The sequence below is a fragment of the Chitinibacter bivalviorum genome (genome assembly GCF_013403565.1).
Lineage (GTDB): Bacteria > Pseudomonadota > Gammaproteobacteria > Burkholderiales > Chitinibacteraceae > Chitinibacter > Chitinibacter bivalviorum.
Genome location: NZ_CP058627.1, coordinates 1,843,207 through 1,900,877 on the forward strand (window position 1 = coordinate 1,843,207; position 57,671 = coordinate 1,900,877).

Annotated in this window: 59 protein-coding genes and 3 tRNA genes (2 of these 62 only partly in view); 20 read left to right on the forward strand and 42 right to left on the reverse strand. The window is 49.9% G+C overall.

The features are described 5' to 3' along the window. The 4 genes from hscA to HQ393_RS08670 form a co-directional block, all read left to right on the forward strand. Positions 1-1,076: the 3' portion of a Fe-S protein assembly chaperone HscA gene (gene hscA / locus HQ393_RS08655; RefSeq protein ID WP_179354827.1), read on the forward strand. Its footprint begins 817 nt before the window's first position; the window shows 1,076 of its 1,893 coding nt (coding positions 818-1,893); its start codon lies off the left edge, out of view; the stop codon is at positions 1,074-1,076. Between the two features lie 13 nt (positions 1,077-1,089). Further along, positions 1,090-1,428 carry an ISC system 2Fe-2S type ferredoxin gene (gene fdx / locus HQ393_RS08660; RefSeq protein WP_179354828.1) on the forward strand — a complete coding sequence of 113 codons (339 nt, stop codon included), beginning with the start codon at positions 1,090-1,092 and terminating at the stop codon, positions 1,426-1,428. Positions 1,429-1,493: 65 nt separating this feature from the next. After that, entirely contained in the window at positions 1,494-1,688 is a 195-nt protein-coding gene (gene iscX, locus HQ393_RS08665; protein ID WP_179354829.1) for a Fe-S cluster assembly protein IscX, read from the forward strand. A gap of 121 nt (positions 1,689-1,809) precedes the next feature. Beyond that, on the forward strand, positions 1,810-2,745 hold the full coding sequence (locus HQ393_RS08670; protein WP_179354830.1) for an HD-GYP domain-containing protein: 936 nt from the start codon (positions 1,810-1,812) through the stop codon (positions 2,743-2,745). 67 nt (positions 2,746-2,812) lie between these two features. On the opposite strand, the gene HQ393_RS08675 is transcribed toward HQ393_RS08670, so the two are convergent. Next, positions 2,813-3,097, reverse strand: a complete 285-nt coding sequence (locus tag HQ393_RS08675; protein ID WP_179354831.1) for an EF-hand domain-containing protein — start codon at positions 3,095-3,097, stop codon at positions 2,813-2,815. A gap of 82 nt (positions 3,098-3,179) precedes the next feature. Here HQ393_RS08675 and HQ393_RS08680 point away from each other — a divergent pair, with 82 nt between their 5' ends. Together HQ393_RS08680 and HQ393_RS08685 are read left to right on the forward strand one after the other, a co-directional pair. Beyond that, a complete protein-coding gene (locus HQ393_RS08680; RefSeq protein ID WP_179354832.1) occupies positions 3,180-3,494 on the forward strand; it encodes a DUF2322 family protein in 315 nt (104 codons plus the stop codon). 164 nt (positions 3,495-3,658) lie between these two features. After that, on the forward strand, positions 3,659-4,420 hold the full coding sequence (locus tag HQ393_RS08685; RefSeq protein WP_218871103.1) for a MipA/OmpV family protein: 762 nt from the start codon (positions 3,659-3,661) through the stop codon (positions 4,418-4,420). Between the two features lie 94 nt (positions 4,421-4,514). Here the strand turns inward: HQ393_RS08685 and HQ393_RS08690 are convergent, their stop codons facing one another. Continuing rightward, the gene (locus HQ393_RS08690) at positions 4,515-5,966 is read right to left on the reverse strand and encodes a DEAD/DEAH box helicase (RefSeq protein ID WP_246307866.1); all 1,452 of its coding nucleotides are present in this window, start codon (positions 5,964-5,966) and stop codon (positions 4,515-4,517) included. A 322-nt stretch (positions 5,967-6,288) separates the two neighbouring features. Between HQ393_RS08690 and prmB the strand changes: the two genes are divergently transcribed. Then, positions 6,289-7,197 (forward strand): 50S ribosomal protein L3 N(5)-glutamine methyltransferase, encoded by a 909-nt coding sequence (gene prmB, locus HQ393_RS08695; protein ID WP_179354834.1) that lies wholly within the window; start codon positions 6,289-6,291, stop codon positions 7,195-7,197. A gap of 65 nt (positions 7,198-7,262) precedes the next feature. Here prmB and HQ393_RS08700 read toward each other — a convergent pair whose 3' ends face one another. Beyond that, positions 7,263-8,564 carry a GGDEF domain-containing protein gene (locus HQ393_RS08700; protein ID WP_179354835.1) on the reverse strand — a complete coding sequence of 434 codons (1,302 nt, stop codon included), beginning with the start codon at positions 8,562-8,564 and terminating at the stop codon, positions 7,263-7,265. A gap of 328 nt (positions 8,565-8,892) precedes the next feature. Here HQ393_RS08700 and HQ393_RS08705 point away from each other — a divergent pair, with 328 nt between their 5' ends. Together HQ393_RS08705 and recQ are read left to right on the forward strand one after the other, a co-directional pair. Beyond that, positions 8,893-9,045: a hypothetical protein gene (locus HQ393_RS08705; protein ID WP_179354836.1), complete on the forward strand. Its 153-nt coding sequence runs from the start codon at positions 8,893-8,895 to the stop codon at positions 9,043-9,045. A 131-nt stretch (positions 9,046-9,176) separates the two neighbouring features. Next, entirely contained in the window at positions 9,177-10,979 is a 1,803-nt protein-coding gene (gene recQ / locus HQ393_RS08710) for a DNA helicase RecQ (RefSeq protein ID WP_179354837.1), read from the forward strand. Between the two features lie 261 nt (positions 10,980-11,240). On the opposite strand, the gene HQ393_RS08715 is transcribed toward recQ, so the two are convergent. The 3 genes from HQ393_RS08715 to HQ393_RS08725 form a co-directional block, all read right to left on the reverse strand. Continuing rightward, the gene (locus tag HQ393_RS08715; protein ID WP_179354838.1) at positions 11,241-12,161 is read right to left on the reverse strand and encodes a phosphotransferase family protein; all 921 of its coding nucleotides are present in this window, start codon (positions 12,159-12,161) and stop codon (positions 11,241-11,243) included. 125 nt (positions 12,162-12,286) lie between these two features. Continuing rightward, positions 12,287-14,761 carry an ABC transporter permease gene (locus HQ393_RS08720; protein ID WP_179354839.1) on the reverse strand — a complete coding sequence of 825 codons (2,475 nt, stop codon included), beginning with the start codon at positions 14,759-14,761 and terminating at the stop codon, positions 12,287-12,289. Further along, positions 14,758-15,474: an ABC transporter ATP-binding protein gene (locus HQ393_RS08725; RefSeq protein WP_179354840.1), complete on the reverse strand. Its 717-nt coding sequence runs from the start codon at positions 15,472-15,474 to the stop codon at positions 14,758-14,760. Before HQ393_RS08725 ends, HQ393_RS08720 begins: the two co-directional genes overlap by 4 nt. Here HQ393_RS08725 and HQ393_RS08730 point away from each other — a divergent pair. After that, positions 15,473-16,078 carry an arylesterase gene (locus HQ393_RS08730; RefSeq protein ID WP_179354841.1) on the forward strand — a complete coding sequence of 202 codons (606 nt, stop codon included), beginning with the start codon at positions 15,473-15,475 and terminating at the stop codon, positions 16,076-16,078. The genes HQ393_RS08725 and HQ393_RS08730 overlap by 2 nt on opposite strands. Before the next feature lie 321 nt (positions 16,079-16,399). Here HQ393_RS08730 and HQ393_RS08735 read toward each other — a convergent pair whose 3' ends face one another. From HQ393_RS08735 to HQ393_RS08750, 4 genes are read right to left on the reverse strand one after another with little or no spacing between them, the layout of a single operon-like run. Beyond that, entirely contained in the window at positions 16,400-16,981 is a 582-nt protein-coding gene (locus HQ393_RS08735; protein WP_179354842.1) for a BON domain-containing protein, read from the reverse strand. After that, positions 16,981-17,571: a phosphoheptose isomerase gene (locus tag HQ393_RS08740; protein WP_179354843.1), complete on the reverse strand. Its 591-nt coding sequence runs from the start codon at positions 17,569-17,571 to the stop codon at positions 16,981-16,983. Before HQ393_RS08740 ends, HQ393_RS08735 begins: the two co-directional genes overlap by 1 nt. Positions 17,572-17,599: 28 nt before the next feature. Next, entirely contained in the window at positions 17,600-17,935 is a 336-nt protein-coding gene (locus HQ393_RS08745) for a YraN family protein (protein ID WP_179354844.1), read from the reverse strand. Beyond that, the gene (locus tag HQ393_RS08750) at positions 17,932-19,053 is read right to left on the reverse strand and encodes a penicillin-binding protein activator (RefSeq protein ID WP_179354845.1); all 1,122 of its coding nucleotides are present in this window, start codon (positions 19,051-19,053) and stop codon (positions 17,932-17,934) included. Before HQ393_RS08750 ends, HQ393_RS08745 begins: the two co-directional genes overlap by 4 nt. 67 nt (positions 19,054-19,120) lie before the next feature. Between HQ393_RS08750 and HQ393_RS08755 the strand changes: the two genes are divergently transcribed. The 5 genes from HQ393_RS08755 (at position 19,121) to HQ393_RS08775 (ending at position 23,161) form a co-directional block, all read left to right on the forward strand. Then, complete coding sequence (locus HQ393_RS08755; RefSeq protein ID WP_179354846.1) at positions 19,121-19,558, forward strand: hypothetical protein; 438 nt, start codon at positions 19,121-19,123, stop codon at positions 19,556-19,558. Positions 19,559-19,648: 90 nt separating this feature from the next. Beyond that, positions 19,649-21,145 (forward strand): IS21 family transposase, encoded by a 1,497-nt coding sequence (gene istA / locus HQ393_RS08760; protein ID WP_179354847.1) that lies wholly within the window; start codon positions 19,649-19,651, stop codon positions 21,143-21,145. Beyond that, positions 21,142-21,939 carry an IS21-like element helper ATPase IstB gene (istB, locus tag HQ393_RS08765; protein ID WP_281361457.1) on the forward strand — a complete coding sequence of 266 codons (798 nt, stop codon included), beginning with the start codon at positions 21,142-21,144 and terminating at the stop codon, positions 21,937-21,939. Before istA ends, istB begins: the two co-directional genes overlap by 4 nt. Before the next feature lie 206 nt (positions 21,940-22,145). Further along, positions 22,146-23,006, forward strand: coding sequence for a 16S rRNA (cytidine(1402)-2'-O)-methyltransferase (gene rsmI / locus HQ393_RS08770; RefSeq protein ID WP_218871105.1), 861 nt, complete (start codon positions 22,146-22,148; stop codon positions 23,004-23,006). A gap of 71 nt (positions 23,007-23,077) precedes the next feature. Continuing rightward, positions 23,078-23,161 (forward strand) — tRNA-Leu (locus HQ393_RS08775). A gap of 107 nt (positions 23,162-23,268) precedes the next feature. Here HQ393_RS08775 and HQ393_RS08780 read toward each other — a convergent pair. Both HQ393_RS08780 and HQ393_RS08785 read right to left on the reverse strand, forming a co-directional pair. Beyond that, on the reverse strand, positions 23,269-24,537 hold the full coding sequence (locus HQ393_RS08780; protein WP_179354848.1) for a Y-family DNA polymerase: 1,269 nt from the start codon (positions 24,535-24,537) through the stop codon (positions 23,269-23,271). After that, positions 24,534-24,983 carry a LexA family protein gene (locus tag HQ393_RS08785; protein ID WP_179354849.1) on the reverse strand — a complete coding sequence of 150 codons (450 nt, stop codon included), beginning with the start codon at positions 24,981-24,983 and terminating at the stop codon, positions 24,534-24,536. The genes HQ393_RS08780 and HQ393_RS08785 overlap by 4 nt, the downstream gene beginning before the upstream one ends. Before the next feature lie 59 nt (positions 24,984-25,042). Here HQ393_RS08785 and HQ393_RS08790 point away from each other — a divergent pair, with 59 nt between their 5' ends. Further along, complete coding sequence (locus HQ393_RS08790) at positions 25,043-25,699, forward strand: SOS response-associated peptidase (protein ID WP_179354850.1); 657 nt, start codon at positions 25,043-25,045, stop codon at positions 25,697-25,699. An 84-nt stretch (positions 25,700-25,783) separates the two neighbouring features. On the opposite strand, the gene HQ393_RS08795 is transcribed toward HQ393_RS08790, so the two are convergent. From HQ393_RS08795 to tpiA, 27 genes are all read right to left on the reverse strand, one after another. Continuing rightward, positions 25,784-25,860: transfer RNA gene (locus tag HQ393_RS08795), tRNA-Pro, on the reverse strand. 100 nt (positions 25,861-25,960) lie between these two features. After that, on the reverse strand, positions 25,961-26,332 hold the full coding sequence (locus tag HQ393_RS08800; RefSeq protein ID WP_179354851.1) for a MerR family transcriptional regulator: 372 nt from the start codon (positions 26,330-26,332) through the stop codon (positions 25,961-25,963). Then, positions 26,298-26,615 (reverse strand): integration host factor subunit alpha, encoded by a 318-nt coding sequence (locus HQ393_RS08805; RefSeq protein ID WP_281361495.1) that lies wholly within the window; start codon positions 26,613-26,615, stop codon positions 26,298-26,300. Before HQ393_RS08805 ends, HQ393_RS08800 begins: the two co-directional genes overlap by 35 nt. Before the next feature lie 20 nt (positions 26,616-26,635). After that, positions 26,636-28,990, reverse strand: a complete 2,355-nt coding sequence (gene pheT, locus HQ393_RS08810; protein ID WP_179354853.1) for a phenylalanine--tRNA ligase subunit beta — start codon at positions 28,988-28,990, stop codon at positions 26,636-26,638. Positions 28,991-29,005: 15 nt separating this feature from the next. Further along, a complete protein-coding gene (gene pheS, locus HQ393_RS08815) occupies positions 29,006-30,001 on the reverse strand; it encodes a phenylalanine--tRNA ligase subunit alpha (protein ID WP_179354854.1) in 996 nt (331 codons plus the stop codon). Between the two features lie 173 nt (positions 30,002-30,174). Further along, positions 30,175-30,534, reverse strand: a complete 360-nt coding sequence (rplT, locus tag HQ393_RS08820; protein WP_179354855.1) for a 50S ribosomal protein L20 — start codon at positions 30,532-30,534, stop codon at positions 30,175-30,177. A 15-nt stretch (positions 30,535-30,549) separates the two neighbouring features. After that, the gene (rpmI, locus tag HQ393_RS08825; protein WP_179354856.1) at positions 30,550-30,747 is read right to left on the reverse strand and encodes a 50S ribosomal protein L35; all 198 of its coding nucleotides are present in this window, start codon (positions 30,745-30,747) and stop codon (positions 30,550-30,552) included. Positions 30,748-30,889: 142 nt separating this feature from the next. Continuing rightward, positions 30,890-31,417 carry a translation initiation factor IF-3 gene (infC, locus tag HQ393_RS08830; RefSeq protein WP_179354857.1) on the reverse strand — a complete coding sequence of 176 codons (528 nt, stop codon included), beginning with the start codon at positions 31,415-31,417 and terminating at the stop codon, positions 30,890-30,892. Between the two features lie 42 nt (positions 31,418-31,459). Beyond that, positions 31,460-33,364, reverse strand: a complete 1,905-nt coding sequence (gene thrS, locus HQ393_RS08835) for a threonine--tRNA ligase (RefSeq protein WP_179354858.1) — start codon at positions 33,362-33,364, stop codon at positions 31,460-31,462. Positions 33,365-33,527: 163 nt separating this feature from the next. After that, positions 33,528-33,604 (reverse strand) — tRNA-Val (locus HQ393_RS08840). Between the two features lie 73 nt (positions 33,605-33,677). Continuing rightward, a complete protein-coding gene (locus HQ393_RS08845; protein ID WP_246307867.1) occupies positions 33,678-33,962 on the reverse strand; it encodes a DUF2818 family protein in 285 nt (94 codons plus the stop codon). Between the two features lie 28 nt (positions 33,963-33,990). Then, a complete protein-coding gene (gene nuoN / locus HQ393_RS08850) occupies positions 33,991-35,448 on the reverse strand; it encodes an NADH-quinone oxidoreductase subunit NuoN (RefSeq protein ID WP_179354860.1) in 1,458 nt (485 codons plus the stop codon). 28 nt (positions 35,449-35,476) lie between these two features. After that, complete coding sequence (locus HQ393_RS08855) at positions 35,477-36,982, reverse strand: NADH-quinone oxidoreductase subunit M (RefSeq protein WP_179354861.1); 1,506 nt, start codon at positions 36,980-36,982, stop codon at positions 35,477-35,479. Positions 36,983-37,032: 50 nt separating this feature from the next. Next, positions 37,033-39,081: an NADH-quinone oxidoreductase subunit L gene (gene nuoL, locus HQ393_RS08860; protein WP_179354862.1), complete on the reverse strand. Its 2,049-nt coding sequence runs from the start codon at positions 39,079-39,081 to the stop codon at positions 37,033-37,035. A 32-nt stretch (positions 39,082-39,113) separates the two neighbouring features. Continuing rightward, positions 39,114-39,419 (reverse strand): NADH-quinone oxidoreductase subunit NuoK, encoded by a 306-nt coding sequence (nuoK, locus tag HQ393_RS08865; protein ID WP_179354863.1) that lies wholly within the window; start codon positions 39,417-39,419, stop codon positions 39,114-39,116. An 11-nt stretch (positions 39,420-39,430) separates the two neighbouring features. Then, positions 39,431-40,069 carry an NADH-quinone oxidoreductase subunit J gene (locus tag HQ393_RS08870; RefSeq protein ID WP_179354864.1) on the reverse strand — a complete coding sequence of 213 codons (639 nt, stop codon included), beginning with the start codon at positions 40,067-40,069 and terminating at the stop codon, positions 39,431-39,433. Between the two features lie 12 nt (positions 40,070-40,081). Beyond that, positions 40,082-40,573 (reverse strand): NADH-quinone oxidoreductase subunit NuoI, encoded by a 492-nt coding sequence (nuoI, locus tag HQ393_RS08875; protein ID WP_157314108.1) that lies wholly within the window; start codon positions 40,571-40,573, stop codon positions 40,082-40,084. A gap of 19 nt (positions 40,574-40,592) precedes the next feature. Further along, complete coding sequence (gene nuoH / locus HQ393_RS08880; protein WP_373976715.1) at positions 40,593-41,663, reverse strand: NADH-quinone oxidoreductase subunit NuoH; 1,071 nt, start codon at positions 41,661-41,663, stop codon at positions 40,593-40,595. Positions 41,664-41,671: 8 nt separating this feature from the next. Then, positions 41,672-43,981: an NADH-quinone oxidoreductase subunit NuoG gene (gene nuoG / locus HQ393_RS08885; RefSeq protein ID WP_179354866.1), complete on the reverse strand. Its 2,310-nt coding sequence runs from the start codon at positions 43,979-43,981 to the stop codon at positions 41,672-41,674. Between the two features lie 58 nt (positions 43,982-44,039). Beyond that, complete coding sequence (gene nuoF / locus HQ393_RS08890) at positions 44,040-45,326, reverse strand: NADH-quinone oxidoreductase subunit NuoF (protein WP_179354867.1); 1,287 nt, start codon at positions 45,324-45,326, stop codon at positions 44,040-44,042. Then, positions 45,326-45,799 carry an NADH-quinone oxidoreductase subunit NuoE gene (gene nuoE / locus HQ393_RS08895; protein ID WP_179358453.1) on the reverse strand — a complete coding sequence of 158 codons (474 nt, stop codon included), beginning with the start codon at positions 45,797-45,799 and terminating at the stop codon, positions 45,326-45,328. Before nuoE ends, nuoF begins: the two co-directional genes overlap by 1 nt. 29 nt (positions 45,800-45,828) lie before the next feature. Continuing rightward, the gene (locus tag HQ393_RS08900) at positions 45,829-47,085 is read right to left on the reverse strand and encodes an NADH-quinone oxidoreductase subunit D (RefSeq protein ID WP_179354868.1); all 1,257 of its coding nucleotides are present in this window, start codon (positions 47,083-47,085) and stop codon (positions 45,829-45,831) included. Continuing rightward, positions 47,075-47,674, reverse strand: coding sequence for an NADH-quinone oxidoreductase subunit C (locus tag HQ393_RS08905; protein ID WP_179354869.1), 600 nt, complete (start codon positions 47,672-47,674; stop codon positions 47,075-47,077). Before HQ393_RS08905 ends, HQ393_RS08900 begins: the two co-directional genes overlap by 11 nt. A gap of 8 nt (positions 47,675-47,682) precedes the next feature. Further along, positions 47,683-48,159 (reverse strand): NuoB/complex I 20 kDa subunit family protein, encoded by a 477-nt coding sequence (locus tag HQ393_RS08910; protein WP_179354870.1) that lies wholly within the window; start codon positions 48,157-48,159, stop codon positions 47,683-47,685. Positions 48,160-48,164: 5 nt separating this feature from the next. Further along, positions 48,165-48,533 (reverse strand): NADH-quinone oxidoreductase subunit A, encoded by a 369-nt coding sequence (ndhC, locus tag HQ393_RS08915; protein WP_179354871.1) that lies wholly within the window; start codon positions 48,531-48,533, stop codon positions 48,165-48,167. Positions 48,534-48,687: 154 nt separating this feature from the next. Next, on the reverse strand, positions 48,688-49,014 hold the full coding sequence (gene secG / locus HQ393_RS08920) for a preprotein translocase subunit SecG (RefSeq protein WP_179354872.1): 327 nt from the start codon (positions 49,012-49,014) through the stop codon (positions 48,688-48,690). Positions 49,015-49,050: 36 nt separating this feature from the next. Then, positions 49,051-49,761, reverse strand: coding sequence for a triose-phosphate isomerase (tpiA, locus tag HQ393_RS08925; protein WP_179354873.1), 711 nt, complete (start codon positions 49,759-49,761; stop codon positions 49,051-49,053). Positions 49,762-49,940: 179 nt separating this feature from the next. Between tpiA and pstS the strand changes: the two genes are divergently transcribed. The 4 genes from pstS to pstB all read left to right on the forward strand — a co-directional run bounded on the left by pstS (position 49,941) and on the right by pstB (position 53,685). Further along, positions 49,941-50,978, forward strand: a complete 1,038-nt coding sequence (gene pstS / locus HQ393_RS08930) for a phosphate ABC transporter substrate-binding protein PstS (protein ID WP_179354874.1) — start codon at positions 49,941-49,943, stop codon at positions 50,976-50,978. A 115-nt stretch (positions 50,979-51,093) separates the two neighbouring features. Continuing rightward, positions 51,094-52,050 (forward strand): phosphate ABC transporter permease subunit PstC, encoded by a 957-nt coding sequence (gene pstC, locus HQ393_RS08935; RefSeq protein ID WP_179354875.1) that lies wholly within the window; start codon positions 51,094-51,096, stop codon positions 52,048-52,050. A 9-nt stretch (positions 52,051-52,059) separates the two neighbouring features. After that, positions 52,060-52,896, forward strand: coding sequence for a phosphate ABC transporter permease PstA (gene pstA, locus HQ393_RS08940; protein WP_218871108.1), 837 nt, complete (start codon positions 52,060-52,062; stop codon positions 52,894-52,896). A gap of 21 nt (positions 52,897-52,917) precedes the next feature. Further along, positions 52,918-53,685 carry a phosphate ABC transporter ATP-binding protein PstB gene (gene pstB, locus HQ393_RS08945; protein ID WP_179354877.1) on the forward strand — a complete coding sequence of 256 codons (768 nt, stop codon included), beginning with the start codon at positions 52,918-52,920 and terminating at the stop codon, positions 53,683-53,685. Between the two features lie 122 nt (positions 53,686-53,807). On the opposite strand, the gene glmM is transcribed toward pstB, so the two are convergent. The 3 genes from glmM to ftsH all read right to left on the reverse strand — a co-directional run. Beyond that, complete coding sequence (gene glmM, locus HQ393_RS08950; RefSeq protein WP_179354878.1) at positions 53,808-55,178, reverse strand: phosphoglucosamine mutase; 1,371 nt, start codon at positions 55,176-55,178, stop codon at positions 53,808-53,810. Between the two features lie 28 nt (positions 55,179-55,206). Continuing rightward, on the reverse strand, positions 55,207-56,034 hold the full coding sequence (folP, locus tag HQ393_RS08955) for a dihydropteroate synthase (RefSeq protein WP_179354879.1): 828 nt from the start codon (positions 56,032-56,034) through the stop codon (positions 55,207-55,209). A 74-nt stretch (positions 56,035-56,108) separates the two neighbouring features. Then, positions 56,109-57,671, reverse strand: the 3' portion of a protein-coding gene (gene ftsH / locus HQ393_RS08960) for an ATP-dependent zinc metalloprotease FtsH (protein WP_179354880.1). 351 nt of this gene lie beyond the right edge of the window; 1,563 of the gene's 1,914 nt are visible here — the last part of the coding sequence; its start codon lies off the right edge, out of view; its stop codon occupies positions 56,109-56,111.

Consider the following 57,671-nt stretch of genomic DNA (forward strand, 5'->3'; position numbering starts at 1 on the left):
AGCGCCTATTGCTAACGCGTGCGCGCGAAGCGAAAGAATCGCTCACCGACCGCGATAGCACGCGCATCACCGCCGTGTTGTCCGATGGCGCCGTGATTGATTTGGAACTGACCGCCGAGCAATTCCACAAAATGACCGCGCATCAAATCAGCAAAACGTTGCTGCCGGTGAAAAAAGCGCTACGCGACGCGAAATTAACGATTGAAGACATCAAAGGCGTCGTCCTCGTTGGCGGTGCAACGCGCATGCCGCATGTCCGCAAAGCGGTGCGCGAATTATTCGGCCAAGAGCCACTCACCAACCTAGACCCCGATAAAGTTGTGGCGATTGGCGCGGCGATTCAGGCCAATGTGTTGGCGGGCAATAAGGGCGACGACGAATGGTTGCTGCTCGATGTAATTCCGCTCTCGCTCGGTCTGGAAACGATGGGCGGCTTGGTGGAAAAAGTCATTCCGCGCAATAGCACGATCCCGACTGCACGCGCGCAAGAATTCACCACATTCAAAGACGGCCAAACGGCGATGGCGATTCATGTGCTGCAAGGCGAGCGCGAGTTGGTGAGCGATTGCCGCAGCTTGGCGCGCTTCGAGCTGCGCGGCATTCCACCGATGGTGGCGGGTGCGGCGCGCATTCGCGTGACGTTCCAAGTCGACGCCGATGGTTTGCTGTCCGTTTCTGCGCGTGAGCAATCGACAGGAATTGAAGCGAGCATTGCCGTGAAGCCATCGTACGGTTTATCAGACGATGAAATCAGCCGCATGCTGACCGAATCAATGACGCACGCGCAAATCGACGTACAGGCGCGCAAACTCGCTGAAGCACGCGTCGAAGCCGACAGCATTGTCGCCGCCGTGCTGGTTGCGCTCGATACCGATGGCGACCTGATTAATGCCAATGAACGGGCACAAATTGACGACGCGATTGCCAAGCTACGCGCCGCCAACGCGGCACAAGATGCGAATGCCATAATCGCAGCCACCGAACATTTAAATGCCACCACGGGCGATTTTGCCAGCCGCCGAATGGATGCCGCAGTCAAACGCGGTTTGGCTGGCCATAAAATTACTGAGCTTTAAGGACTGATCCACCATGACTCAAATCGTTATTTTGCCGCACGCGACGCTGTGCCCTGATGGTGCAGTGCTCGACGTTGAGCCGGGTACGACCATTTGCGATGCACTGCTCGCCAATGACATTGAAATCGAACACGCTTGTGAAAAATCCTGCGCCTGTACCACTTGCCATGTATTGGTGCGCGAAGGTTTTAACAGCCTGAACGAAGCCGATGAGCTCGAAGAAGATCAACTTGATAAAGCATGGGGCTTGGAGTCTTGCTCACGCCTATCGTGCCAAGCCGAAGTGGCTGACACGGATTTGGTCGTTGAGCTGCCTAAATACACGATCAATCACGCACGCGAACATCACTAAGCGTATTGGCTTGAAAACCTTTGATTGATTAGCCTTCATGGCAATACATGACAGGAGTATCAATAATGAAATGGACAGACACCCGCGATATCGCGATTGAATTGGCCGATAAATTTCCTGATGTTGACCCCAAAACCATCCGCTTTACCGATCTGCGCGACTGGGTGTTGGCATTAGAAGGCTTTGACGATGACCCGAAACATTGTGGGGAAAAAATCCTCGAAGCGATTCAAATGACGTGGATGGATGAGGCCGAATAATCATTTCGACTTTATTTATCGAATCGGCATAATTTGTAACAGCGTGGGCTTAATCTCACGCTGTTTTCATTTGAATACGCTAATATAGTGAAACCTAGTTTGCACCATCGGCAGCATTTGAATGTCACCTGAGCCCACTTCCGCTTTACAGCTCATTCGGCAAGCCCGCATTGATTTAGCGGCGCTGCTGGCTGATCCGCTTGCCGCCGACAATTTTGTCGCGGCGGTGTCTAATATTGTTCAGCTCATACAATCTGCGTGCCAACAATCCGTTGAAGTCTCGCTAGCGACGATTTTGCTCGAAATCGAGACGCCCTACCCGATTCGCCATGCCGTTGATGTGGCCATCGTGGCCGAAATATCGCTGATTAATTTGGGTCGCACCGAGCTTGAGCGCGGGTCCATCTTGGCGGCGGCGCTGACCATGAATTTGGGCATGCATGCTTTGGAGGCCATCTTGGCCGAACAAGACGGCCCTTTGACCTCTGAGCAACGGGCGCAGATGCAAGCGCACCCACTGATCGGCCGCGATCAATTGCGCATGCTCGGTGTATCCGATATTCAATGGCTAGATTGCGTCGAGCAACATCACGAGGCGCCCGATGGCTCGGGCTATCCACGCAAACTCAAAGGCTCAGAAATTACCTTTGATGCCCGCCTGTTGGGGCTAGCCGATCGTTATTGCGCGATGCTGGCCAATCGCAGCTACCGTCGCCGTCATTTGGCCGATGCGGCCATGTTTACGTCACTGAATAGTGGCGCAGGCAGTCTGGATCAGAAATTGGCCCAACTGTTTCTGTCCACGCTGGGGCTGTACCCGCCCGGCAGTATTGTGCACTTGCTCAACGGCGAAACCGCCGTCGTCGTCAAGCGCGGCAAACTCGATAGCACGCCCTTGGTCTTGGCGCTGTTTGACGCCAAAGATAATTTACTTAGCCACCCGGTGTTGCGTAACACCGCAGACTTTGACTTGTCGGTGATTAATCTGCTCGATAGCCGGATTATTGCGGGGCAGCTACCGATGGTAAATATCTGGGGCGAAGCGGCTCAAGCTTAAATTAACCAACAGCAATGCATAAAAAAAGCGGCTACAGCCGCTTTTTTTATGGTGTGGACTCATGCAATTACTTAGCACATGGGCGCGGCATACTTGCGCGCTCACCGCGACGCTGATCGCGCATTTCACGCATTTTTTCATGCGCCGCTTTGCGCTCAGCTTCAGAGATGACGCCATCTTTATTGGTATCCATCATATTGAAGCGCTCGTCCATATGTTTCATGAATTCTGCACGGGTCACATCACCTTTAGGCATTCCTTCCGGCCCCGGGCCGTTCCCAGGCGCTGCCATCGCCAAAGAAGCAGCAGACAACAGGCCTGCAATACACAGTGCTTTGATAGAGTGACGCATTTTCTTTTCCTCGGGTTAGAGCGCAATAGCGCGCTTGTATGTTATAACGCCTGACTCATTCAAACCGTTGACAAGGTAGATTATGAATTTCGCTGAACAACTGGCCCAGCTGCCAACCATCGATCATTTAGCCGCCATCGAATTACTGCATGGTGATGAGATCATTGCTCGTATTGAAAACAAACCCGGCCAAGCTGGCAGTGTTCGCGTGTATCACGCCTTGTTTCAAGAATTTGGCGCCATCAGCAATATTGCAGCACAAAAGGGTCTGCGCATTTACGCCGAGCATACTGCTGACGCCGAGTTAAACCCTGGCAAACACCCCAATATTGATCGCTTGTTTCCAATTGCCGAAGGCGCAACACCTTTGGCCGTACGATTGATCGCTGCCGCGTAATACAACACCGCCAGTCAACGGCAGCATTGGGCTGATAGACACTGGAGACTCGGCCAAGGTTGCGCTTGATACAATCGGAAATTAGCATCATTCATATGCAGAGCCACGACCACATGACAAGTACAATCAAGGGTATAGCCCAACTTATCTTTTCAGCACTCGCATTGAGCAGCATACCCTGCCATGCCGAAGTAGATATGGGCAGTCTTGCTGTATCACCATTGAGCAATCACTCGGCCTCTAGCCCTATACCCGATGGCTTTATCGTCGGCGGTGTAGGGCTCTATGGACAGTCGCGTTATCAAGCCGAAAGCAATACTACGATGGCGATTCCTGGCTTTCTGTATTTTGGCAGCCAGTTTTTGTTTCTCGGCGATCGGGTGCGCTACTACGTGTATAACCAAGACGCGCTTTCAGCTTATCTTTACGGCCGAGTGCGAATGGGTAATCTCAACCCCGCTGACAATGCCGCATTTGCAGGCATGAACAAACGTAAATGGGAGTTAGAAGCGGGTTTGGGCGGCTCCTACATCACACCCTACGCGGTATTATCGACCCGCGCAGCGAGCGATGTCACCGGCACCAGTAATGGGCAAGAATTACTGCTGTGGGCAGACTTCCCGATCAGCAGGGACAATTGGCTCATTATGCCCGGCGCTGGCGTTTTCATCCGTAGCGCCAACTTTTCGAACTATTATTTCGGCGGCGTATCGGCAAGCGAAGCAACTGCCACGCGTCCCGCATGGAATACGGGTACCACCGTCGATGTTGGTTTCTCTTTAATTACCTCGTATCGCTTTAATAAAAACTGGCTAGGCACTTTTTCTGCCAATTATGAGCTGTATGACTCGAGCATCAGAAATAGCCCATTGGTGCAACATCGCGGGGAACTGTATGTGATCGCTGGGCTGGGGTATATGTGGTAAGAGCCATCAGGCAGTGACTGTATTTTCTTTTTGCACAAAAAAAGGGCCAATTGCTGGCCCTTTTTTAATCCCGACGCAAACCCAATTTTTGGACTTATTCTTGCCCGAGCGGAGGGCGTTTTGGCAAAAACAGGGCCGCAATTTGCGGTGCGCGCTTTGGCAATTTGGGCAAATCATTGGGCAGCGCCGGAATATCCATCGCATCGCGCGCCGCGCGCGATGGCATACGATCACCTGTTGGCACACCTTCGCGAACAGCAGCATCGCGAACATGTGAATCACGTTTCCCAAAGCGATCACGCTCATTGCGAGCACCACCACGGCTAGCGCCGCGCTCGCCACGATCTGAGCCGATGCGTTCACGCGTTGATTCGCGCTCGTCGATAATCTGGATCGTTCCTGGCGAAAAACCGGGCACTGGAATCAATGGCAAATCGCGTTTAAGCAAGGCTTTGATGCCGTTGTAGGCTTTGTCTTCTTCGGGCGCGACCAGCGAAATCGCAATGCCAGTTGCACCCGCGCGACCTGTACGGCCAATGCGATGCACGTAATCTTCAGGATTGGTTGGCAACTCAAAATTCACCACAAACGGTAAATCGGTCACATCCAAACCCCGCGCAGCAACATCCGTCGCCACCAATACTTTCGTTTCGCCCGCTTTGAATTTGTTCAGCGCTTCAGTACGGGCCTTCTGATCGCGATCGCCGTGAATCGCCTCGCAATTAAAGCCTGCGCGTTTCAAATCGCGTGAAACCTGCTCCGCACCAATTTTGGTACGACAAAATACGATCACCTGCGTCATCGCATGAATGCGGATCAGGTGTGCGAGCAAGGCGCGCTTGCGGCCCGACTCAACGGGGTGCAACTCTTGCTTCACCGATTCATTGGCCGAGTTTTGGCGCGCGACTTCGATCTTGACCGGATTATTCATAAACTCATTGCTGAGCTTGACGATTTCCGGCGCAAACGTAGCCGAGAACAGCAGCGTTTGCTTGCGATTGGTACACAACTTAAAGATTTCGCGAATATCGAGAATAAAGCCCATATCGAGCATACGATCGGCTTCGTCGAGCACCAAAATCTCAACCTGCGACAAATTGATATTTTTTTGTTGAATATGGTCAAGCAAACGGCCTGGCGTGGCAACAAGCACTTCCACCCCATTACGCAAAGCCGGAATCTGCGCCTTGATATCCACGCCGCCGTACACCACGTGGCTGCGCAAGCCAGTGTATTTGCTGTAAGTCGCCACATTATCGTAAACCTGATCGACCAGCTCACGTGTTGGCGCCAAGATCAACACACGAATCGGATGGCGCGCGGGTGACACACTGGTACTGGCGTGACGGATAATTTTGGTCAGAATCGGCAGCGTAAACGCGGCGGTTTTACCGGTACCGGTTTGGGCTGCGCCCAACACATCTTGCCCGGTGAGGATGACTGGAATGGCTTGCGACTGGATCGCGGTCGGGTTTTCATAGCCCTGCTCGGCAACTGCCTTTTGAACTTCAGGCGCAAGGCCAAGCGTCGCAAATGTCATACCCATACCACTCCAATGTGCAATTTCAACTAAAGCGGCACTTTACACCATGCGCGCCTTGCTGAATACCGTAAACGACTCGAATGAAGCTGTACGGCGACCTAAGCGCTCTTTTTGCCGTTGATTGGCAGTTTTTGCGATGAATCAAGGCATTGCGCTGATCGCAGGTTCATTCTAGCCATGCCAAAGTAGGCACGGCGCACTCACAAACCGACAACGCCTTGCCACGACGTCCAAGTTGAAAAATCGCTGGCTCTGCAAGTACTAAGCACAGCGCGCTCAATTTTGCGTAAACTGGCGAAAATCCCACTCTGACTGGAGAAAACCCATGTACGAAACCGCCCGCGAATACCTGACTACTGTGCGTGACCTGCACCGCTTTGCCGTCAGCCGATTCAATGCTGCCGAGCTGTTTTATGGCCATGGCACAAGTGAAGCATGGGATGAAGCGGCCTATCTGATTTTGGCCACGCTGAAATTACCAATCGATCGCCTTGAACCTGTTTTTGATGCGCGCCTCTTGCCCGAAGAAGTAGAGCAAGTGCTCAATGTGCTGCAAGAACGTGTCGTCACGCGCAAACCTGCGGCATACCTCACCAAAGAAGCCTATCTGGGCGAGTTTAAGTTTTACGTCGATGAGCGTGTGATTGTGCCACGCTCATTCATCGCCGAGATCATGATGAATGGCGCACTAGAGCCTTGGATCGAATATCCAGAGCTGATTCACAATGCGCTCGACTTGTGTACGGGCTCAGGTTGCCTGGCCATTTTGATGGCGCACATCTTCCCAGATGCGGCAATTGATGCGGTTGATTTATCACCGGACGCGCTCGATGTCGCGGAAATCAATGTGCTCGACTACAGCTTGGGCGATCGCGTCGATTTGCTCGACTCGGATTTATTCAGCGCCGTCTCGGATATGAAATACGATTTGATTATTTCAAACCCACCGTATGTTGATGCGCACAGCGTGGAAGAATTGCCGCCAGAATATCTGCATGAGCCAGAAATGGCGCTGGGTAGCGGTGAAGACGGTCTGGATATTACCCGCCGCATCTTGGCTGAAGCGACGACGCACCTCAATCCGCAAGGCGTTCTGGTCGTTGAAATCGGTCACAACCGCGATGTACTGGAAGAGCAATACCCAACGCTGCCCTTTATCTGGTTGCCGACTGAATCGGGCGATGGATTTGTATTCCTGTTGACGCGCGAAATGCTGGTTGAAGCTGGCTTGTAATTAACTAAAGGGTATATTGATGAGATGCTTTATTTAAAAGATCTGCATTGATATACCCTTCACCATCACCCCAACTCAACGCGATTTCGGCCACCGCCTTTGGCTCGATATAGGGCCTGATCGGCGCGCTCGATCAGAGCACTAAACTGCTCACCAGGCACCCGCGTTGCCACGCCGCACGAACAAGTTACCCTCATCCCTTCTGGCCAGCTGGCCGCCTCAACGATGGCGCGAATTTTCTCCGCCAAAGCACTCGCCGCTAACTGAGGCAAGCCCGGGCTCACCACCAAAAACTCCTCGCCCCCCCAGCGCACGAGAGCATCTGCGTGTCGTATTTCACGCCCCACCAAGAGCGCAAACTGTTTGAGCACCTCATCACCAACCGCATGGCCATATTGATCGTTAATCCGTTTGAAAAAATCCAGATCGACAAACACAACACTTAGGCCAGCTTCGCTCGGTAAATCGTCATGCCATTGCAGCAACAGAAAATCGCGCAAACCCTCGCGATTGAGCACGCCCGTGAGCGGATCAATTTGGGCTTTATTGCTCAAGACTTGGGCTTGGATTTCCAGTACTCGGTTTATTTGCTCAAGCTCGCTCATTTGTGCCCGCTTGAGATGAAAACGTTCGCGATACGCTAGTAACTCCAGCAGCAACCAGATAAAGCCGAAGAGCATCCATGCAATCACAATGCCGAGCAGCAAATTAATCAGGCTGATCCATTTCCCGCGAAATTCGATTGATCGGATTTCGATTTGATAATTTCCGCTCACGACTTGGCCGGGTGTGGCAATTTCGACTTGCGGCACATTATTGAGCTTCATATCGGTGAGTAGAAATGGGATATTTTTTTCATCAACCCACCATGTCGCCACCCGGAAAAACCGCAGGGGAATCACAATCTTGCCATCATCAGGCACCACGACCTCAAGTTCATTCACTTTTAATGACAATGGGTCGGTTAGATTAGAAAATTCGGGCTCATAGTTGCGCAAATAGATGCGCAATTTCTTATTGCCCGGCGAGACCAGACGAACATCTAACGCCATCGTGTCGAATTCAGATAAATCGACCCCAGCAGGAGGCGCCGCCAGCCGCAAACTCGCCTCGCAAAATGGCCATTGATATGCTGTGGCATCCAGCGCGCACTTTACAATCGTGGCCTGATTAGCCTGCTCAAGCTGCGCAATACTCTTCCCCCCTAGCGAACGATCATCAATGGGCGAGAAGAGCTTGCTGTCCTGCTGGCCATCAATGCGTAGCACTCGGGTCATGCCAAAATGCTGCCACAGCAATAAGCAGATCGACAGCAGCATTAAGCTCAGCATTGCGATGCGCAAAATATTTAATGCACGATTTGTCATAGATTAACCACCGAAATTAAGGTGCATACTGCAGCACGAAGCGACATAACAGTTAGGGTCGGATGCCATTGGTTGCTCTCTTTCACTCTAGTTGATCAGAGTCTTTGAATACGGAAAGATTCATTTCAAATCGCTAATCTAGCGGCAATGGCAATATTTGCCCCATCACACGCTCTACCATACTTATTTAAAAGCAAATTTTGGCCATCACGCGGCCTAAGCCTTTACTAGCAAGCATGAATTTCTGATGAATGACCCAATACGATCTTGTCAAACATCGTCAGCAATCTTTATACTGTCGGTCAATTGTTATCTGCGCGAGCGTTTCATGCTGGAATTTTTGATTATCACCCTGATTGTCTTGGCCTGTTTGCCGTTTATTCCTTGGCCAAAATGGGGAAAAAAGAAATCCTTGCTCGATCAACACCTCCATCCGCTCACAACGATTGCAGGTCCGATTGATCCAGATGAAAAAGATTAAGGCGGGTATTACCTCCAAATCCTTTTCAGCCAAGCCCTACCCAGCCATACCCCACCCGAAACAACTCGCGTAATTTCCCCCGATCCCGAACAGCGACGATCCAGACGAAGCGGCGTACAATACGATCGCTTATGTCCAATACACCACCTCACTCCACAGCCCTGCATTTTCTCGAGCATGTTTTTGGCTACCGTGCTTTTCGCGGCATGCAGGAACAAATCGTCACTGCGCTTTGCGCGGGTGAAGATGCACTCGTTCTGATGCCCACTGGCGGCGGCAAGTCGCTGTGTTATCAGATCCCAGCCTTGGTGCGCGCAGGCTGTGCCATTGTGGTTTCTCCGCTCATTGCCTTAATGCAAGATCAGGTAGAAGCACTCAAGGAAGTCGGCGTTGCGGCCGCTTTTCTGAACTCGACCCTGGATGCACAAGCCGCGCGTGACGTTGAGCAGGCCTTGCTCAATGGTCAACTCAAATTGCTCTACGTCGCGCCCGAACGATTGATGACGCAGCGCTTCCAATCGCTCTTGCGTCAGGCGCATATTTCCTTATTTGCCATTGATGAAGCGCATTGCGTCTCGCAATGGGGCCATGATTTTCGACCCGAATACTTGGCGCTCTCGGTCTTGGCCGACGATTTTCCCCATGTACCACGTATCGCACTGACCGCCACAGCGGATCATGCAACCCGTGCAGAAATGAAGCAGCGGCTGCATTTAGAACACGCCCACGAATTTGTCGCCAGCTTTGACCGCCCCAATCTGCGCTACACCATTGTCGAGAAAAAAACCGCCCGCGACCAATTACTCACTTTTTTACGCCGCGAACACGAAGGCGACTCTGGCATTGTCTACTGCCTGTCGCGCAAAAAAGTTGAAGACACCGCCGCTTGGCTGCGCACGAAAGAAATCAAAGCCCTTCCCTATCATGCAGGGCTTGACGCCAGCACGCGCGCGAAACATCAGCAAATCTTTTTGCGCGAAGAAGGCGTCGTCATGGTCGCAACAATTGCGTTTGGCATGGGCATCAATAAACCCGATGTGCGCTTTGTCGCGCATCTGGACTTGCCCAAATCAATCGAAAATTATTATCAAGAAACGGGCCGAGCAGGACGCGATGGTTTGCCTGCCAATACTTGGCTCGCCTATGGCCTCAATGATGTCATGCTGCTGGCCGAAATGATTGAACAAGGCGGCAGCCCCGATGAGCAAAAACACGTCGAACGCCGCAAGCTCGACGCCATGCTCGGCTTGGTGGAAGCGACCGAATGCCGCCGTACTGTGTTGCTGGGCTATTTTGGCGAACAAACCGTTCCTTGCGGCAATTGCGACAATTGCCTCAATCCGCCGCAATTGGTTGAAATGAGCCAAGCAGCGCAAAAGGCGCTTTCCTGCGTTTATCGTACTGGCAATCGCTTTGGCGTCGGGCATTTGGTGGATGTTCTGCGCGGAAAAAGTAGCACCAAGGTCAAAGAATACCTGCACGACAAAATCAGCACTTTTGGTATCGGCAAAGACATTGACGAAGCCAGCTGGCGTGCCGTATTTCGTCAACTATTGGCCAAAGGTGCCTTGCAACTCGCTCCCGAAGGGCATGGCGGTCTGCAGTTGACCGACTCAGCGCGCCCCTTCTTAAAGGGCGAAACGCCGCTCTACTTGCGCGCAAGGACTGAGAAATTTAGTTACCGGGGCGATAAAGACAGTGAATTTAGCTCGCCCGCCGATCAGGCACTCTGGCAGGCTTTGCGCAAATTGCGCAAACAGTTGGCCGACGAAATAGAAGCCCCTGCTTACCATGTCTTTGGTGATGCCACGCTTAAAGAAATGGTGCGCCTGCGGCCGCTCGATCATTACGAGCTATCTCGGATCAGCGGTGTGGGCGATCGCAAACTTGAAAAATATGGCGACGCATTCTTGCGGGTGCTCAATAGTCAATAATGCGGCTCGCAACGCTGCGCGCCTTAAAGATGTAGTAAACCGACAGAAGTTACAAATGTTTACCCAAATTACGTGCAGGAACACTTTCAGCGTTGTTTTTGTGTTGCGTCCCAACAAGTTACATTGACAGTCGCTTGGCCGAAGCCTAGATTGAGCATTGACACTTTGGCTGGCGTTTGGAAGGCGTTGCCCGATGCTGTCTCGACTGTATTAAATTTTTTCCAGCCCCACTTTTGTGGGGCTTTTTTTTATCTTTACAACTTAAATTGCGGCCAATAGTGGCTCTGATTTGAGTAATTGCTGCACCTTGGCGATTTTACGCGCCAAAATAGCTTCATCGCAGACGCCCGTTTGACGAATCTGGCGCACATCGCAAAATAAGCCAAAATAAGCCAAACGCAGCCTAACCGCAGCGTCAAAACTGGATTTTTTCAGGTAGTTATTCAGCAGCTTCAGATCAGGCCGCACCGCATCGAGGTGCACCAAATCGAGCTCGCAATGCGCAAAGCGCGCCATACCCGGATCAATCACGCCACACAAACGGTGTGTATCGGGATCAACCAGAAAATTAGCCGCGTGCGCATCGCCATGAATCATGCTGCTGCTCGTCACGTTGGAAGGTGGAATACGTTCAAAGACAGCGGCCAGATCAATCAAGCTGGTGCGCAGAGCTGCACTCACTGTCTCGCTCGCCTCGGGGCTTTGCAGCCACTCAACCCGATTGGCCAAGTCTTTCAGATAAGCTTGCGCAAAGGTGTCGTGCCAAGCCCCGGTTTCATCTTGAAATCCTTTTTCGCAGGAAATCGCGTGCAGTGTTCTCAGCCAATCGACAAAATCATCGGCAAAGCGGTCAATTTCAATCGGCGATTCCAGCTCATGACTAGCTGGCGCACCATGAATATAGGTCAAGATCAGCGCCTCACCGCGCTCGCCAGGCTGATGAACGGCGATGACTTCAGGCAAAGCGTAGCCATGCACATAACGACGCAAAACACCGAGCGCATCCGCTTCGCGCTGCGCTTGATTGGGCTGGCGATAACATTTGAGCACAGCACGCAGACGGCCAACTTGCACGAGATAAACATCGGCCTGAAAGCCGGTAATCTTTTCCACGGAACTGGCATTTGCGCCCAAATAGGTTTGGCACAACCGCTCCACTTGCCCTTGCTCGAGAATAAACATGGCTCACCTCTACGTCATCATTGGCACTGAGGATGCGCTTTCGGCGTAAGCGATGTTTTGCGCTGGCACAAAAAAACTTCACATCGGAATTTGAATTCCTACTTTTACCGCAACTTCTGGTGCCTTTATTGCAAGATTTGTAAAGGTGAGGTCTTCGACAGCCGCCATAAACGCCGCCCTACCGTGACCGCCGCCAGCAACATGCCCGCCAGCGCCGAGTAGAATGGCAAGCTCCAATTGATTAGCCAAGGCAATTTAAACAAGGTCTGGGCGACGTACCAAGCCCCCACTGCGGCCACCGTGCCGGCCAGTAAGCCCGCCACAGCCCCCAGCAACAGGCTTTCCAGCCACCAGATCTGCGCGATTTTGCGCGTACTAGCCCCCAACGCCCGCATCAACGCCGCCTCGTAACGACGTTCGGCTTCATTGGTGTCGAGCGCCGCCAGCAAGACGGTCAAGCCTGCGAGCAAACACATCACAAATACCAAGCGCAAGGCTGCGCTGGCCAGACTGATCACCGACTCAACTTGAGCCAGCACTTGCCCCACGTCGATCACCGTCACATTCGGCAACGCATGCACGAGCTCTGGCACCAGTTGCTTGGCGCTCGGCGGCAGATAAAAACTACTGATCAAACTGCTCGGCTGTCCCTGCATCATGTACTCGCTGCCGATCACAAAGAAATTCGCGCGAAACGAGCCCCAATTGACTTTGCGAAAATTCACCACCGGCGCACTCACCGCCGTACCAGCAATATCAAAGGTCAGCACATCGCCTAGCTTGATGCCCAATTGCTTCGCCAGCTCAATTTCAACCGACCAACCGGGCTGATCTACGCGCAATGCTGGCCCCTCCACGCGCTGATTATCGCTGCGTTCATCATCGCCCCATGAGAGATTAAATTCTCGCTCTGCAAGGCGCTGCGCTCGCTCTTCGGTAAAAGCGCGTGGATTGACCGCGACCTGATTGTGCAAGGTCCAGCGGCCACGTATCATCGGTAAGATTTTCGGCTCAGCGAGCCCTGCCCTGGTAAACAATTGCGCAAATTGTGCCTCCTGTTCGGGCTGAATATTCACGGCAAAATGATTCGGTGCGTTAGCGGGCACTTGATTGCGCCAAGCGGCGAGCAGGTCTTGCTGCACAACGGTGAGCAGCCACAAACCGCACAAACCCAGCATCAGCGCGGCTAATTGCGCCAACACTAAGCCGGGTTGACGCAGCATCTGCCGCAAGGCAATTTTCGCCGCACCGCGCGGAAATAATCGCTGCAATAGTTTGAGTATCGCCCAACCCAAGGCGGCAACCAGCAAGAGCGCTAGCACAATACCCCCACCCACTATAGCCGCCAACTTAATATCCTGAGATATTTGTATCAATATACCCGCCATGGCCAATATCGTTATGCCGTATTGCCACAACCAATGGGCGCTAGGGACTAATTCGCGGCGCAAGACGCGTAATGGCGACGTTTTGGCCAGAGTCAGCAATACTGGGCCCGCCGAGCCCAACAATAAAACCAAACCGAGTCCACTCGCCCACAACCACGGCGCAAGACTCGCGGCCGGTAATGCAGCGGGAAGTTGATCGGCAATCGCAAATACTAAAATCAACTGCGCCAGCCAGGCCAGCGCGCCGCCCATTACTGCAGCAAAACCCAGCAGCAATAGCAACTGACTTAACAGCAGCCGCCGCACCATGGCCTGACTCGCCCCCAGCGTCCGCAGCAAAGCGACCGTATCAAAATGGCGCAAAGCAAAGCGTCGTGCCGCCAGCACAATGGCAACCGCCGCCAAGACACCCGCCAAGAGTGCAGCCAGACGCAAAAAGCGCTCGGCGCGATCAATGGCTTCTTTGAGCTCGGGGCGCGAGTCACGCACATTCTCGAGGCTTTCCCCGCGAGCCAATTGCGGTTTTACCGCTTGCTGCCAGCGCGCAAGGCTAGCTTCATCACCCGCGACCATCAGCCGATACTTCACCCGACTGCCAAAGCCCAATAGACCGCTGCGCGCCAAATCGGCCTCATTCATCAATACGCGGGCCTGCAAGCTAGAAAAATCAAAGGCCGCATCCGGCTCGCGGTCGATAATGCCGCGTACTTTTAATTTGAGCTGACCCAGGCTAATGTCATCACCGACCTTGAGCCGTAACACCGCTTGCAATCGCTGATCAATCAGCGCCTCGCCTGCGCGCGGGGTCTGCGCCACATCAGGGGCCAGCACGGTCAACTGACCGCGCAGTGGGTAAGTTGCACTCACCGCCTTCACGGAGGCCAGACTCGTTTGCTCTCCCGCACTGACCATCGATGGAAAGGTGGCTGAGCTGGCCAACCTCAAACCGTCTTGTTGGGCTAATTGCGCGTATTTGGGGGCAATCGCATGATCGGCAATCAGTACCGCATCTGCGGCTTGCAGTTGATTGGCTTGCCCGAGTAGCAATCGCTCGACGCGCTCGGTAAGCATCCCGACTGCGGTCAGCGAAGCAATGGCGATCGTCAGCGCCAAGAGCAGCGTTTTATATTCGCCAGCGCTCATGCTGCGACGAAACAATTTCCAATCTAGCGCCCAACGAGTGCGCGATGGCATTAAGCTAGGTGCTGTCATCGCGCCTCCTCAGTCGTTGGCGCCAACCATTCAATGACTTCACCACCCTGCAAACGCAAACGATGTGAGCAGCGTGCAGCCAGCATTTCATCGTGTGTCACCAGCACCAGCGTCGCCCCCATTTCGCGATTGAGCTCAAATAGCAAATCGGCGATCACCGCCCCCGTCGCGGTATCAAGGCTGCCAGTAGGTTCATCGGCAAACAGGACGGCAGGCTTGGGCGCAAAGGCCCGCGCCAGCGCCACCCGCTGTTGCTCGCCGCCCGAAAGTTGGCGCGGTAAATGATTCAGACGATGTTTCAAACCCACCCGCTCTAGCCATTTCAAGGCGCGAGCCTCGGCATCGACGTCGCCGATTAACTCCAGCGGTAGCATGACATTTTCTAAAGCCGTTAATTCGGGCAGCAATTGAAACGATTGAAAGACAAAGCCAGCCAATTGGCCACGAACACGCGCGCGGCCGTCTTCATCGAGCAATTGCAAAGCTTGTCCTTGCAACAGCACCTCACCCTGCGTGGGTAAATCCAGCCCCGCCAACAGCGCCAGCAAGCTCGATTTACCTGAGCCAGAGCGCCCCACAATCGCCAAACTAGCGCCAACTGGTACACTGAAATTAATATCATGCAAAATCGTCAGCGACTGCGCCTCGGTCTCGACCGACTTATGCAAATGATGCACCGCAATCATGGCAGCTTTTGGAGTAAATTCAGACATGTTCAAACGTTTCCTTATCAGCCTATTCGGCGGTTTAAGCTTGCAGCACGCGGCCTTTGCGGCCGACCCCGTGATACTGGTGTTTGGCGACAGCCTCTCGGCGGGTTACGGCATCGCGGCCAATCAGGCTTGGCCTAGTTTGCTCGGACAACAGTTGGTGCAACAAGGTAAAAAATATCGCGTGGTCAATGCCAGTGTGTCAGGTGAAACGACAGCGGGAGGGCTAACAAGATTCCTTGCGACACTCAAACAACATCAGCCTAAATGGGTTATTTTGGCGCTGGGCGCGAACGACGGGCTACGCGGACTACCCATCGCGACCATGCAAAACAATCTGGCCGAGATGATTCGCCAGTCTCAAGCCAGCGGCGCCAAAGTGCATTTAATCGGGATGCAAATGCCGCCCAATTACGGCGCGGCCTACACCCAGCAATTTGCCGCGGTTTACCCCGCCCTTGCCAAACAATATCGCACCAGCCTGACGCCATTTTTATTAGCACCGATCATTCAGCAAAATAACTACTTTCAAGCGGACCAGTTTCACCCGACTGCGGCAGCGCAGCCACTGTTGCTGAAAGCGATTTTGCAAGATCTAAAACTATAAATACCCACCAAGGTATAGCCTTGCAATCATTTTAAATAAATAACCTCGAGGCAATACCCACAAAAACAAGGGCATGTTCAGATGACGTGTTGATAACAAGAATCGTAGGGTGGGTTAGCCCCTTAGGGCGTAACCCACCGTGACGCGACATAAAGAAAAGCAGCGTAACGGTGGGTTACGGCTTAGCCTAACCCACCCTACGAATATCGTTTTTCCTAGTCAAACCAAGTACTGTTCATATCAACACATAATCTGAACATGCCCAAAAACAATCTAACTCAGCCATAAAAAAACGCCACATCCTGTGGCGTTTTTCGGTTACTACTGCATGGGTGCTAATGGCTGGATCAGCTTCACGACACGACTCACTCCCGAGACGGAAGCGGCCAGCGCAGCTGATTTATCCGCCAAGGCCGGTGTACTCATCCCCAGCAAATACACGACAGTGCGGTCGGTAATAACTTGGATATGAATATTCGACGGATCGCCACTCGAGGTAAAGATCGCGCTTTTTACTCGGGTGGTGAGCTGCGTATCATTCAGCCGCTCGGTGGTCGTTGAAACTGGGCCGACAAACAGCTCGTTAAACACGCGCTTGGTTTGTGGGAAAGAACGCGCAATTTGCTCGGCTTTGGCTTTTGCCGCCTCATCGGGCACTTCGCCCGTCAGCAATACTGCACCACCAAATGTATTCACCGAGACATGCGCGCGGTCTTTCCATTCATCTATGATTTTGGCACTGAGATTGGCGCCCAATTCCGTATCGGTTTTAATCATCGCCGTTGGACGCGGATCTGCCCCAACCCACGCTCCGACCGCAACGCCACCGACCAACACCAAAGGCACACATGCGCTCAGCCCCAAACTGGCGGCGATAATGGCAGCGCTCACAACTCGCTTCATTAATCACCCCCCAACAGCATAAAGTCGACCGCATCACACAGCGCATGAATCGCCGTGATATGGACTTCCTGAATCCGCGCGGTGCGTGGATGTGGCACGCAAATATTGACGTCGTCTCCGGTCATTAAATCGGCAATCTGTCCGCCATCGCGACCGGTAAATGCCAGTACTGTCATTTGTCGATCGTGCGCGGCATGAATGGCTGAAATCACATTTGCTGAATTGCCTGAAGTGGAAATGGCCACCAAGATATCGCCGGCGCGACCCAAGGCATGGACCTGCTTGGAAAAAACCAGATCAAAATCATAATCATTGGCAATCGCGGTAAGCGCCGATGAATCGGTCGTCAGTGCAATGGCAGGCAAACCTGGGCGCTCACGCTCGAAGCGCCCGACCATTTCAGCGGCAAAGTGCTGCGCATCGGCCGCTGAGCCGCCATTCCCGCAGGCCAAAATTTTGCCGTCGGCAATTAAAGTCTGGACCACTTTCTCGGCCGCCAGCGCAATAGCGGGGCTAAGCACTTCCATCGCGGCTTGTTTGGCGGCGATGCTTTCTTCAAAATGCTGCTGCACGCGTTGAATTAAATCCATGGTTTATCCTTATTAATTGCATTTTGCGCTATGCGCTGATGCAGTTCTTCAGCCAAGTAATGGCTTGATCGTCAATGCAAATGGCATCAAATCGGCACGCGGGCGTGGATTTGATACTTTGTAAATAATATTGGGCAGTCGCCAATAATTTGGCCTGCTTTGCTGCGGTAATACTGGCCGCAGCCCCACCAAAACGGCTAGCCCGACGCATGCGGACTTCCACAAACACCAATTGCGCGCCATCCTTGGCGATCAAATCGATTTCCCCCGCTCGGCAAGCCCAATTGCGGGTGATGATGGTTAAGCCTTGTTGCTGCAGATATTCGGCCGCTTGTTGCTCGGCTTGGCTGCCTTTTAAATTCATGGTGCGCTCGCGCTACGGCCCATCGTACGCAGTACCATTTCGCGCGAGATCACATTATTGTCGCCCATCGTTAATATGCCGGTGAGCCCTTCCAGATGATCGATGGTGCCATCATTGATTAAGATGGCGGCGATTCGCCAAGCATCAACCCCTAAAGCAAATAAACGTTCTAAATCATTTGAGCTAGAACGCGTGCGATTATATAGCTCATAGCCTTCTTGCTTTGGATTTGCCAGCCAGGGCATATCCAAATATTTCACCCCTGTCAGATCCACCATCGTCGTCGCGCCAAGGCGACCGGGGTCGATTTGGCTGGTGGCATAGACAGGTCGCTCATTGCCTAAGAAGGGGCGAATAATGCGGGCATTTTTCGCATCCATCGCCAAAAACACTGAGTCGGCATAGGCTTGGCTTAATTGCTCTTTTAAACCGCTGGCATCACGTTTGGCATTGCCGATGCTAATGATGGTGGGGCTGCTGCCATTTTTCGCTTCCCACGCGCTTGCAAAGCCTTGCGCCAATCGCTGCCCCAAAGTATCGGCACTTTGCAATACAACCACTTGGTGCAAGCCATCGAGCTTCATTTGCTGCGCTGTATCCATCGCATCGGCTTCTACCGCAAGGCCAAAACTATATAGTTTTGTTTGCGGCAAGGTTGTTTGATCAAAGCCATTGAGCGCGACCACAGGGACTTTAATCTCCGTGCTATCAGCAAGGAAATTTAACGCCGACTTGGTCAATGGCCCAATGACCGCTTTTGCACCACCTTCGACGGCTTTTTTATATTGCGCCTGAATATCTTCTTCTTTATCCGTCGTATCAAAGACACGAACCAGCGGCGAATCGGCGCCGCCATACACCCGCTCAGCCGCTAAAACCCCCGCACGAATACTATCCACGGCAGGCTTAAACGCCTTGGCATTGCCGGGCAAAAGTAGCGCAATATAGCTAGGCTTCAGGCTTTCTACCGTCTCTTGCGCATGGGCAATAGTGGCCGTAGATGCCAGCGCCCCGTATAGTAGAGCACTAGCGCCAACGAGGCGGGTCATTTTTGCAGCCATTTTGGCTACAGTAGCAGCGCTTTGCGCCGTCGCGCGCAAGCCAAGGAGAGTTTTCACGTGCATAAGCCTGATATTCCTGTCAGCAAGTCTGCATTATAGCATCGCAAGCCCCAAGTCATTGATTATGAAGATTGTTGATATTAAACAGCCACTTACTGCTACACGAACTGCTACCGAGACTGCTACAGTGGTTCATGTTTTTCAGCGCGCAGGAAGCAAAAATTACTACGTTAGATACAAACCCTCCGAAGCCGCTTTACCCGCCTTTGATAACCGCAAAGACATCTGGGAGAGCACCGGCACATCCGACAAACGAGAAGCAGAAAACCGAGGAGTCGGTCTACTGGCTGCAATGATAGCCAAGGAAAAGCAGTACCTCGATGAATTTTTACCATACGTCCAGAAGCGTTTCATTGAATGCAAAACTGAAGCTGAACGTACCGATATTGCATTGAAGATGGCTGGGGGCTGGCTATATAAAGACTTCCTACGCCAGCAAGAGTTGCTCGAACTTCAGTTAAAAGTTGCTGGTCTATGGCTGTTGAGGCGCACTGAATATTGACCAGCAAACTGCGGTTTTGCGCAGTGAATTTTGACCAGGGTAACTAATCTCCAAGCTCATTCATCGAGCAAGGATTTTGAGGTGATTACCATGGCCACATTTGCTAAAGTTCGCCGCATGTATTTTCGCGACCAACTCTCGATCAGCGAGATTGCACGGCGCACCAGCTTAACGCGCAATACCATCAAGAAATGGCTACGTACCGACTCAGCTACCGAGCCGCGCTATCGACGCAAGTCTAGCCAAACCAAGCTGTCTCCCTTTATTCCTCAACTCGTTAAAGCATTACAAACCGATCTACATCGCCCCAAACGAGACCGGCGTACTGCCAAGGTATTGTTCCAGGAGCTAGTGACTGCGGGCTTTGGCGGCGATTACTCCCGAGTCACTGCGTTTATTCGTCACTGGCGCACGCAAACGATGGGGCATCACTTGAAGTCTGCATTTGTGCCACTGCGCTTTGCCTTGGGCGAGGCATTTCAGTTCGATTGGAGCGAAGAGCATGCATTCATTGGTGGTATTCATCGCAAAGTCTTGCTGGCCCACATGAAGCTGTGCGCGAGTCGCGCTTTTGCATTGATGGCGTATCCTAGCCAAAGCCATGAAATGCTGTTTGATGCGCATACTCGCGCCTTTCAGATGTTAGGGGGCGTGCCGCTGCGAGGGATTTACGACAACATGAAGACGGCAGTCGACAAGGTGCTGCCCGGCAAGGAACGCATCATCAACGCCCGCTTTCATGCGATGACTGCCCATTATCTGTTTGATACTGAGTTTTGCAATGTCGCCTCCGGCTGGGAGAAAGGTATTGTCGAGAAGAATGTACAAGACCGGCGCCGACACATCTGGCAAGCCGCATTGGCGCTCAAATTCGCGAGCTTTGACGAGCTCAATGCTTGGCTTGAGCAACAATGTCAGTTGGCTTGGCAGCAATTGCGTCACCCAGAGTATCCTGAGCTCACATTAGCCGAATTACGCCAAGATGAGCAGCTTCACATGATGCCATTTCCAGGTGCATTTGATGGTTACACCGAAGTCTTGGCGCGGGTATCAAGTACGTGTCTGATTACCTTCCAGCGCAATCGCTATTCAGTACCGTGTCATTGGGCCAATCAAATGGTGAGTGTGCGGCTATATCCCAGCCGTCTGGTTATCTATGCCGACCAGCAAGTGATCGCAGAGCATGTACGCAGCTTTGAGCGCAGTCAGACGTTTTATCACTGGCAACACTATCTTCCTTTGCTCGAGCAAAAGCCTGGCGCGTTGCGCAACGGAGCTCCGTTCAATGAAATGCCCGCAGATTTGCGGCAACTACAACAGCGCTTATTGCGCCATAAAGGCGGAGATCGCATCATGGCCAAGGTCTTGGGTTGTGTACCCAAATACGGCTTAGAAACCGTTCAGGTCGCCGTCGCGTTGATGCTTGAAACGGGCAAAGTCAGTGCTGAGCATGTCCTGAATGTGCTGGCCAGACTGCATGAAGCACCTCGGCCAGATGCCCTTGAAGTGGCATTGGCGCTGAATGAGCCACCACTGGCAGATAGCCAGCGCTACGATCAATTGCATCAAGGGTTGGGGGTGTCATGATGAAGTTGGATATTCAAGCCGAACTGAAGCGGCTCAAGCTGCATGGTATGGCCGCCACTTACGCTGAGCTGCAGCAAGCCAGCAGCAGTGGCACGATGGACATCCTCGATGCCAACCTCACGCAACTGATCGATGCGGAACATGCCGACCGACACGTACGCTCCATCAGCTATCAGATGCATTCGGCTCGTTTCCCGCATCATCGGGATCTCGCGGGCTTTGATTTTAGCCAGTCGAAAGTCGATGAACGTTTGATTCGTGTGTTGGCACAGGGTGAATACGTTCAGGCGGCACACAATATCGTCATGATTGGTGGTACAGGAACCGGTAAAACCCACCTCGCCACTGCGCTGGGTGTTCATGGCATCCAGCAACATAGTTTGCGGGTTCGTTTCTATTCCACGTTGGAATTGGTCAGCCGATTAGAGCAAGAGAAAAGCAAAGGCAAGTTGGCCTATAGCTTAATGCATATGGATGTGGTCATTCTGGATGAGCTGGGCTATTTGCCATTCTCACAAGCGGGTGGCGCATTGCTGTTTCATTTGCTGAGTAAGCTGTACGAGCGCACCAGTGTGATTATCACGACGAATCTGACCTTTGCAGAATGGCCCACGGTCTTTGGCGACGCCAAACTCACCACGGCTTTACTCGATCGACTGACCCATCATTGCCACATTATTGAAACGGGGAATGAATCGTGGCGATTTAAGCAAAGCAGTGCGAATGCAAAATTGAAGATTCAAGAGCGAGAAAGACAAAAAGAACAGTTGCCCGAACGTGGGGAGTTGTTCTGAAGAAGTAGTAAAAAGCAGCAAAAGCCGATAGGCTAAAGAGGGTCGTACACGAGGGTGTACGGCAAAAATGCCTGGTCAAAATTCAACGCGCACAGCTGGTCAATATTCAGTGCGCCTCAACAGACTGCTCGCAAAATCGCCCCCTAACTGCTACACTGCCCCCTTCAACCAACCAAGTTCAAAAGCAGATAAACTGCTGTTTATTAATGAATAATTCAAATCAGATAGTCAAGTCTGCATTATATGTGGTTGCCACGCCAATCGGTAATCTCGGTGATATTACCGCCCGCGCATTGGCCGTTTTAAGCCAAGCGGATGTCATTGCAGCAGAAGACACCCGGGTTACAGGCCAATTACTTAAGCAATTTGGCATCAATACCCCCATGATTTCAGTGCGCGAGCATAACGAGCACAGCATGGCCGACAAAATCATCGCTCGCTTAGCCGCAGGTGACACCGTTGCTCAAGTTTCTGATGCCGGCACACCCGCAGTTTCCGACCCTGGCGCAGTGCTAGCCGCAGCAGTTCATGCGGCAGGTTTCCAAGTTATCCCGATTCCTGGCGCTTCAGCTTTAACCAGTGCTTTATCTGCGAGCGGATTTACGTGCGCACATAGTTTGTTTTATGGTTTTTTACCGCCCAAAAGCAAGCAACGTCGCGATGAATTAGCCAAAGTGGCCGAACTTCCCTATTTAACGGTCTTTTATGAAGCCCCACATCGTATTGCCGATTGCGTAGCCGATATGGCTGCAGTGTTTGGCCCTGAGCGTGAAGCGGTACTCGCGCGCGAGTTGACCAAAACATTTGAAACCATCCGCCGAGCGCCACTCGGGCAATTGGCCGAGTGGATTGCCAATGACAGCAATCAGCAACGTGGTGAAGCGGTCATTGTAGTGAACGCGGCAGCGCCCGCCGAAAAAGCAGAAAGCAGTAGCTACGACGCTCTTTTGACACCACTCATTGCCGAATTACCGCTCAAACAAGCCGTTGCTTTGGCGCAAGCGATCTCGGGCGCACCGCGCAATGCGCTTTACGAACGCGCTTTAGAATTAAAAAAGGCCGAATAAGCAGAAATATTTTCGAAAAGGCTTGCCAAAACAGTTAACCTCCTCTATTATTCGCCTCCTACACAGAGCTTGCCCAGGTGGCGAAATGGTAGACGCAGGGGACTCAAAATCCCCCGCCGCAAGGTGTGTCGGTTCGAGTCCGACCCTGGGCACCAACAAGCTTCTGTTACTACTGAAACCCGCACAGATTTATTCTTGCGGGTTTTTTGTTGCCTGCCGTTCTAGCAACGCACACCCGCAAGCAAAACCGAGCTTCAAGCATTCAAGCTTTAATCACCGGAATCTCATCCCACCGCGTTGTCCAATGTGGCGAAACATGGTTTTGTCGCATCTTCCAGCGCTGCTCAAGCCCGGCACTCGCCACACCAATACTGCCACGCCCCCAACGCTGATTAATTTTATCCATCGTCGCATTGAGCTCGGCGCGTTTCAGCGGGTCCGCAGACTGCAAAAACAAATCTCCCTGAATCGCGGTCTCTGACTGAAGCCCACAGAGCATCACCCCCGCCTTGGCATATGCAAAACCCGGCCTATAGATCCGCGCCAAAATCCACAACGCGGCGCGAGTAAGCTTGATTGTGTCGCTACTCGCCTGCAACAGCGGCACCATGACATGCTGACTATATTGCGGCTCTTTCGGCCGAAACGGATTAGTGCGGATATAGACACTCAGGCTCGACGCCACCGAATGCTGCCGCCGCAATTTTTCGGCGGCCCGCGCGACATAAGTACTCACCGCTTCACCAAGCTCTTGCTCTGCATAAATAGGCTGGCCAAATGAGCGTGAACACAAAATTTGCTGCTTATCCGCCGCAAGCCCCTCTAATTCCGAACACACTACGCCACCCAATTCCGTCCACGTTCGCTGCACCGTCACCCCATACCGCTGCCGGATCGACTCTGACTGGCAGGCCAGCAAATCAGCAACCGTATGTATACCTTCCAAAGCCATTCTCGATGAGATCTTTCGGCCTATACCCCAAACATCTCCAACTTCAAATCCCTGCAGCACCTCAGCTTGCGCCTGCACACTCAATTGCGTCCAATCACAAACCCCACCCCACTCAGGGTTTTTCTTGGCCAGATGATTCGCCAACTTGGCCAGCGTTTTCGTCGGCGCAATCCCCACACAGACCGGCAGACCCGTCCATTGCTGCACCGTTTTTTTGATGCCACGCCCTACGCATTCATAACTCTCTGCCCCCGCCATCAATTCAAGAAAGCATTCATCAATTGAATACACTTCTTGCTGCGGACTAAAACGAGCCAAAATTTGCATCACGCGATTGCTCATATCCGCATACAGCGCATAATTGCTGCTATACGCTTGCACACCCTGCTCCTGCGCCCAGGCTCGCAACGCATGCCACGGCGCGCCCATCTTGATACCGAGCGCCTTAGCCTCCGCCGAACGCGAGATAATACAGCCGTCATTATTCGACAACACCACCACGGGCTGACCATTCAGGCGAGGCTCAAAGACCCGCTGGCAGCTCACATAGAAGTTATTCACATCAACCAGAGCAATCATTGTGGACGTGCAATCCACGCCGTTACCACACCCCAAATGAGCAGCTCCTGCTCATCACCCAGCACCAGAGGTGGATAGGCTGGATTTTCAGCCATTAGCGCCAAACGGCCATGACGTTGATACAGCCGCTTCACCGTGAAGTCGCCATCAATCACCGCGACAACAATATCTCCATGCACCGCCTCACGCGCTCGATCAACAATCAGCGTCGCACCATCTGGAATCGAACGACCTGATACAGGGCCTATCATGCTATCGCCCGAAACCGTAAAGTAAAACGTCGCCTCTGGGTGCGGCACATAGCGCTGATTCAAATCGACGCGATCCTCGGCCCAATCCGATGCTGGCGAAGGAAAACCCGCAGGCACTGCAACGTCGACAAACGGCAGATAACACAGGACGGGATTCTGGTGCGCCGCAAACGGGCCATGCAAAAAACTACTCATCGCAGTATCCTTATCTAACTTCAATCAGGATATTATAGAACGTTCGTTCTCTTTTTGCGATGTGTGTTAACTATCTAACAGTCCCCAAGCGCACGCTGATAACTCATTTTGATGCGTCAGCGCCAGATGAAGACTGGCGTGAAGAAGTATGGCAAGACTACGCCGCGCCGATTTTGATCGCAGGCGATCTTGCACGCCAGACCATTGTCGCCAATTACGGTTTTCTACCCCAACGCAAACTCCCCACCGGCACACGCTATAGCACCATGAACGCCCGCGCAGAGACGATAGGCCAGCTCAAAAGTTACCGCTCAGCATGGCACGCTACTCAATTCTGCCTCATCCCTATGCAGGGTTTTTTCGAGCCGTGTTACGAAAGTGGCAAAGCAGAGCGACAGCTCATCCAGCTGGCAAGCGGAGAACCATTTGCAGTCGCCGGCATCTGGCGCGAATGGCAGGAGGAAAATGGCAAGATTAGCCACTCCTTCACCCAAATCACCATCAACGCTGATCAGCATCCACTCATGAAGCGAATGCACAAAGCAAACGAAGAGAAGCGCAGCTTGGTCTTAATTGAAGAACGAGATTACGACGCGTGGCTGGACTGCCAAAAACCGGAGCTTGCGAGAACATTGCTGCGCCATACGGCGATCGAGCAACTTCAGGCGATCGCAACGCCAAAAGCCTCAGTACGCAAGCAAGATAGTTTGTTTTGAAGTATTTGTTTGGTAATAAGTAGAATTACTGCTGCAGAAATGAACAAGGCCTTGCAATCTAACGATTACAAGGCCTTGAAGTTTTGGTCGGAATAGCGGGATTCGAACTCGCGACCCCTTGCACCCCATGCAAGTGCGCTACCAGGCTGCGCCATATTCCGAGAGAGATGCATATTAGCAGAGCTAGACTCTTAGCTCAAGGGAACAACATACAATATTTATCGCTATGCGACCCCTTGCACCCCATGCAGGTACGGAATTTTAGTCTTCCAACCAAGCCAGTAAGTCTTCGAGCTCATGACGAACTTCGGTCAGCGTAACCTCACCGGAATCCATCATATGCCCCATATCAGCCAGATGAGTACCAAGCTGATTACGAGCACCACTAATGGTAAAACCTTGCTCATAGAGCAGCGAGCGAATCCGTCGCACCAGCAACACCTCATGATGCTGATAGTAGCGGCGATTGCCACGACGCTTAACGGGCTTTAACTGCGTAAACTCTTGTTCCCAATAGCGCAGAACATGAGGTTTGACACCGCACAAATCGCTGACTTCACCAATGGTGAAGTAGCGTTTTGCGGGAATCGGCGGTAAATCATTGGTTGGAATAACGCTGCTGGAGTTTTGCATAGTGAACTTCAACCATACCTTTTAGTTTTTGGCTGGCGTGGAATGTCACCACGCGACGGGCAGAAATTGGAATCTCTTCACCAGTTTTTGGGTTACGGCCTGGGCGTTGCGGTTTATCGCGCAATTGGAAATTACCAAAGCCCGACAATTTCACCGTATCACCCTCAGCCAGAGCCGCACGGATTTCATCAAAAAACGCTTCGACCATGTCTTTGGCTTCGCGTTTATTCAAACCCACTTTATCAAACAACATATCAGCCAGATCGGCTTTAGTTAAAGTCAAAGTACTTGCTTCGTACTGCATTATGTTCTCAAGATCGCGCCGCATGTTTCTGCCTTCTTAATCAATGCTGCTACTGCAGCATCAACTTCTTCATCTGTTAAAGTTTTGTGAGTATCTTGCAATAACACTTTGAATGCAAGGCTCTTTTTACCTTCCGGCAAACCTTTTCCGCGGTAAACATCGAATACCTCAATGTTTGCCACGATACTTTGTTTTGCACTTGCAAAAGCGCTTTGCAGCTGCGCAACAGTCACGGACTCATCCATCAGCAATGCCAAATCACGGCGCACAGCTTGGAATTTTGAAACCGCGCCTGCGGTTAATTTTTCAACCTGAGTCAACGCAGCCACATCCAATTCAAACACCACCGGCGCATTCAGCAGACTGTATTTTTGTACCCATTGCGGATGCAACTCGCCCAAGACACCGATAACATTGCCATCGAGCACCACTTCAGCCGAACGACCAGGATGCAAAGCGGGATGATGAGCGCGGCGATACTCTGCGACACGCGGAGCGAGCAAAGCTTCGACATCAGCTTTGACATCAAAGAAGTCAACGCGCTCTTTGCCTGCGCCCCACTGCTCAGCCACACGACCACCCCATGCAAGGGCGGCGATTTTCTCAGGTTGCTGCTCAGCATTCAAGCCATTGAACACGCGCGCCACTTCAAACAGACGCACGCGATCCTGTTTGCGGTTTTGATTGTGCTGCAAAGCGGAAATCAAGCCACCCAGCAGCGTTGAGCGCATGACACTCATTTGACTGGCGATGGGGTTAATCAGCTTGATTGGCGCATCGTTATTGGCAAAATCAGTTTCCCATTGCGCCTCAACAAAGGCATAGGAAATCGCCTCTTGATAGTCGCGACCAGCGATGATCTGCTTCAGTACATTTTTGCTACGCAAATGGCCAGGCTGCGGCAACATTGCGCTGCGTGCATTGCTTGGCTGCACCGGAATATTGTCGTAACCGAACACGCGAGCGACTTCTTCAATCAGATCTTCTTCGATCTCGATATCGAAGCGATACGACGGTGGCGTTACCGTGATCACATCACCCGCCAATTCGCTCTGCAAGCCCAAGCCTTGCAGCAGCGCGACGATATCCGCAGCAGGCAAAGTAATACCCAACACCTTGGCTACGCGAGACACACGCAAAGCCACCGACTGACGAGCCGGCAATTCAGCCAATGCTTCGGTAACTGGCCCGGCCTGACCACCACAAATCTCAATAATTAAAGCGGTTGCGCGTTCAAGCGCTTCACGCACATAGCCAAAATCAACCCCACGCTCAAAGCGATGGCTAGAATCCGATGAGAAGCCAAAGCGACGGCCTTTACCCGCAATCACATTCGGCGCAAAGAAAGCCGACTCAAGGAAAATATCTGTGCAACCCGCTTCAACACTCGACTCAGCGCCGCCCATAATGCCCGCCAAGGCAACTGGCTTCACATCATCGGCAATTACCAACAAATCATCAGTCAGCTCAAGCTCTTTCTCATTGAGCAATTTGATTTTTTCGCCAGGCGTCGCAAAACGAACATTGATATCGCCCTGCAATTTCGCCAAATCAAACGCGTGCATTGGCTGCCCTAACTCGAGCAACACGTAGTTGGTCACATCGACAATTGCAGAAATCGAGCGTACACCACAACGCTCTAGACGCTGTTTCATCCAATCAGGGGTATTGGCCGCTTGATTAACACCAATAATGGCTCTACCCGCATACCGTGGGCAGGCATCACCAGCATTTAGCTTAACTGCGCGTGCTTGGCTAGCAGTAACAGCCACAGCTGGCGTTTCAACCGCGCAAAGTTCGGCCTTAGTCAGCGCAGCCACTTCACGTGCCAAGCCACGAATTGACAAGCAATCACAACGATTTGGCGTGAGCTTCAAAGTCATCAAACGATCATCAAGATCAAGATACTCACGAATCGGCATACCCACAGGCGCATCAGCCGGCAAAATCAGCAAGCCGGAAGATTCTTCCGCCAAACCGATTTCTTGTTCGGCACACAACATGCCCATCGATTCAACGCCACGAACTTTGGCTTTTTTGATTTTAAAGTCGCCCGGCAACACTGCGCCAACGCGCGCGCAGGGCACTTTAATCCCAACCGCGACATTGGCAGCACCACACACGATTTGCAATGGCTCTGCTTCGCCAACATTGACGCTACATACATTCAGACGATCTGCATCGGGGTGCTTAGTCACACTCAGCACTTCAGCGACATATACTTCAGTAAATTCAGGCGCCGCAGGATCGTTCTCTTCCACCTCAAGGCCGGCCATCGTCAACAGATGAGCCAACTCGTCAGAATTGATCGCGGGATTTACCCAGCTGCGCAACCACTGTTCAGAAAATTTCATAATTACCGGCTCGGCTTATTTGAATTGAGACAAGAAAGACAGGTCATTCTCGAAGAACTGACGCAAATCGTTCACGCCGTAATACAACATCGCGAAACGATCCAGACCAATACCAAACGCAAAGCCGGTGTATTTCTCAGCATCGATGTTCACGTTTTTCAACACATTCGGATGCACCATGCCGCAACCGCCGACTTCCATCCAGCCTTTCGACCACTTCACATCAATCTCAGCCGAAGGCTCAGTGAATGGGAAGAACGATGGGCGGAAGCGCACTTCCAGATCGTCACGCTCAAAAAAGCGACGCAAGAAATCAACGATCACCGATTTTAGATCGGCAAACGACACATCCTGATCAACCCACAAACCTTCCATTTGGTGGAACATCGGTGAGTGTGTGGCATCAGAATCAACGCGATACACGCGACCCGGCGCCACGATCTTGATGGGCGGCTCGTTATTGAGCATATAACGCACCTGAATCGGTGACGTGTGCGTGCGCAACACCAATGGCTCGCCAGCGTTTTCAACATAGAATGTATCCTGCATTGCACGAGCAGGATGGTTTTTTGGAATATTCAGCGCTTCAAAGTTATGGAAATCATTTTCGATTTCTGGGCCATCGGCCACTGCAAAACCCATGCTGGCAAACAAAGTTTCGATACGTTGTTGTACCAGCGTAACGGGATGCAAGCCGCCTTTGTTAGTACCGCGGCCTGGCAAACTGATATCGAGGGCTTCTGCAGCAAGCTGCGCGGCTAATTTTTGAGCAGCAATGGCATCACGCTTTGCATTCAAAGCTGCTTCAAAGGCCTGCTTAGCTTGATTGACCGTTGCGCCGAAAGATTTTTTTTCTTCAGGTGGCAAAGCAGCCAATTGCTTCATCAGTTGAGTGATTTCGCCCTGTTTGCCAACATAAAGGGCTTTGACATTTTCTAGCTCTACCGGATCATTGGTCGCATCTAATGCGGCCAAACCGGCTTCCAGTAACGTTTGCACGTTCGCAACCATGGTTTTGCGCCCGATCTAAATAAATGTGGAAGGAAATTGTTTAAGCAAACCAACTAAAACACACCCGTAGCGGGTATTTCAGTTGTGTTGACGAAACAATCTTGCAGCGTACAAAGCAAAAAATAGTGAATAAAAAAGGGAGGCTAAGCCTCCCTTCTCATCAGCAGAACCGATTAGGCAGCGAGACTAGCTTTAGCTTGTTCAACAAAAGCAGCAAATGCTGGTTTGTCGAATACGGCCAAGTCAGCCAACACTTTACGGTCAACCACGATGCCAGCCTTTTTCAGGCCGTTCATGAAGCGGCTGTACGCCAAGCCACACTCACGAGATGCTGCGTTGATACGAGCGATCCAGAGTTGACGGAATTGACGTTTTTTCTGACGACGGTCACGGTACGCGTATTGACCGGCTTTCATCACCGCTTGTTTAGCGATGCGATAGACGTTCTTACGACGACCACGATAGCCTTTAGCCAGAGCTAAAACTTTCTTATGACGAGCACGAGCGGTTACACCACGTTTAACGCGAGGCATGGTTCTTCTCCTTGGTTATGCGTAGGGCAACATTGCACGTACGGAATTCATATTGGTCGCATCGACCATAGAAGTGCCGCGCAATTGACGCTTAGTTTTAGTCGTTTTCTTGGTCAAGATGTGACGCTTGAACGCGTGACCGCGCTTAACACCACCACCGCCAAGTACTTTGAAGCGCTTTTTAGCGCTGCTCTTGGTTTTCATCTTTGGCATTGCATTGCTCCGATGAGCTATTAGATCAGGCGACAGGCGTCTTAATGAAATCATCAAGAACTTAGTACCCGCCACCCCGCTTTTGTTACGACTGTTGACGTCATCGTGAGATCACGCCTTAACAGACACAGTCGCCAGTCTGTTATTTTTTCTTCGGTGCCAACATCATGACCATCTGACGACCTTCGAGTCTTGGATATTGCTCGACGGTTGCTAACTCGGCCAAATCTGCTTCTACACGTTTAAGCTGTGCCATACCAATTTCTTGGTGGGCCATTTCACGACCACGGAAACGCAAAGTGAATTTGCATTTGTCGCCATCATTCAGAAAACGAATCGCACCACGCAATTTAACTTGGTAATCGTTTTCGTCTGTGCCCGGACGCAGCTTAATTTCTTTAACCTGTACCTGCTTTTGCTTGAGCTTGGCAGCGTGCTTTTTCTTGGCTTCTTCGTAGCGGAATTTGCCGAAATCCATCAGTCGACAAACTGGTGGCTGTGCATTTGGCGCGATCTCAACCAGATCAACGTCTGCATCTTCAGCCATTTGAAGAGCTTGATTTAGCGAAACAATACCGAGTTGTTCGCCATCCACACCTTGTAAACGGATTTCGCGCGCGGTGATCTCACCATTGATCCGCGGGCCTTTATCTTGAGCAGCTATTGTCATTACTCCAAGTCATTCAAAAACAAAACCGTGCATCTGCAAGCGTTAAACTTGAGGCATCTCAGACTGAATCAAAGCACAAAGCGCCTCGACTGTCATTTGCCCCAAATCTTCACCGCTGCGATTTCGCACGGCCACCAAGCCAGCATCGCGTTCTTTATCACCAATAATCAGCTGATAAGGCAAACGCTGCAAGCTATGTTCGCGGATTTTATAGGTTATTTTCTCATTTCTCAAGTCTGCAATGGCACGAAGTCCACTTTGATTGAGACGAGCGGTCACATTTTGCGCATATTCACGCTGTGATTCGGAAATATTCATTACCACCAACTGCACTGGAGCCAACCAAACGGGGAACGCACCAGCAAAGTTTTCGATCAAAATACCGATAAAACGCTCAAGCGAACCCAAGACAGCGCGATGTAACATGATTGGACGGTGTTTAGCGTTATCTTCACCAACATATTCCGCACCTAAACGCTCGGGCAAGTTTGGATCAATTTGCAAAGTACCACACTGCCACAGGCGACCTAAACAATCTTTCAGGGTAAATTCGATTTTAGGGCCGTAAAAGGCACCTTCACCAGGCAGGTACTCAAACTCCAAACCCTGAGACTGCAATGCAGCGGCTAATGCCGCCTCGGCCTTGTCCCAGCTCTCTTCTGTGCCTACGCGTTTTTCTGGACGAGTAGAGAGCTTCACGAGAATCTCACTAAACCCAAAATCTGCATAAACTTCTTTGAGCAAATCAATGAATGCGGCAGCCTCTTGCTGAACTTGATCTTCGGTACAGAAGATGTGCGCATCGTCTTGCACAAAGCCGCGTACACGCATGATGCCATGCAGCGAGCCCGATGGCTCGTTACGGTGGCAAGAACCAAACTCTGCGTAGCGCAAGGGCAAATCACGGTAAGAACGCAAGCCTTGGTTAAAGACTTGAATATGCCCCGGGCAATTCATTGGTTTTACGGCGTAATCGCGTTTCTCAGACTCAGTGGTGAACATATTGTCATGGTAATTTTCCCAGTGACCCGACTTTTCCCACAAAGTACGATCCATCACCATAGGGGTACGAATTTCATCGTAGCCATGCTGATTAAGCTTGCGACGCATATATTGCTCAATCGTTTGCCACAGCGTCCAACCCTTCGGGTGCCAAAACACCATACCAGGCGCTTCATCCTGCATATGGAATAAATCGAGTTGCTTACCAATTTTACGGTGATCGCGTTTTTCGGCCTCTTCGAGCATATGCAAATACTGAGCCAAATCTTCCTTTTTAGCCCATGCAGTACCGTAAATGCGCGTTAGCATTTCATTTTTGCTATCGCCACGCCAATAGGCACCTGCAACCTTCATTAACTTGAATACTTTTAACTTACCAGTTGATGGTACGTGTGGGCCACGACACAGGTCGGTGAATTCACCTTCGCGGTAGAGGCTTAGGGTTTGATCCGCAGGAATTGATTCAATAATTTCGGCTTTATAAATTTCGCCGATACTTTTGAAGTAGGCAACGGCCTCATCGCGAGACAGCTCATAACGTTCAACCGGAATATCTTGCTTGGCCAGTTCCTGCATTTTCTTTTCAATCAGCACCAAATCTTCCGGTGTGAATGGGCGCTCATACGAGAAGTCATAGTAAAAACCATTCTCGATGGCTGGGCCAATGGTAACTTGTGCGGTCGGAAACAATTGTTTGACCGCGTAGGCCAGTAAATGGGCGGTTGAGTGCCGAATCACTTCAAGGCCATCGGCATCTTTTTCAGTAATAATCGCCAGATTTACATCACGATCAATCACGTAGCTCGTATCTACTAATTGACCATCAACTTTACCTGCCAGAGCTGCGCGTGCTAAACCTGCGCCGATACTTGCAGCGACATCAGCAATCGTGACCGCAGCTTCAAATTGACGTTGCGAACCATCAGGAAGAGTAACTACTGGCATTATTTTCGCCTTTACAAGTATCGGCTACGCCGATTTGATCATTTAACAAAACAAAAAAAAAGTGCGGGCTTAGCCGCACTTTTAAAAATTTGACTGTGAACGGCTTAAACCAATAAAGCAAAGGTCGTAGTGCTCGTTCGTTGCATGTCAAATTCCTCTGTATTGGTAGGCACGATTGGACTCGAACCAACGACCCCCACCATGTCAAGGTGGTGCTCTAACCAGCTGAGCTACGTGCCTAAAGAAGCGCAATCATAAACGGCTTACACCGCTTTGGCAAGATTTTCACTGCGCAATGCCGTTAATCACAGGATTAAAGGCCAGGTTTACGCCAAAAGAAACGCCAAACAAAACCAGGCCAGGCCAATACCAAGAACAAAGCCAAAGCACTCGCGTAAAACTGCCAGTTTTGTTCATGGACAGGGCTAAAGCGTGACTCAAGAAAGCGCGCAAAACCACCAACTAAAACGAATAAGAACATCATCTCCAAAAGGCGCCAAAAGAAGTTTTTAGTGCCAGATTGAGGTGCACGAAAGAAAAAAATCTTTTCAGAAAAAAAAGGTACATTGGCGGCAACCGCAGCCAATGTACCGATCAAAAGCAGATTTTGCATGCAGTTAATCTTATTAGAAAGCAGCTGGAATAGAGCGCTGAACAGCTTCAGTCAGCACAGACATCAAGCTGTTTGGCATTAAACCAAGCACGAGCAATAGCAAGCAATTGATAGAAAGAACTACTTTCATATCAATACACGCACTCAAGGGCGCATCTGTTTCTGCGTCATCAAAGTACATTACCTTCACAATACGCAAGTAATAGAAAGCGCCAATTAATGAGAAGATAACCGCAAATACAGCCAACCAAACCATTTGCATATTGACGATTTCTTTCAAGATCGACAACTTAGCAAAGAAGCCCAAAAACACTGGAATACCAGCCATCGAGAACATGGTAAACAGCATCATCAATGCAAACCATGGGCTACGCTGATTCAACCCTTTCAGATCACTAATCTGGTCTGCTTCAAAACCCTCACGAGATAAGAGCATTAAGACACCAAAACCTGCCGCGCCCATTAACACATAGCTGATCACATAGAAGAATGAAGCGGCATAACCGTTCGGTGTTGCAACCAACAAACCAAGCAATACAAAACCCATATGGGAAATGGTTGAATAACCAAACATACGCTTGATATTGGTTTGCGCAATTGCAGTTAAATTGCCCAAGCCGATAGACAAGACAGCCAAGATCATCAACATGCCACGCCAGTCAGGTGCAAAACCCTCTAAAGCTTGCGCCAATACACGCAGAGTAAATACGAATACGGCTACTTTAGGCGCAGTTGAAATCAACTGAGACATTGGTGTTGGTGCACCTTGGTAAACGTCTGGCACCCACATATGGAATGGCACAGCACCAAACTTAAAGCCAAGACCGGTAACTACAAATACCAAACCAAACACAACCAATAAATTATTAGCTGTACCCGCTTGAATCGCATGAGCAATGGTAAAGACATCCAATGAACCCGTTGCACCGTATAGCATTGACATACCGTACAGCAACATACCAGACGCCAAAGCACCAAGCACAAAGTACTTCATCGCCGCTTCAGTCGATGCAAAAGATTCACGATTTAGTGCAACCATGGCATAGATAGACAACGACATCAATTCCAGACCGACATACAAAGTCAGGAAATTAATTGCAGATGCCATCACCATCATCCCTAATAGGGAAAACAGCGCCAAGGTAAACAGCTCACCGCGAAATAAACCGCGAGCTTTCGCATATGAGCGGCCATAAATGAGAACTAATGCTACACCCAAGATCATGCCCAATTTTGCATAATCAGAAAGTGCATCGGCCAGAAATGAATTGCTAAAACCCAGGCGTGCTTGCGGTTCGTGGCCACTAACGACCAAGGCGGCAGTCACACCCAATGTGAGCAAAGTTAATACATAGGTGACGCTGCGTTTTGCATCACTGATAAATAAATCAATCAGCAGGATGGCACATACCGCACAGAGCAAAAAGATCTCTGGCGTTGCCACCCATGGATTAAGACTGGTCCAGGTCATGGTTCTAGCCTACTGTTATAGTCGATTATTAGTGGAGCTTGGATTGTGAAACATGCCAGATCAGATCGTTCACCGACTGGTGCATCACATCAGTAAATGGTTTGGGGAACAAACCCATACCCAATACTGCAATGGCTAAAATCGCCAAAACCAAGAATTCGCGTGCATTCACATCTTTCAGCTCCGCCACATTGTCGTTAGCAACATCGCCGAAAATGACACGTTTATACATCCACAAGGTATATGCCGCACCGAAGATCAGAGTTGTTGCTGCAGCAACGGCGTACCAGAAATTAACCTGTACGGCGCCCAGCACAACCATAAACTCGCCAGCAAAACCTGATGTTGCAGGCAAACCAGAGTTAGCCATGGCAAACAGCATCATGAATGCAGCAAAAATTGGCATCTTGTTCGCAACACCACCGTAATCGGCAATCTTACGACTATGGACACGGTCATACATCACACCGATACAGAAGAACATTGCAGCGGAAACAAAACCATGCGAAATCATCTGTACCAGGGCACCTTCAACCGCCCAAGCATTCAATTGATTACCGCCAACACCGCCAAACATAAAGAAGCCGAGTGATACGAAGCCCATATGGGAAATTGATGAGTAAGCCACCAATTTCTTCATATCAGTTTGCACCAAGGCAACCATACCGATGTATACGACTGCAACTAGTGATAAAGCAACGAATACCCAGGCATACTCCCGTGAGGCATCTGGTGCAATTGGCAATGCAAATCGCAGAAAACCGTATGCACCGAGCTTCAAAGTAATCGCAGCAAGCACCATCGAACCGCCTGTAGGCGCTTCAACGTGTGCATCAGGCAACCATGTATGCACTGGCCACATAGGCACTTTCACCGCAAACGCGAAGAAGAAAGCAACCAGCAACATAGTTTGCGCAGCCATGCCCAGTGGCAGACGATGATATTCTGCAATCTCGAAGCTACCACCAGACTGGTAGTAGAGATAAATGAAGGCAACCAATGTCAGCAATGAACCCATCAAGGTGTACAAGAAGAACTTCACCGATGCGTACACACGACGAGGACCACCCCAAATACCAATAATCAGGTACATCGGGATCAACATGGCTTCAAAGAATACGTAGAACAAAATCGCATCTAGAGCTACGAAAGCGCCATTAATCAAGCCAGACATAATCAAGAATGCAGCCATGTATTGCGCTACACGCTTTTCAATGACTTGCCAGCCAGCCAATACCACCATCAAAGTAGTAAAACTATTCAAAATCACAAAGAACATCGACAAACCGTCAACGCCCAAGTGATAGTTAATATTTAAGCTCTGAATCCAAGGTTTCAGCTCTTCAAACTGCATACCGCCATGGAATGTATCGAAACCGGTATACAGTGGAATCGTTACGAGGAAAGAGGCCAAAGCGCCAATGAGCGCCAGCCAGCGCGCAGCAGGAGCATTTTTATCGCTTCCTGTTGCGAGCACGATCAAGCCTGCCAAAATTGGCATCCAGATCGCAAGGCTGAGGAGATTACCCGTCATAGTTAACCTACTTATTAATTATTAAATCTGGCAATCAGTGAACCCACTGATTACTGCACTTGCAGTAAACCACCCAACCAAATCGTCAGCAGCAACAATGCGCCGAGGATCATGGCAAAAGCGTAGTGATAGATATAGCCGCTTTGAATACGACGAGTCAGATTAGAGAACAATCCAACCAATTTAGCCGTACCGTTCACAACTAAACCATCAATCAGCAGGGTATCACCCACTTTCCACAACACAGTACCCAATGCACGTCCACCAGCGGCAAACACATTGATGTACAAGTGATCCATATAGTATTTCTCTTCGAGCAATTTCTTGATACCAATTGAGGTAAAGAATCGATCAAGAGCTGCAGGAATTGCAGGTTTAACCATGTAGAACACATAAGCAGTCACAACACCGCCTAAAGCCAACCAGAACGGCAGAGTGCTTAAGCTATGCAATGCCATGCCAACAGCGCCATGGAATTCTTCTTTCATTACTTCCATTGCTGGATGCAATTCATGATTTACAAAAATCACGCCTTCAAAGAAGTTACCGTAGAGCATAGGCTCGATAGCAAAATAGCCAATCAATACCGATGGGATTGCCAGCAACACCAAAGGTAAAGTCACAACCCAAGGGCTTTCATGCGGCTTGTCATTTGGACCGAGGCCATGATGATGTTCATCTTCATCATGCGAATGATCGTCATGAGCGTGATCATGTCCATGCCCTTTTTGCATCCACTGCTCTTTACCGTGGAATACCAAGAAGTACATACGGAATGAATAGAACGCTGTTACAAATACACCTGCAACAACTGCAAAGTATGCAAAACCAGCACCTGGCAAGTGTGACGCATGTACCGCTTCAATAATTGAATCTTTCGAGTAAAAACCTGAAAGGAACGGTGTACCAATCAAAGCCAAAGAACCAAGTAACGACGTAATCCATGTGATAGGCATGTATTTACGCAAGCCACCCATATTACGGATGTCTTGGTCGTGATGCATACCCATGATCACTGAGCCGGCACCAAGGAACAACAATGCTTTAAAGAAAGCGTGCGTCATCAAGTGGAACACCGCAACTGAGTAAGCCGAAGCGCCCAAAGCAACAGTCATATAACCGAGCTGAGACAATGTTGAGTAGGCCACCACGCGTTTAATATCGTTTTGGATAATACCCAAGAAGCCCATAAACAGCGCAGTAATAGCACCAATCACCAAGACGAAATTCAACGCCGTTTCAGACATTTCGAACAAAGGTGACATGCGAGATACCATAAAGATACCTGCAGTAACCATCGTCGCCGCGTGAATCAGAGCGGAAATCGGCGTAGGACCTTCCATCGAATCTGGCAGCCACACGTGCAATGGGAACTGTGCCGATTTACCCATCGCGCCAATGAACAGCAAGATGCACGTCACAGTCATCAAAGACCAAGTAGCGCCTGGGAACAGAGTCACCGTCGCATCTTTCAACTCAGGGGCTTTAGCAAATACTTCGGCATAATCAAGCGAGCCAAAATGCGCCAACACCAAACCAATCCCGAGCAGAAAACCAAAGTCACCTACACGATTAACCAAGAAGGCTTTCAAATTGGCAAATGTTGCGGTTGGACGCTTAAACCAGAAGCCAATCAAGAGGTATGACACCAAGCCCACTGCTTCCCAGCCGAAGAACAGCTGAACAAAGTTGTTGCTCATAACAAGCATCAACATTGAGAAGGTAAACAAGGAAATATAGCTAAAGAAACGTTGATAGCCTGGATCTTCATGCATATAGCCGATGGTGTATAAGTGCACCATCAACGATACAAATGTCACCACACACATCATCATGGCAGTCAAATTGTCGACCAAGAAGCCGACATTTAGATCAACGCCATTGACGGTGAGCCAGGTATAAACCGTGCCATTGAAAGATTCGCCACCATTGAGCAAATAATTCAGTACGTAAGCTGATAAGCCAAATGCAGTGGCAACACCCGCAATTGTTACGCAGTGTGCTGCGCGGCGACCGATTAGCCAGCCAAACAGGCCAGCAATCAGCGCACCGGCAAGCGGCGCAAGCGGGATCAGCAGATAAATCGATTTCATGTCCATTGGTATTATTGTCCGATTTAATGTTGTCCGGTTTAACCCTTCAGACTATCCAGATCTTCGACGTTGATCGACCGAATATTACGGAACAGAACAACCAAGATCGCCAAGCCGATTGCTGATTCAGCTGCGGCCACGGTAAGGATAAAGAAGACGAAAATCTGACCCGCGGTATCGCCTAAAAACTGCGAAAACGCGATGAAATTCATATTCACCGATAGAAGCATCAACTCGATTGCCATTAGCAATACGATCAGATTCTTTCGGTTCATGAAAATGCCAAATACACTGACAGCAAACATAATTGCGCCAAGTACGAGGTAATGTGTAAGCGTAAGCACCATCGTCTCCCTTATGCCGCAGGCTTGTTGTCATCGGCTGATGTTTCATCAGCTACGAATTTAGGTTCAGATTGCATTTTTACCATGCGCACACGATCTTCACGCTTAACACGGATTTGATGACCCGGATTAATGTATTTGGTGTTTTTACGCTTACGCAAAGTCAAGGCAATCGCTGCAACCATACCCACCAATAGCAGCACCGCTGACAATTGGAATGGCAAGAAATACTGGGTGTAAATCAATTTACCCAATACTTCAGCAGATGCTGTATTAAATGAAGGCTCAACTACATTGCCAATTTTTGCATAGCGATGAGTCAAAATCATCACCATTTCGGCCAGCATAATTGCTGCGACCGTACCGGCAACAGGCAAAAACTTCCAAAAGCTTTTGCGCAAAGCTTCGAAATTGATATCCAACATCATGACCACAAACAGGAACAGCACCATCACTGCCCCGACATAAATCACAATCAGAGACACCGCCAAGAATTCGGCCTTCATCAGCATCCAAAGAACGGCGCTATTAAAGAACGAAAGCACTAAGTACAGCACTGCATGTACTGGATTTTTCGCTGTAATCACGCGGAATGCAGCAAAGACCAATACGGCAGCAAAGACATAAAAAATCGCTAAACTCATATCCATAGCTCTGAATCCTTAGCGGTATTTAGCATCAGCAGCTTTACGTTCAGCGATTTCTTTTTCGTATTTATCACCAACTGCCAATAGCATTGGCTTGGTGTAATACAAATCGCCACGTTTTTCACCGTGATATTCATAAATATGTGTTTCAACAATGGCATCAACTGGACAGGCTTCTTCGCAGAAACCACAGAAAATACACTTTGTCAGGTCGATATCATAGCGGCTAGTACGACGAGTTTTGTCGTCTTCACGCGCTTCTGATTCGATCGTAATTGCCATTGCCGGGCAAACTGCTTCACACAATTTACAAGCAATACAACGCTCTTCACCATTGGCGTAACGACGCTGCGCATGCAAACCACGGAAACGTGGGCTGTAAGGCGTTTTTTCGTCCGGAAACTGCACGGTGATCTTGCGCTGGAAAAAGTGACGGCCAGTTAATTTAAGGCCGAGCACCAACTCCCATAGCAAGAAGGTCTTAAAGAAATACGAAATTTTTTCCACGGTCTCTGTCCTTTTCTTCTTACCAGATCGACCAAGGGGTCTGCATCCAAGCACCGACCACGATAATCCACACCAAGGTCACTGGGATGAAGATTTTCCAGCCCAGACGCATCAGTTGGTCGTAGCGATAACGTGGGAAAGTAGCGCGGAACCACAAGAAGCAGAACAGCAAGAAAGCTACTTTCAATACCCACCACAGTGGGCTTGCAGCGCCGAGTACCGGGATAGACGCAGGGAACGGAGACAACCAACCGCCCAAGAACATCACCGATGCCATTGCCGAAATCAAGATCATATTGGCGTATTCAGCCAAGAAGAACAGCGCGAAACTCATACCTGAGTATTCAACCATGTGACCAGCAACGATCTCAGACTCACCTTCGGTTACGTCAAATGGTGCGCGATTAGTCTCGGCAACACCTGCGATGAAGTACACAACGAATAGTGGCAACAGTGGAATCAAGTTCCAAGACAGGATCGAGCCGCCCATCATGCCAGACGCTTGCTGCTCAACGATTTTCGTTAGGTTCAAGCTGCCCGACACCATGATCACACCAACGAGCGCAAAGCCCATGGCCAACTCGTACGAAATCACCTGAGCCGCAGCACGCATACCACCCAAGAACGCGTATTTCGAGTTAGACGCCCAACCGGCCAAGATCACACCGTAAACGCCCATTGATGTAATGGCCATTACGTAGAGCAAACCTACGTTAACATCAGCCAATACATACCCAGGGTAAAACGGTACAACTGCCCATGCAGCTAGCGCAGGGACCAATACCATCACTGGCGCCAAGAAGAACAATTTCTTATCGGCTGCGCTTGGTGCAATGATCTCTTTAAGCAACAGCTTCACGCCGTCAGCGATTGGCTGCAGCAAACCAAACGGACCGACCCGGTTAGGGCCGATACGAATCTGCATATAACCAATTACTTTACGCTCGGCCAAAGTCAGGTAAGCGACTGCCCCCATAATCGGCGCAACGATCAAAACGATCTTCAGCAAAGTCCAAACCAGGAATGCCACTTGATGTGCAGTTTCTGCGCTCAAGTACCCAGCGAGGATGTTTTGTAGAAATTCCATTATCTACCCCCTTATCCTTTGAGTACTTCAACAGCACCCACCATCTCGCCCAAATCACGAGTTAGCGAATGAGAAGTTGCAACACGCACGACGTCGTCAGGCAAGCCAGCGTCAAGCTTCACTGTCAGCTCAGCACTGCCCTGCCCTTGTTTAACGAAAGCTTTGCCGCCATCAACAAGGCCAAGCTTAGCGATGGTTGCAGCATTGAGGCGAACTGTAGTTGCCAAAGCTGCATCAGCAGTTGCTTGCAAGCTTGGAGCACGACGAACGATTGCATCGCCTTGGTAAACAGGCACTTCACCCAAACGTACCAGACCTTGTGCTGACTTGGCAGAAACCGCAACAGATGAAGTCAAAGTATTGTTCAAGCGAGCAGCGGTATCGCCAGCTAGTGCTTCATCGCGGATTTCTTCGGACGAGTTGTAGTCAAAGCCGTTAAAGCCCAAGACATTACCCAACACGCGGAAGACCTTCCAAGCCGGACGTGTTTCACCCAATGGGCGAACTACGCCGTTAAAGCTTTGTGCTTTACCTTCCATATTCACAAACGTACCTGACGTTTCAGTGAATGGAGAGATTGGCAGCAAGACATCAGCGTAATCCATCGCACAGCTTTGGAACGCAGACATCACAACAACCATTTCAGCTTGTTTTGCTGCAGCCAATGCTTGTGCACCGTTGTGCACATCGTATTCAGGCTCAACACCAACAAATACATAAGCTTTTTTAGCCGAAGCAAAAACGTTACCACCAACATCAGCGCCGATCAGTTCTGCACCTACGCTATTGGCGGCAACCGCAGGAACACCCAACTTAGCGCCAGTTAAGGCAGACAATGCAGCAGCAGCAGCGTAGATTTCAGCGTAACGCGCCGATGTTTGAGCGATATTGCCTAGCAAGACAGCCGCTTTTACTTTGCCTTCAAAGCTATTTGCAATTGCGCGTGCAGCGTCGCTAACGACTACGTTAGACAAATCGATACCAGCAGGCGCAGCAACTGATTTGAGCTCAACCACCGCTTTAACAACTTGCAACAAGCCTTCAACCAATTGATCTGGGCGAACAATGACTTCGCCAGCCAACTTAGTCAGCAGGTCATCAGCATGCGCATTCACCAGTGACAAGGCCATGCCTTTTTTCACTGCTTGACGCAGACGCTGTGCCAGCAAAGGCTGTTCTTTACGAACCGTTGAACCAACGATCAGAACTGCCTCGTTTTGCGACAACTCTTCCAGTGATTGGCCAAGCCATTTAGCACCTTGGGTTTTCACCGAGAAGTCAGCATTGCGCGCAAAGGCTTGAACTGCTTCAACACCTAAACCAGCCATCAGCTTGCGCAACGTGAACAATTCTTCAACGGTACTGTTAGCAGAAGCAACTGCAGCAACACTGTCTTTACCGTGCTCGGCAACGACTTGTTTCAAGCCATTAGCAACGTATTCAAGCGCAGTTTGCCAATCAGCTTGTTGCCAAACGCCACCTTGCTTAATCATTGGCTTGGTCAGACGTTCTTGGCTGTTCAAAGCTTCGTATGAGTAACGATCGCGGTCAGACAACCAGCATTCGTTAATCGCTTCGTTTTCCAGCGGCAACACACGCATTACTTTGTTGTTCTTCACTTGAACGACCAAGTTAGAACCCAAGCCATCGTGCGCACCGACTGATTTACGGCGAGATAATTCCCAAGTACGCGCGGTGTAGCGGAATGGCTTGCTGGTTAAAGCGCCAACCGGACACAAATCAATCACGTTGCCAGAGATTTCAGAATTAACCGTTTTGCCAATGAATGGCATCACTTCGGTAAATTCACCGCGGTTAGCCATACCGAGCTCTTGGAAACCTGCGATTTCTTCAGTAAAGCGAACGCAGCGGCTGCAATGAATGCAGCGCGTCATATCCGTTGAAATCAATGGACCAAGATCTTTATTGGCAACAACGCGTTTTTCTTCGGCATAGTCCGAGCCCGATTGGCCATAACCTACAGCCAAATCTTGCAACTGACACTCACCACCTTGATCGCAAATTGGGCAATCAAGTGGGTGGTTGATCAGCAGAAACTCCATAACCCCTTTCTGAGCGGTGACCGCTTGATCAGAATGGGTAAATACTTTCATACCATCCGTTACAGGTGTGGCACAGGCCGGTAAAGGCTTAGGTGCTTTTTCAACCTGAACAAGGCACATACGGCAGTTTGCGGCAATTGAGAGTTTTTTGTGATAGCAAAAATGAGGGATATGCACACCAATTGAATTGGCTGCGTCCATCACAGTGCTACCACCAGGGACTGTCAATTTTTTACCGTCGATTTCGATTTCCAGCATGCTCGACTCGATTCAAAGGCAATAATTCAAAAGAAAACTCGACTAATACAGCGCGAAATTACAGACCTTTCGCTTTTTGTGCTTTATTGATCAAATCTTCGAATTCATGGCGGAAGTGTTTCAACATTCCACGCACAGGGAACACAGCAGCATCACCCAAGGCACAAATTGTGCGACCAGCGATATTGTCACCAACGCGTGACAGCAAATCGAGGTCTTCTGGGCGGCCTTCGCCTTTTGCGATGCGGTGCACTACACGATACAACCAGCCTGTTCCTTCACGACATGGAGTACATTGACCGCATGATTCTTCGTGATAGAAATACGACAAACGCTCCAAAGCGCTCACCATACAAACTGTTTCATCCATCACAATTACCGCACCAGAGCCCAACATCGAGCCGGCTTTAGCAATTGAGTCATAATCCATAGTGCATTGCATCATCACATCGGCAGGCAAAACTGGGGCAGATGAACCACCAGGAATAACTGCTTTGAGTTTCTTGCCGTCACGCATACCGCCACACATCTCTAGCAATTCTGAGAATGGCGTGCCCAATGGAATTTCGTAGTTACCTGGACGATTAACGTGACCAGAAACCGAGAACAACTTAGTACCGCCATTGTTTGGCTTACCCAGTTCAAGGAATTTCTGACCGCCTTCACGAATAATGTATGGCACTGATGCAAAAGTTTCAGTGTTGTTAATCGTGGTTGGCTTGCCATATAAACCGTAAGACGCAGGAAAGGGAGGCTTAAAGCGTGGTTGGCCTTTTTTGCCTTCCAGTGATTCAAGCAAAGCCGTTTCTTCACCGCAGATATAAGCACCATAACCATGGTGACCATGCAATTGGAAACAGAAATCCGAGCCTAAAATATTGTCGCCCAAGAAACCTGCTGCACGGGCTTCTTCCAGTGCTTCTTCAAAGCGTTGATATGCCTCAAAGACTTCACCGTGGATATAGTTGTAACCTACGGTAATACCCATGGCGTATCCGCCAATAATCATGCCTTCAATCAAAGCATGTGGGTTGTAGACCATAATATCGAGGTCTTTAAAAGTACCTGGCTCACCTTCATCCGTGTTGCAGACTAGGTATTTTTGCCCCGGAAAACTACGGGGCATAAATGACCATTTCAAGCCTGTCGGGAAGCCCGCACCACCACGGCCACGCAAGCCTGATGTTTTCATATCAGCAATGATGTCATCCTGTGTGATTTTGTCATTGATGATTTTTTTTAGTGCGGCATAGCCACCGCGCTTGACGTACTCTTCTAAGCGCCAGCAGTTTGGATCTTCAAAATTGACGTTCTCAAACACAACGCCTTTTACATAGACGGTCATTATTCAAGCTCCGCCAGTTTTTTGTCGATGGCTTCAGGTGTCATGTGATTACACATGCTGTGATTATTGACCAGCATTACTGGCGCATAACCACAGGCCCCCATGCACTCACCTTCTTTCAAAGTGAACTTGCCATCAGCCGTCGTTTCATTAAAATCAATACCCAGCTTTTGCTTCAGGTAATTCGCCGTCGTGTAACCGCCCGATAAAGCACAGGGCAAATTGGTACACACAGTCAGCTTATGTTTACCGACTGGCTTCATATCGTACATGTTGTAGAACGTTGCCACTTCGTACGCCATCATTGGGGCGATACCAAGGTAATTAGCAATGAACTCAATCATATCGTTTGTCAGATAGCGTTTTTCTACTTGAGCAATACGCAAGGCGCCCATGACCGCAGAACGAGCTTGATCAGCGGGGTATTTGGCCACCTCACGATCAATCTGCGCCAAAGACTCGGCAGAGAGAATATTGTTGGTAGTCAGATTGTTTGTAGACATCAGCGGTCAATCTCCCCGAATACAATATCTTGTGTACCAATGATTGCCACCACGTCAGAAATCATATGGCCACGCGCCATTTCGTCTAACGCTGACAAATGCACATAACCTGGCGCACGGATTTTCAGTCGGTATGGTTTATTTGCACCATCAGAAATCATGTAGATACCAAATTCACCTTTAGGATGCTCTACTGCTGCATATGCTTCACCTTCCGGCACATGCATACCTTCAGTGAACAACTTGAAGTGGTGAATCAATTCTTCCATGTTTTCCTTCATCGCTTCGCGTGAAGGAGGTGCAACCTTGTGATTATCTGTAATCACTGGGCCTGGATTAGCTTTCAGCCATGCCACGCATTGTTTGATCAAGCTATTTGATTGACGCATCTCTTCAACACGTACCAAATAACGATCATAGCAATCGCCTGTTTTACCAACTGGAATATCAAAATCCAATTGATCGTAAACTTCATAAGGCTGAGTTTTACGCAAATCCCACTCAACACCTGAACCGCGCAACATTGCACCAGTAAAACCAATTGCTTTTGCACGCTCAGCATCGACAACACCAATACCTACAGTACGCTGTTTCCAGATACGGTTATCGGTGAGCAGTGTTTCGTACTCATCAATGTAAGTTGGGAAGCGGTTTGTGAAGTCTTCGATAAAGTCGAGCAAGCTACCTTGGCGGTTCTTGTTCAAGTCTTTAATCGCAGCGGCATTTCGAACTTTAGAAGCCTGATACTGTGGCATTTCATCGGGCAGATCGCGATAAACGCCACCTGGACGATAGTAAGCCGCATGCATACGAGCACCTGATACAGCCTCATAGCAATCCATCAAATCTTCACGCTCACGGAAAGCGTACAAGAAGATTGTCATGGCCCCACAGTCCAGACCGTGCGCACCAATCCACATCAAGTGATTCAATACACGTGTGATTTCATCGAACATCACACGAATATACTGAGCACGAATAGGCACTTCCAAGCCGAGCAATTTTTCAATTGCCATGCAATAAGCATGCTCGTTTGACATCATCGATACGTAGTCAAGACGATCCATGTATGGCAATGATTGGATATACGTTTTGTGTTCAGCTAGTTTTTCAGTCGCGCGATGCAACAAACCGATATGCGGATCGGCACGTTCAACGACCTCACCATCCAACTCCAACACCAAGCGCAAAACGCCGTGCGCAGCAGGGTGCTGTGGACCAAAGTTTAAGGTGTAATTACGGATTTCAGCAGCCACCGTAGTTCTCCTCGCGAATAATGCGCGGTGTAATTTCACGCGGATCGATGGTTACAGGCTGGTAAACAACACGTGCTTGCTCTGGGTCATAACGCATTTCTACGTAACCCGATAGCGGGAAGTCTTTGCGGAAAGGATGACCAACAAAACCATAGTCAGTCAAAATGCGGCGCAAGTCTGGATGCCCTTGGAAAACGATACCAAACAGATCAAATGCTTCGCGTTCAAACCAGTTAATCGCAGGCCAAACATCAACCACTGAGTTAATCAGAGGGAAGGCATCATCCGTACAGAATACGCGAACCCGCAGGCGCACGTTGTGCTTATACGATAGCAAGTGGTAGACAACAGCAAAGCGCTGACCTTCCCACGCACCATCTTTGTATTCGCTATAGTCAACGCCACAGGCATCAACCAATTGCTCAAAATGCAAACTGGCGTCATCACGCAATTGCAAAGCCACTTCAGGCCAATGCACGGCAGGCACTTCGATTGTTACTTCGCCCAGCGCATTTTTCAGTGAAGCAATTTTTGCCTCACCCAAAACAGTGCGCAAGCTTTCAATCAGTGTTTCTAGCTTATTTGCCATGGCTCACCTCAAGAACGCGCGATAGAGTTGGTATGTTTGATTTTGTTTTGCAACTGTATCAAACCGTACAACAGCGCTTCAGCTGTCGGTGGACAGCCCGGCACATAAATATCGATTGGAACAATACGATCACAGCCACGAACTACTGAATACGAATAGTGATAATAACCACCGCCATTCGCACAGGAGCCCATTGAAATCGCCCAACGAGGCTCAGGCATTTGATCGTAAACCTTGCGCAATGCTGGCGCCATTTTGTTGCAGAGGGTACCCGCAACAATCATCAAATCGGATTGACGAGGTGACGGACGAAATACGATACCGAAACGATCCAAGTCGTAACGCGCCGCACCCGCATGCATCATCTCCACAGCACAGCAAGCCAAACCGAACGTCATTGGCCACAAAGAGCCAGTGCGTGTCCAGTTAACAACTGCATCAACCGTGGTGGTAACAAACCCTTTTTCGAGACTTTGAGCTTCCATTTATCTCACTCCCACTCCAGTGCACCCTTCATCCATTCGTAGACGAAGCCGACCACCAGAATGGCCAGGAATATCATCATCGATACAAAGCCGAACATACCCAATTCTTTGAGCACAACAGCCCAAGGAACCAAAAACGCGACTTCCAAATCGAACAGAATAAACAGAATCGCCACCAAGTAATAACGCACATCAAACTGCATACGCGCATCTTCGAATGCTTCAAATCCGCACTCGTAAGGTGATAATTTTGCCGAATCTGGCCGAACCGTTCCCAAGACCTTACCAATCCCGAAGCCGAGCACCAACGGAGCAACGCCCACTAGCAAACCAACAAACAGGAAAAGCAGGATGGGGAAATAGTCTTGCAGCATGAAAATCCCCAGTTCAGAAGTAATACAAAAAGACAGAATAGCAGCATTAGTTACTGCTTTTTTTTATATAAATAACTTGAGCAAGCCAACGCCAAGCTAGATATTACTTATAAGCCCACATCGAGATGTAGGCTTAAATTTAAACACTTCACAATCAATCAGGTATTTTTTGACCTGCAGCCTGAGAAGCGGCTGCAGCAGGCTTAGCACCAGACATAACACCCAGATCGTTTTTGTGAGACTTCGGCGCGGTCAACAACACCAAAGCCATAGAAGAAATAAAAAACACTGCGGCACAAACAGCAGTTGATCGACTCAAAAAGTTCGCAGATCCTGACGAACCAAAGACACTGCCAGCAGAGCCACTACCAAACGCGGCGCCCATATCAGCACCTTTACCATGCTGCATCAACACCAAAACAATCACCGCCAAGGCAGCAATCACATTCAAGATCAGCACTAAACTAGTAATAAAGTCCATTTTTTCCCATTCCTATGGCGGCGTGAATTGTACCAATCAGCGTGCCGCTTTGCAAATCTCGACAAATTCGAAGGCCGAGAGCGCTGCACCGCCCACCAAAACACCATCCACATGATCAACCGCTAAAATTTCAGCAGCGTTACCAGACTTCACACTTCCGCCATACAGCACCTTAACCCGTTCATCAAGATGCTCTTTGATCAACACATGCATGGGTGAAATTTGCGCACCTGAAGCTACAACACCACTACCTACCGCCCACGAAGGCTCATAAGCCACCGCAAACAATCCTATTGGCAAACCGCGCAACACTTCGAGCTGCGTAGCCACCACCTTTTCTGCATTACCTTGGCGACGCTCCTCTGCGGATTCACCAACACAATACACGCCAAACAAGCCTGCATCGAGCACAGAGCGCAGTTTTACTCCAGCCTGCTCGGTGGTTTCACCAAACAATCGCCGACGCTCAGAATGCCCTACAATTACCATTTCACAGCCCACATCCGCCAACATCCCCGAGGAAACCTCCCCAGTATATGGCCCTATATGGTATTGGCTAACGTCTTGAGCGCCACACTGCACATGGGTATGCTGCAAAATCTGCTTTGCCAACATAATATAAGGCGTCGGCACGCAGACACCCACATTTGCATCCAGTTTTGCCTGGGCCACCTCACCGAGCACCGACTTTAGCTGCCCGATACTGCCGTGCAACTTCCAATTACCGATCACCATCTGCTTGGCCATGCACAACACTCCTACGCAAACTTAGGGCGTGATGGTAACAACCCCAGCAATAGACCGTCAAACCTTGTTTTAACTATTGAATCGGGACGGAAAATAAAGTTGTAATATTTCCGAAACATTGATCATTTACGATGCGTCCTATCGAATTAACTCACAGATTTATTTTGGAGATTTTTAGCATGACTTTGGCTCGTAAATTGATCGTTAGCGCTGGCTTGTTGGCAGGCCTCTTTACTCATGCAATCGCAGCGGACATCACTGGCGCTGGCGCAACATTTCCATACCCACTGTATGCTAAATGGGCCGAGCAGTACAAAGCTAAAACTGGCATTGGCTTAAATTACCAATCCATCGGTTCAGGTGGCGGCATCAAGCAGATCCAAGCTAAAACTGTTGATTTCGGTGCATCAGATATGCCGCTGAAACCTGAAGAGCTGGATAAATCAGGCTTATTGCAATTCCCAACTGTAGTGGGTGGCGTTGTTCCTGTAATCAACGTTCCTGGCGTTAAACCTGGTCAAGTTAAACTTAGCAACCAAGTATTAGCTGACATCTACTTGGGTAAAATCAAAAAATGGAATGACCCCGCTTTGACTGCTTTGAATGCTGGCGTTGCTTTGCCGGATCAAAACATCACTGTAGTTCGTCGTTCAGATGGCTCAGGTACTACATTCTTGTTCACTGACTACTTGTCTAAAGTATCTCCAGAGTGGAAAGAAAAAGTAGGCTCTAACACCTCAGTTCAATGGCCAGCGGGCGTGGGCGGTAAAGGCAATGAAGGTGTTGCCAACTACGTTCAGCGCATTAAAGGCTCGATCGGCTACGTAGAGTTCGCTTATGCGAAACAAAACAAGATGATTCACACTCAATTGCAAAACAAAGAAGGTGCAATGGTTGAACCGTCTGAAGAATCATTCAAAGCCGCTGCTGCTGGCGCAGATTGGAAATCAGCTCCAGGCATGTATCTGGTGATGACAAATGCACCAGGCAAAACTTCATGGCCAATTGCTAGTGCCACATTCATTTTGATGTACAAAAAGCAAGACAATGCTAAACAAGCGGCTGAAGTATTGAAGTTCTTCGATTGGGCTTACGCTAACGGCGATGCAACAGCACTTGATCTTGACTACATCCCAATGCCTGATTCAGTGGTTAACATGATCAAAGCAAACTGGACTGCACAAATCACCGACGGTGCAAACAAGATTTGGAAATAATGCTGACAGCCATGCGATAATTCGCCCGCGAACAAATCGTCTGGCCATTACACCCAACCAGTTCAACGACTGGTTGGGTGTTTACATGTTGTAGCCGTGCAGTGGAGAACTTTTGATGTCCGAACTAAATAAGCGAATGAAAATTCAGCGCCTTCAAGACGCTATTTTTGTTGGCACCACCCGCTTTTTTGCATTTTTTGTACTCGCCGTTTTAAGCGGCATCATCATATCGCTCATATATGGCGCGTTACCTAGCATCAAAGCATTTGGTTTCGGCTTTATTACCTCCAGCGACTGGAACCCTGTAACCGAACAATTCGGTGCTTGGCCTTCTATTCGCGGTACATTGATGTCGTCATTTATCGCCCTGCTCTTTGCAGTGCCAATCTCATTTGGTATTGCTATTTTCTTAACTGAGCTCTCTCCGGTCTGGCTGCGTCGCCCATTGGGTGTCGCGATTGAATTGCTTGCCGGTGTTCCATCAATTATTTATGGCATGTGGGGTTTGTTCGTTTTCGCGCCGTTGTTTGCCGATCATGTTCAGCCTTGGCTGACATCTGCAACCGCTGGCATTCCATTTCTTGGCACGCTGTTTGATGGCCCGCCGATGGGTATTGGCATGTTCACCGCCTCTTTGATTTTGGCCATCATGGTAATTCCTTTTATTTCATCCGTGATGCGTGATGTCTTTGAAGTGGTTCCTCCAATGCTGAAAGAATCAGCATATGGCCTAGGCTCAACCACTTGGGAGGTCGTTTGGAACGTCGTGGTTCCATACACCAAAAACGGGATTGTCGGCGGTGTCATGCTCGGGCTCGGTCGCGCACTTGGTGAAACAATGGCCGTGACTTTTGTGATCGGTAATGCTCAACAAATCATGCCTTCGCTGTTCGAGCCTGCAACGACGATTTCTGCCACATTGGCTAATGAATTCACCGAAGCGCACGGCGAACTTTACACCTCATCGTTGATTGAGCTGGGGCTCTTGTTGTTTGTGATCACCTTTTTCGTATTGGTTCTGTCCAAACTCTTGCTGTTGCAATTGCAACGCAATGAAGGCGCTCACTCCTAAGGAATGATCATGAATTTGTATGCACGTCGTCGTTTAATTAATTTCATCAGCCTGAGCATTTCGATGCTCGCCATGGCTTTTGGCTTGTTCTGGCTATTCTGGATTTTGCACACCCTGTTTAGCAATGGCATTCCAGGCCTAGGCCTAGACCTATTTACCAAAACCACACCCGCGCCGGGTAGCGCCGGTGGTTTGTCTAATGCCATCTTAGGTAGCTTGCAAATGTCACTCGTCGGCGTGGCAGTAGGTACGCCGATTGGTATTCTGGCTGGTACTTATCTTGCCGAGTTTGGCAGCCGTGGTTGGCTTGCGCCTGCGACGCGATTTATTAATGATATTTTACTGGCCGCACCTTCAATTGTGATCGGCCTGTTCATTTTCCAATTGTACGTCGCTCAAGTTGAGCACTTTTCAGGCTGGGCAGGTGGTTTAGCGCTGTCTTTACTGGTAATTCCAGTGGTATTGCGTACGACCGAAAACATGCTCAAATTGGTGCCTTCAGCGATGCGTGAAGCAGCCTACGCTTTGGGCGCACCAAAATGGAAGATGGTTCTTTTTGTTACGCTGCGTGCCGCTAAGGCGGGTGTTGCAACGGGCATCTTGCTCGCAGTTGCTCGCATCTTGGGTGAAACGGCACCACTGCTGTTTACCGCACTGAATAACCAATTCTACTCAAACATGAATCAGCCGATGGCCAACTTGCCAGTGGTGATTTTCCAGTTTGCGATGAGCCCGTATGAAGATTGGCACACCCTCGCTTGGGCAGGTGCATTGTTGATTGGCTTGTTTGTATTGAGCCTGAACATTATTGCTCGCGTGATGCTACGCCAGCCAAAACAACATTAATTAGATTTGGATTAATTGATCATGACTTCTCAACACAAAGCCACTTTAGCCGTAAAAAATCTGAATTTTTACTACGGCAATTTTCATGCGCTGAAAAACATTAATCTTGATATCCGTGAAGGCAAAGTCACCGCATTTATTGGCCCATCTGGCTGCGGCAAATCGACGCTATTGCGCACTTTTAACCGCATGTACGATCTTTACCCAAAATTGCGCGCCGAAGGCGAAATTTTGCTGAACGGTGAAAATATCCTTCGCTCGGGCATCGATTTGAATATGCTGCGCGCGAAGGTCGGCATGGTTTTCCAAAAGCCGACGCCATTTCCGATGTCGATTTATGACAATGTGGCTTTCGGCGTAAAGCTCTATGAAAGCCTGTCTAAATCTGAGATGGACGATCGAGTTGAGTGGGCACTGTCGAAAGCAGCATTGTGGAATGAAGTCAAAGACAAACTCAAACAATCTGGTTTGGGTCTGTCTGGTGGTCAGCAACAGCGTTTGTGCATTGCACGTGCTGTGGCGGTAAAACCAGAAGTATTGCTGCTGGATGAGCCGACCTCTGCCCTAGACCCAATCTCTACCGCGCACGTCGAAGAGCTGGTTCATGAGCTGAAAAAAGACTACACCATCGCCATCGTGACGCACAATATGCAACAGGCTGCGCGTATTTCTGACTATACGGCCTACATGTATCTCGGTGAAATGATTGAAATGGGTGAAACAGACACGATTTTCACTTCGCCAACAGTCAAAGCGACAGAAGACTACATCACTGGTAAATTCGGCTAATCTAGCGCCAAGCACCAAACAAAAAGGACTGCATTTAAATGCAGTCCTTTTTTATTACTCCTAAGGGGTATTTTCTCAAAATTAATACATCACCTTAACTTCAAGGCAATACCCACCAACAATCAAGCTTCATGCAGTGCAGCCTCAGCACTCACCACAGCGGCAATCTGATCGGCCCATTCACGCGCCAATACGGGGTTGACATGCTCAACCATGACACGAACCACGGGCTCAGTGCCTGAAGGGCGTAGCAATACTCGCCCATCCGTTCCCATCGCCGACTCAGCTTCAGCAACTTTTGCTTGTATTGCTTGTGAACCAGAACAATCAAAACCCTTCGCAATGCGAACATTTTTCAAGACTTGCTTAGAAAGCTGCAGGTCTTTGCAAAAGCCAGCTAGGGTTTGTCCACTTTCTTTTAACGCCTGCATTACCTGCAAGGCCGATACGATGCCATCACCTGTCGTATGTTTATCAAGACACAAAAGATGGCCAGAACCTTCACCACCCACGATCCAGCCATTCACTTGCAATTGTTCAAGGACATAACGATCGCCCACTTTAGCGCGCACGAAACCAATGCCGCGCTCTTTTAGCGCATTCTCAACACCTAAGTTGGTCATCAATGTACCAACCACGCCTGCGCCTAACGTCCCTTTTTGCTGACGGTGTACTGCCAACACGTACAAGAGCTGATCGCCATCGACGATAGTCCCATCGCGATCAACCATAATCAGACGATCACCATCACCATCCAAAGCGATGCCAAAATGCGCACCTTCGGATAACACTTTCAAACGCAAAGTTTCAGGGTGAGTGGCACCAACTTCTTCGTTGATATTGTAACCATTTGGGTTAACACCCACCGTCACCACTTCGGCGCCGAGTTCGTGAAATACATGTGGGGCAATATGGTAAGTAGCACCATGTGCGCAATCAATGACGAGCTTTAAACCGCGCAAATCCAAATCATTTGGAAAGGTCGACTTGCAAAACTCGATATAACGACCCGCCGCATCGTTGATACGCCAAGAACGCCCGATTTGCTTCGATGCGACACAGGGTTGCACCTCATCAATCGCCGCTTCAATCGCCAACTCCACATCGTCTGGCAATTTTTTACCGCCGGAGCCAAAAAATTTGATTCCATTATCGTGATAAGGATTATGAGAGGCCGAAATTACGACGCCGGCCGACAGGCGCAGCGCGCGTGTTAAATAGGCGATGCCAGGTGTGGGCAGAGGGCCAGTCAAGTGGCAATCAACACCCGCGGCGTTGAAGCCCGCCTGCAAGGCGGCTTCAAGCATATAACCTGAAATACGGGTATCTTTACCAATCAAAACACCCGGATGCTCTTGCATACCTTTCTTAATCGCTTCAGCTACCAATACGCGACCTGCAGCGTAGCCGAGTTTCATTGCGAAATCTGGTGTGATTGGATACTCACCCACCAAACCACGGACACCGTCAGTACCAAAATATTTACGTGCCATTGCTTCAATACCCTTATCAAATTGCGGCTTATTTTAACTCACGCCAAAGCTTTAACGCATCCACTGTTTCCCTTACGTCATGCACACGCACAATTTGCGCCCCAGATTGTACTGCCAAGAGTGCAGCAACGACACTTGGCACCATACGGTCTTGGACTTCGCGCCCAGTGATTTCACCTAACATTCGTTTACGCGATACCCCCACCAGCATCGGGTACCCGACTTGCTCAACAATGCTCTGCTGGGCACGAAATAAGTCACAGTTATGGGCTAGATTTTTGCCAAAGCCAAACCCCAAATCTATTAAAACTCGCTCACTGGCAATCCCAGCGGCTTGCACTGCGGCACAGCGCTGCTGTAGATACTGAGTCACCTCCGCCACGACATCATTGTAAACAGGCTGGCTTTGCATGGTCTGTGGATCACCCTGCTTATGCATCAGGCAAATCCCTACATTACTTTGTTGTAACGCCGCTAATGCGCCCGGCGCCTCTAAACCTGCAATATCATTGACCATATCGACTCCTGCTTCCAGTGCAGCTCGCATCACCGCAGGCTTGCAAGTATCAATAGAGAGCGGAACATTGAGCGAAGCGGCGGCTTGGATCACAGGAATAACACGCGCCAATTCTTCCTCAATCGGAACAGGCGTCGCGCCTGGACGCGTTGACTCACCGCCAATATCGATAATGTCAGCCCCCTGCTCGATCAATTGCTCAATACGCTTTAGCGCATTCGGTAAACAATTGAATTGCCCACCATCGGAAAATGAATCTGGCGTCACATTCACAATCCCCATCACCAGAGGGCGAGAGAGAGAAAGTTGAAAGCGTCCGCACTGAAAAAAATTCGTCATACACAATCTCATGCTACCCAGCGTAAAACAATAAAGGCGGCCTAAGCCGCCTTTATCAGACTACATCAACAATATTAAGCTTCTGCTGCCGGAGTACTTGGTGCCTCTGCACCACCAGTAGGCGTGTCGCTTTCTTTCGAAGCTACTTTACGAACTGGTGGCAATTCTTTTGGTGGGCGTGGAGGACGACCAGCCATAATATCAAGTACTTGCTCGCGATCAATCGTTTCCCAATCCATCAAGGCTTGAGTCATCACTTCAACTTTATCGCGATTCTCTTCGAGAATCTGCACAGCCAAGGCGTACTGCTCATCGATAATACGGCGAATTTCTGAGTCCACTTGCTGCATCGTCGATTCAGACACATTCTTATGCGTTGTAACAGAGCGACCCAAGAATACTTCACCATCGTTTTCGGCGTAGACCATCGGCCCCATTTTCTCGGTCATACCGTAACGCGTCACCATATCACGAGCCATCGCCGTAGCACGCTCAAAGTCATTTGAAGCGCCCGTCGAAATGCGATTGATAAACAAATCTTCCGCAACACGACCACCAAACAAAATCGCCAGCTCATTAAGCATTTGATCTTTGTAGTGTGAAAAACGATCACGCTCTGGTAGCTGCCAAGTCAGACCCAAGGCACGGCCACGCGGCATGATGGTTACTTTGTGAACTGGGTCAGTTCCTTCCAGCATTTCTGCCACAACGGCGTGGCCCGACTCATGATAAGCCGTTGCACGACGCTCTTCTTCGGTCATGACCATGCTACGACGCTCAGGGCCCATGTAGATTTTGTCTTTAGCTGATTCAAAATCAGCCATATCAACAAGACGCTTGTTACGACGCGCCGCAAACAATGCCGCCTCATTGACCAAGTTAGCCAAATCGGCACCTGACATACCTGGTGTACCACGGGCCAATACGGAAGCATCTACATCATTGGCGATCGGTACTTTGCGCATATGCACGCCAAGAATCTGCTCACGACCACGAATATCAGGCAATGACACCACAACCTGGCGATCGAAGCGGCCTGGACGCATCAGCGCTGGATCCAGCACATCAGGACGGTTGGTCGCAGCAATGACGATAATGCCCGAGTTACCTTCAAAGCCGTCCATTTCAACCAGCATCTGGTTCAAGGTTTGCTCGCGCTCGTCATTACCACCGCCCATACCGGCGCCACGCTGACGACCTACTGCATCAATCTCGTCAATAAAGATGATGCACGGTGCGTTTTTCTTGGCGTTTTCAAACATATCACGCACACGCGCAGCGCCAACACCGACAAACATTTCGACGAAATCGGAACCCGAAATTGAGAAGAAAGGTACTTTCGCTTCACCCGCAATCGCCTTAGCCAGCAAGGTTTTACCAGTACCGGGTGAACCCACCATCAAGATACCGCGTGGCATACGACCACCCAGGCTTTGGTATTTGCTTGGGTCACGCAAGTAATCAACGATTTCGGAAACTTCTTCTTTGGCTTCATCGCAACCAGCGACGTCAGCAAAGGTCACGGCGTTATTGCTTTCATCAAGCATTTTTGCTTTTGATTTACCAAAACTAAACGCGCCGCCTTTACCGCCACCTTGCATCTGGCGCATAAAGAAAACCCAAACACCGATCAAGAG

Bases quoted from the DNA above. Each gene is read 5' to 3' on its own strand.
- fdx (WP_179354828.1), top strand. From the start codon at position 1,090: ATGACTCAAATCGTTATTTTGCCGCACGCGACGCTGTGCCCTGATGGT.
- iscX (WP_179354829.1), top strand. From the start codon at position 1,494: ATGAAATGGACAGACACCCGCGATATCGCGATTGAATTGGCCGATAAA.
- HQ393_RS08670 (WP_179354830.1), top strand. From the start codon at position 1,810: ATGTCACCTGAGCCCACTTCCGCTTTACAGCTCATTCGGCAAGCCCGC.
- HQ393_RS08675 (WP_179354831.1), bottom strand. From the start codon at position 3,097: ATGCGTCACTCTATCAAAGCACTGTGTATTGCAGGCCTGTTGTCTGCT.
- HQ393_RS08680 (WP_179354832.1), top strand. From the start codon at position 3,180: ATGAATTTCGCTGAACAACTGGCCCAGCTGCCAACCATCGATCATTTA.
- HQ393_RS08690 (WP_246307866.1), bottom strand. From the start codon at position 5,966: ATGGGTATGACATTTGCGACGCTTGGCCTTGCGCCTGAAGTTCAAAAG.
- prmB (WP_179354834.1), top strand. From the start codon at position 6,289: ATGTACGAAACCGCCCGCGAATACCTGACTACTGTGCGTGACCTGCAC.
- HQ393_RS08700 (WP_179354835.1), bottom strand. From the start codon at position 8,564: ATGACAAATCGTGCATTAAATATTTTGCGCATCGCAATGCTGAGCTTA.
- HQ393_RS08705 (WP_179354836.1), top strand. From the start codon at position 8,893: ATGCTGGAATTTTTGATTATCACCCTGATTGTCTTGGCCTGTTTGCCG.
- recQ (WP_179354837.1), top strand. From the start codon at position 9,177: ATGTCCAATACACCACCTCACTCCACAGCCCTGCATTTTCTCGAGCAT.
- HQ393_RS08715 (WP_179354838.1), bottom strand. From the start codon at position 12,161: ATGTTTATTCTCGAGCAAGGGCAAGTGGAGCGGTTGTGCCAAACCTAT.
- HQ393_RS08720 (WP_179354839.1), bottom strand. From the start codon at position 14,761: ATGACAGCACCTAGCTTAATGCCATCGCGCACTCGTTGGGCGCTAGAT.
- HQ393_RS08730 (WP_179354841.1), top strand. From the start codon at position 15,473: ATGTTCAAACGTTTCCTTATCAGCCTATTCGGCGGTTTAAGCTTGCAG.
- HQ393_RS08725 (WP_179354840.1), bottom strand. From the start codon at position 15,474: ATGTCTGAATTTACTCCAAAAGCTGCCATGATTGCGGTGCATCATTTG.
- HQ393_RS08735 (WP_179354842.1), bottom strand. From the start codon at position 16,981: ATGAAGCGAGTTGTGAGCGCTGCCATTATCGCCGCCAGTTTGGGGCTG.
- HQ393_RS08740 (WP_179354843.1), bottom strand. From the start codon at position 17,571: ATGGATTTAATTCAACGCGTGCAGCAGCATTTTGAAGAAAGCATCGCC.
- HQ393_RS08745 (WP_179354844.1), bottom strand. From the start codon at position 17,935: ATGAATTTAAAAGGCAGCCAAGCCGAGCAACAAGCGGCCGAATATCTG.
- HQ393_RS08755 (WP_179354846.1), top strand. From the start codon at position 19,121: ATGAAGATTGTTGATATTAAACAGCCACTTACTGCTACACGAACTGCT.
- istA (WP_179354847.1), top strand. From the start codon at position 19,649: ATGGCCACATTTGCTAAAGTTCGCCGCATGTATTTTCGCGACCAACTC.
- istB (WP_281361457.1), top strand. From the start codon at position 21,142: ATGATGAAGTTGGATATTCAAGCCGAACTGAAGCGGCTCAAGCTGCAT.
- rsmI (WP_218871105.1), top strand. From the start codon at position 22,146: ATGAATAATTCAAATCAGATAGTCAAGTCTGCATTATATGTGGTTGCC.
- HQ393_RS08780 (WP_179354848.1), bottom strand. From the start codon at position 24,537: ATGATTGCTCTGGTTGATGTGAATAACTTCTATGTGAGCTGCCAGCGG.
- HQ393_RS08785 (WP_179354849.1), bottom strand. From the start codon at position 24,983: ATGAGTAGTTTTTTGCATGGCCCGTTTGCGGCGCACCAGAATCCCGTC.
- HQ393_RS08790 (WP_179354850.1), top strand. From the start codon at position 25,043: ATGTGTGTTAACTATCTAACAGTCCCCAAGCGCACGCTGATAACTCAT.
- HQ393_RS08800 (WP_179354851.1), bottom strand. From the start codon at position 26,332: ATGCAAAACTCCAGCAGCGTTATTCCAACCAATGATTTACCGCCGATT.
- pheT (WP_179354853.1), bottom strand. From the start codon at position 28,990: ATGAAATTTTCTGAACAGTGGTTGCGCAGCTGGGTAAATCCCGCGATC.
- pheS (WP_179354854.1), bottom strand. From the start codon at position 30,001: ATGGTTGCGAACGTGCAAACGTTACTGGAAGCCGGTTTGGCCGCATTA.
- rplT (WP_179354855.1), bottom strand. From the start codon at position 30,534: ATGCCTCGCGTTAAACGTGGTGTAACCGCTCGTGCTCGTCATAAGAAA.
- rpmI (WP_179354856.1), bottom strand. From the start codon at position 30,747: ATGCCAAAGATGAAAACCAAGAGCAGCGCTAAAAAGCGCTTCAAAGTA.
- infC (WP_179354857.1), bottom strand. From the start codon at position 31,417: ATGACAATAGCTGCTCAAGATAAAGGCCCGCGGATCAATGGTGAGATC.
- thrS (WP_179354858.1), bottom strand. From the start codon at position 33,364: ATGCCAGTAGTTACTCTTCCTGATGGTTCGCAACGTCAATTTGAAGCT.
- nuoN (WP_179354860.1), bottom strand. From the start codon at position 35,448: ATGACCTGGACCAGTCTTAATCCATGGGTGGCAACGCCAGAGATCTTT.
- HQ393_RS08855 (WP_179354861.1), bottom strand. From the start codon at position 36,982: ATGACGGGTAATCTCCTCAGCCTTGCGATCTGGATGCCAATTTTGGCA.
- nuoL (WP_179354862.1), bottom strand. From the start codon at position 39,081: ATGGACATGAAATCGATTTATCTGCTGATCCCGCTTGCGCCGCTTGCC.
- HQ393_RS08870 (WP_179354864.1), bottom strand. From the start codon at position 40,069: ATGGATATGAGTTTAGCGATTTTTTATGTCTTTGCTGCCGTATTGGTC.
- nuoG (WP_179354866.1), bottom strand. From the start codon at position 43,981: ATGCTGGAAATCGAAATCGACGGTAAAAAATTGACAGTCCCTGGTGGT.
- nuoF (WP_179354867.1), bottom strand. From the start codon at position 45,326: ATGACCGTCTATGTAAAAGGCGTTGTGTTTGAGAACGTCAATTTTGAA.
- HQ393_RS08905 (WP_179354869.1), bottom strand. From the start codon at position 47,674: ATGGCAAATAAGCTAGAAACACTGATTGAAAGCTTGCGCACTGTTTTG.
- HQ393_RS08910 (WP_179354870.1), bottom strand. From the start codon at position 48,159: ATGGAAGCTCAAAGTCTCGAAAAAGGGTTTGTTACCACCACGGTTGAT.
- ndhC (WP_179354871.1), bottom strand. From the start codon at position 48,533: ATGCTGCAAGACTATTTCCCCATCCTGCTTTTCCTGTTTGTTGGTTTG.
- secG (WP_179354872.1), bottom strand. From the start codon at position 49,014: ATGGACTTTATTACTAGTTTAGTGCTGATCTTGAATGTGATTGCTGCC.
- tpiA (WP_179354873.1), bottom strand. From the start codon at position 49,761: ATGGCCAAGCAGATGGTGATCGGTAATTGGAAGTTGCACGGCAGTATC.
- pstS (WP_179354874.1), top strand. From the start codon at position 49,941: ATGACTTTGGCTCGTAAATTGATCGTTAGCGCTGGCTTGTTGGCAGGC.
- pstC (WP_179354875.1), top strand. From the start codon at position 51,094: ATGTCCGAACTAAATAAGCGAATGAAAATTCAGCGCCTTCAAGACGCT.
- pstA (WP_218871108.1), top strand. From the start codon at position 52,060: ATGAATTTGTATGCACGTCGTCGTTTAATTAATTTCATCAGCCTGAGC.
- pstB (WP_179354877.1), top strand. From the start codon at position 52,918: ATGACTTCTCAACACAAAGCCACTTTAGCCGTAAAAAATCTGAATTTT.
- glmM (WP_179354878.1), bottom strand. From the start codon at position 55,178: ATGGCACGTAAATATTTTGGTACTGACGGTGTCCGTGGTTTGGTGGGT.
- folP (WP_179354879.1), bottom strand. From the start codon at position 56,034: ATGACGAATTTTTTTCAGTGCGGACGCTTTCAACTTTCTCTCTCTCGC.